The sequence below is a fragment of the Chloroflexota bacterium genome, assembly GCA_013152435.1.
In the GTDB taxonomy this organism is placed as follows: Bacteria; Chloroflexota; Anaerolineae; order DUEN01; family DUEN01; genus DUEN01.
Genome location: JAADGJ010000062.1, coordinates 1 through 57,671, shown reverse-complemented (window position 1 = coordinate 57,671; position 57,671 = coordinate 1). Strand labels below are relative to the sequence as shown.

General features: G+C 65.7%; 49 protein-coding genes and 1 tRNA gene (1 of these 50 running past the window's edge). 33 read left to right on the top strand and 17 right to left on the bottom strand.

The window, feature by feature from the left end; genetic code table 11:
- From acnA to GXP39_09010, 7 genes are all read left to right on the top strand, one after another.
- Positions 1-1,002 carry the final stretch of an aconitate hydratase AcnA gene (gene acnA / locus GXP39_09040; GenBank protein NOZ28180.1) on the top strand. 1,704 nt of this gene lie to the left of the window's left edge, so 1,002 of the gene's 2,706 nt are visible here — the last part of the coding sequence; its start codon lies beyond the left edge, outside the window; it ends in the stop codon at positions 1,000-1,002.
- 249 nt (positions 1,003-1,251) lie between these two features.
- The gene (locus GXP39_09035) at positions 1,252-3,174 is read left to right on the top strand and encodes a DUF1957 domain-containing protein (GenBank protein NOZ28179.1); all 1,923 of its coding nucleotides are present in this window, start codon (positions 1,252-1,254) and stop codon (positions 3,172-3,174) included.
- A gap of 338 nt (positions 3,175-3,512) precedes the next feature.
- Positions 3,513-4,733, top strand: coding sequence for an ArsA family ATPase (locus tag GXP39_09030; protein NOZ28178.1), 1,221 nt, complete (start codon positions 3,513-3,515; stop codon positions 4,731-4,733).
- Between the two features lie 15 nt (positions 4,734-4,748).
- Positions 4,749-5,591, top strand: coding sequence for a class I SAM-dependent methyltransferase (locus tag GXP39_09025; GenBank protein ID NOZ28177.1), 843 nt, complete (start codon positions 4,749-4,751; stop codon positions 5,589-5,591).
- Between the two features lie 7 nt (positions 5,592-5,598).
- Positions 5,599-7,998 (top strand): phospholipid carrier-dependent glycosyltransferase, encoded by a 2,400-nt coding sequence (locus GXP39_09020; protein ID NOZ28176.1) that lies wholly within the window; start codon positions 5,599-5,601, stop codon positions 7,996-7,998.
- A gap of 27 nt (positions 7,999-8,025) precedes the next feature.
- Positions 8,026-10,812 carry a hypothetical protein gene (locus GXP39_09015; protein ID NOZ28175.1) on the top strand — a complete coding sequence of 929 codons (2,787 nt, stop codon included), beginning with the start codon at positions 8,026-8,028 and terminating at the stop codon, positions 10,810-10,812.
- Positions 10,809-12,761 carry a DUF2723 domain-containing protein gene (locus GXP39_09010; protein NOZ28174.1) on the top strand — a complete coding sequence of 651 codons (1,953 nt, stop codon included), beginning with the start codon at positions 10,809-10,811 and terminating at the stop codon, positions 12,759-12,761. Before GXP39_09015 ends, GXP39_09010 begins: the two co-directional genes overlap by 4 nt.
- On the opposite strand, the gene GXP39_09005 is transcribed toward GXP39_09010, so the two are convergent.
- A complete protein-coding gene (locus GXP39_09005) occupies positions 12,680-13,189 on the bottom strand; it encodes a hypothetical protein (GenBank protein NOZ28173.1) in 510 nt (169 codons plus the stop codon). The genes GXP39_09010 and GXP39_09005 overlap by 82 nt on opposite strands.
- Positions 13,190-13,227: 38 nt before the next feature.
- Here GXP39_09005 and GXP39_09000 point away from each other — a divergent pair, with 38 nt between their 5' ends.
- The gene (locus GXP39_09000) at positions 13,228-14,757 is read left to right on the top strand and encodes a hypothetical protein (GenBank protein ID NOZ28172.1); all 1,530 of its coding nucleotides are present in this window, start codon (positions 13,228-13,230) and stop codon (positions 14,755-14,757) included.
- Positions 14,758-14,791: 34 nt separating this feature from the next.
- Here GXP39_09000 and thpR read toward each other — a convergent pair whose 3' ends face one another.
- Genes thpR through mvk form a run of 4 tightly spaced genes read right to left on the bottom strand, consistent with a single transcriptional unit; the run spans position 14,792 to position 17,751 of the window.
- Entirely contained in the window at positions 14,792-15,166 is a 375-nt protein-coding gene (gene thpR, locus GXP39_08995; GenBank protein NOZ28171.1) for an RNA 2',3'-cyclic phosphodiesterase, read from the bottom strand.
- Positions 15,145-15,420 carry a hypothetical protein gene (locus GXP39_08990; protein ID NOZ28170.1) on the bottom strand — a complete coding sequence of 92 codons (276 nt, stop codon included), beginning with the start codon at positions 15,418-15,420 and terminating at the stop codon, positions 15,145-15,147. The genes thpR and GXP39_08990 overlap by 22 nt, the downstream gene beginning before the upstream one ends.
- 1 nt (position 15,421) lies before the next feature.
- Entirely contained in the window at positions 15,422-16,798 is a 1,377-nt protein-coding gene (locus GXP39_08985; protein NOZ28169.1) for a UbiD family decarboxylase, read from the bottom strand.
- Positions 16,795-17,751: a mevalonate kinase gene (gene mvk / locus GXP39_08980; protein ID NOZ28168.1), complete on the bottom strand. Its 957-nt coding sequence runs from the start codon at positions 17,749-17,751 to the stop codon at positions 16,795-16,797. The genes GXP39_08985 and mvk overlap by 4 nt, the downstream gene beginning before the upstream one ends.
- 343 nt (positions 17,752-18,094) lie before the next feature.
- On the opposite strand from mvk, the gene GXP39_08975 reads away from it, so the two are divergent.
- The 12 genes from GXP39_08975 (at position 18,095) to GXP39_08920 (ending at position 31,053) form a co-directional block, all read left to right on the top strand.
- Entirely contained in the window at positions 18,095-19,048 is a 954-nt protein-coding gene (locus GXP39_08975) for a MoxR family ATPase (protein ID NOZ28167.1), read from the top strand.
- 99 nt (positions 19,049-19,147) lie between these two features.
- Positions 19,148-20,494, top strand: a complete 1,347-nt coding sequence (locus GXP39_08970) for a DUF58 domain-containing protein (protein NOZ28166.1) — start codon at positions 19,148-19,150, stop codon at positions 20,492-20,494.
- Between the two features lie 165 nt (positions 20,495-20,659).
- Positions 20,660-21,403: a Crp/Fnr family transcriptional regulator gene (locus GXP39_08965; GenBank protein ID NOZ28165.1), complete on the top strand. Its 744-nt coding sequence runs from the start codon at positions 20,660-20,662 to the stop codon at positions 21,401-21,403.
- 177 nt (positions 21,404-21,580) lie between these two features.
- Complete coding sequence (nosZ, locus tag GXP39_08960; GenBank protein NOZ28164.1) at positions 21,581-23,629, top strand: Sec-dependent nitrous-oxide reductase; 2,049 nt, start codon at positions 21,581-21,583, stop codon at positions 23,627-23,629.
- Between the two features lie 81 nt (positions 23,630-23,710).
- Complete coding sequence (locus GXP39_08955) at positions 23,711-24,379, top strand: cytochrome C (protein NOZ28163.1); 669 nt, start codon at positions 23,711-23,713, stop codon at positions 24,377-24,379.
- A 4-nt stretch (positions 24,380-24,383) separates the two neighbouring features.
- Complete coding sequence (gene nosD / locus GXP39_08950; protein NOZ28162.1) at positions 24,384-26,696, top strand: nitrous oxide reductase family maturation protein NosD; 2,313 nt, start codon at positions 24,384-24,386, stop codon at positions 26,694-26,696.
- A gap of 4 nt (positions 26,697-26,700) precedes the next feature.
- On the top strand, positions 26,701-27,534 hold the full coding sequence (locus GXP39_08945) for an ABC transporter permease subunit (GenBank protein NOZ28161.1): 834 nt from the start codon (positions 26,701-26,703) through the stop codon (positions 27,532-27,534).
- Positions 27,535-27,656: 122 nt separating this feature from the next.
- Positions 27,657-28,139, top strand: a complete 483-nt coding sequence (locus GXP39_08940; protein NOZ28160.1) for a hypothetical protein — start codon at positions 27,657-27,659, stop codon at positions 28,137-28,139.
- 44 nt (positions 28,140-28,183) lie between these two features.
- Positions 28,184-28,585 carry a cytochrome c gene (locus tag GXP39_08935; protein NOZ28159.1) on the top strand — a complete coding sequence of 134 codons (402 nt, stop codon included), beginning with the start codon at positions 28,184-28,186 and terminating at the stop codon, positions 28,583-28,585.
- A 319-nt stretch (positions 28,586-28,904) separates the two neighbouring features.
- Complete coding sequence (locus tag GXP39_08930; GenBank protein NOZ28158.1) at positions 28,905-29,150, top strand: DUF1858 domain-containing protein; 246 nt, start codon at positions 28,905-28,907, stop codon at positions 29,148-29,150.
- Positions 29,151-29,222: 72 nt separating this feature from the next.
- Positions 29,223-30,347: a hypothetical protein gene (locus GXP39_08925; protein ID NOZ28157.1), complete on the top strand. Its 1,125-nt coding sequence runs from the start codon at positions 29,223-29,225 to the stop codon at positions 30,345-30,347.
- 19 nt (positions 30,348-30,366) lie between these two features.
- Complete coding sequence (locus GXP39_08920) at positions 30,367-31,053, top strand: cyclodeaminase/cyclohydrolase family protein (protein NOZ28156.1); 687 nt, start codon at positions 30,367-30,369, stop codon at positions 31,051-31,053.
- A 3-nt stretch (positions 31,054-31,056) separates the two neighbouring features.
- Here GXP39_08920 and GXP39_08915 read toward each other — a convergent pair whose 3' ends face one another.
- Together GXP39_08915 and GXP39_08910 are read right to left on the bottom strand one after the other, a co-directional pair.
- Entirely contained in the window at positions 31,057-31,887 is an 831-nt protein-coding gene (locus GXP39_08915; protein NOZ28155.1) for a YwiC-like family protein, read from the bottom strand.
- Positions 31,888-32,036: 149 nt separating this feature from the next.
- A complete protein-coding gene (locus GXP39_08910) occupies positions 32,037-32,852 on the bottom strand; it encodes an iron transporter (GenBank protein NOZ28154.1) in 816 nt (271 codons plus the stop codon).
- A 172-nt stretch (positions 32,853-33,024) separates the two neighbouring features.
- Here GXP39_08910 and GXP39_08905 point away from each other — a divergent pair, with 172 nt between their 5' ends.
- A complete protein-coding gene (locus GXP39_08905) occupies positions 33,025-33,702 on the top strand; it encodes a metal-dependent transcriptional regulator (protein ID NOZ28153.1) in 678 nt (225 codons plus the stop codon).
- 363 nt (positions 33,703-34,065) lie between these two features.
- Positions 34,066-35,649, top strand: coding sequence for a Cys-Gln thioester bond-forming surface protein (locus GXP39_08900; GenBank protein ID NOZ28152.1), 1,584 nt, complete (start codon positions 34,066-34,068; stop codon positions 35,647-35,649).
- A 75-nt stretch (positions 35,650-35,724) separates the two neighbouring features.
- Here the strand turns inward: GXP39_08900 and GXP39_08895 are convergent, their stop codons facing one another.
- The 5 genes from GXP39_08895 to GXP39_08875 are packed head-to-tail and all read right to left on the bottom strand — an operon-like array spanning position 35,725 to position 39,705.
- A complete protein-coding gene (locus tag GXP39_08895) occupies positions 35,725-36,177 on the bottom strand; it encodes a divergent PAP2 family protein (GenBank protein NOZ28151.1) in 453 nt (150 codons plus the stop codon).
- Between the two features lie 5 nt (positions 36,178-36,182).
- Positions 36,183-36,425, bottom strand: a complete 243-nt coding sequence (gene xseB, locus GXP39_08890) for an exodeoxyribonuclease VII small subunit (GenBank protein ID NOZ28150.1) — start codon at positions 36,423-36,425, stop codon at positions 36,183-36,185.
- Positions 36,426-36,436: 11 nt separating this feature from the next.
- Complete coding sequence (gene xseA / locus GXP39_08885; protein ID NOZ28149.1) at positions 36,437-37,654, bottom strand: exodeoxyribonuclease VII large subunit; 1,218 nt, start codon at positions 37,652-37,654, stop codon at positions 36,437-36,439.
- Between the two features lie 29 nt (positions 37,655-37,683).
- The gene (locus tag GXP39_08880) at positions 37,684-38,664 is read right to left on the bottom strand and encodes a TerC family protein (GenBank protein NOZ28148.1); all 981 of its coding nucleotides are present in this window, start codon (positions 38,662-38,664) and stop codon (positions 37,684-37,686) included.
- 54 nt (positions 38,665-38,718) lie between these two features.
- Entirely contained in the window at positions 38,719-39,705 is a 987-nt protein-coding gene (locus GXP39_08875) for a diacylglycerol kinase family lipid kinase (GenBank protein ID NOZ28147.1), read from the bottom strand.
- A 165-nt stretch (positions 39,706-39,870) separates the two neighbouring features.
- Here GXP39_08875 and GXP39_08870 point away from each other — a divergent pair, with 165 nt between their 5' ends.
- From GXP39_08870 to GXP39_08840, 7 genes are all read left to right on the top strand, one after another.
- A complete protein-coding gene (locus GXP39_08870) occupies positions 39,871-41,061 on the top strand; it encodes a DUF1343 domain-containing protein (GenBank protein ID NOZ28146.1) in 1,191 nt (396 codons plus the stop codon).
- Between the two features lie 272 nt (positions 41,062-41,333).
- Positions 41,334-42,542 carry a serine hydrolase gene (locus tag GXP39_08865; GenBank protein ID NOZ28145.1) on the top strand — a complete coding sequence of 403 codons (1,209 nt, stop codon included), beginning with the start codon at positions 41,334-41,336 and terminating at the stop codon, positions 42,540-42,542.
- Positions 42,539-43,042 carry a GNAT family N-acetyltransferase gene (locus GXP39_08860; protein NOZ28144.1) on the top strand — a complete coding sequence of 168 codons (504 nt, stop codon included), beginning with the start codon at positions 42,539-42,541 and terminating at the stop codon, positions 43,040-43,042. The genes GXP39_08865 and GXP39_08860 overlap by 4 nt, the downstream gene beginning before the upstream one ends.
- Positions 43,039-44,205 (top strand): anhydro-N-acetylmuramic acid kinase, encoded by a 1,167-nt coding sequence (locus tag GXP39_08855; protein NOZ28143.1) that lies wholly within the window; start codon positions 43,039-43,041, stop codon positions 44,203-44,205. Before GXP39_08860 ends, GXP39_08855 begins: the two co-directional genes overlap by 4 nt.
- 30 nt (positions 44,206-44,235) lie before the next feature.
- Positions 44,236-45,168 carry an ATPase gene (locus GXP39_08850; GenBank protein ID NOZ28142.1) on the top strand — a complete coding sequence of 311 codons (933 nt, stop codon included), beginning with the start codon at positions 44,236-44,238 and terminating at the stop codon, positions 45,166-45,168.
- A 7-nt stretch (positions 45,169-45,175) separates the two neighbouring features.
- Positions 45,176-46,084 (top strand): N-acetylmuramic acid 6-phosphate etherase, encoded by a 909-nt coding sequence (murQ, locus tag GXP39_08845; GenBank protein NOZ28141.1) that lies wholly within the window; start codon positions 45,176-45,178, stop codon positions 46,082-46,084.
- Positions 46,085-46,107: 23 nt separating this feature from the next.
- Complete coding sequence (locus GXP39_08840) at positions 46,108-47,070, top strand: sugar kinase (protein ID NOZ28140.1); 963 nt, start codon at positions 46,108-46,110, stop codon at positions 47,068-47,070.
- Positions 47,071-47,132: 62 nt separating this feature from the next.
- On the opposite strand, the gene GXP39_08835 is transcribed toward GXP39_08840, so the two are convergent.
- Positions 47,133-47,208: transfer RNA gene (locus tag GXP39_08835), tRNA-Arg, on the bottom strand.
- Between the two features lie 340 nt (positions 47,209-47,548).
- Between GXP39_08835 and GXP39_08830 the strand changes: the two genes are divergently transcribed.
- The 4 genes from GXP39_08830 to GXP39_08815 are packed head-to-tail and all read left to right on the top strand — an operon-like array spanning position 47,549 to position 51,797.
- Positions 47,549-48,373, top strand: coding sequence for a ribokinase (locus tag GXP39_08830; protein ID NOZ28139.1), 825 nt, complete (start codon positions 47,549-47,551; stop codon positions 48,371-48,373).
- Positions 48,374-48,421: 48 nt separating this feature from the next.
- Entirely contained in the window at positions 48,422-49,258 is an 837-nt protein-coding gene (locus GXP39_08825; GenBank protein ID NOZ28138.1) for a ParA family protein, read from the top strand.
- The gene (locus tag GXP39_08820; protein NOZ28137.1) at positions 49,255-50,160 is read left to right on the top strand and encodes a ParB/RepB/Spo0J family partition protein; all 906 of its coding nucleotides are present in this window, start codon (positions 49,255-49,257) and stop codon (positions 50,158-50,160) included. The genes GXP39_08825 and GXP39_08820 overlap by 4 nt, the downstream gene beginning before the upstream one ends.
- Positions 50,157-51,797 (top strand): amidohydrolase, encoded by a 1,641-nt coding sequence (locus GXP39_08815; GenBank protein NOZ28136.1) that lies wholly within the window; start codon positions 50,157-50,159, stop codon positions 51,795-51,797. The genes GXP39_08820 and GXP39_08815 overlap by 4 nt, the downstream gene beginning before the upstream one ends.
- A gap of 9 nt (positions 51,798-51,806) precedes the next feature.
- On the opposite strand, the gene selB is transcribed toward GXP39_08815, so the two are convergent.
- The 4 genes from selB to secG form a co-directional block, all read right to left on the bottom strand.
- Positions 51,807-53,729 carry a selenocysteine-specific translation elongation factor gene (gene selB / locus GXP39_08810; GenBank protein ID NOZ28135.1) on the bottom strand — a complete coding sequence of 641 codons (1,923 nt, stop codon included), beginning with the start codon at positions 53,727-53,729 and terminating at the stop codon, positions 51,807-51,809.
- Between the two features lie 100 nt (positions 53,730-53,829).
- Entirely contained in the window at positions 53,830-55,047 is a 1,218-nt protein-coding gene (locus GXP39_08805) for a hypothetical protein (GenBank protein NOZ28134.1), read from the bottom strand.
- A gap of 420 nt (positions 55,048-55,467) precedes the next feature.
- The gene (locus tag GXP39_08800; protein NOZ28133.1) at positions 55,468-57,162 is read right to left on the bottom strand and encodes a peptide ABC transporter substrate-binding protein; all 1,695 of its coding nucleotides are present in this window, start codon (positions 57,160-57,162) and stop codon (positions 55,468-55,470) included.
- Positions 57,163-57,220: 58 nt separating this feature from the next.
- Positions 57,221-57,445, bottom strand: coding sequence for a preprotein translocase subunit SecG (secG, locus tag GXP39_08795; GenBank protein ID NOZ28132.1), 225 nt, complete (start codon positions 57,443-57,445; stop codon positions 57,221-57,223).
- Positions 57,446-57,671: the final 226 nt, after the last annotated feature.

Genomic DNA, 57,671 nt, shown 5'->3' with positions numbered 1-57,671 from the left:
GCCGGTCGCGTGGACATCGACCTGATCCACGAGCCTTTGGGCTACGATCCCAACGGACAGCCTGTCTACCTGAAGGACCTCTGGCCCACCCAGGAGGAGATCCAGCAGGCGATTCGGCGGTCCCTCCGGCCGGAGATGTTCCGACAGCAGTACGCCAACGTCTTCGGCGGCAACGAGATGTGGAACGAGATCGCCATCTCCGAAGGGGAGCTATACGAATGGGATCCGGAGTCCACATATATCCAGGAGCCGCCATTCTTCGTGGACATGCCCCTGGAGGTGCCATCGCTGCAGAGCATTCGGGGCGCCCGGGTGCTGGCGCTGCTGGGCGACTCCATCACCACGGATCACATCTCGCCCGCGGGCAGCATCGCGCCGGAGAGCCCGGCCGGACGATACCTGATCGAGCGGGGCGTGCAACCGAGCGACTTCAACTCCTACGGCTCTCGACGGGGCAATCACGAGGTGATGATGCGCGGCACCTTCGCCAACATCCGGCTCCGGAACCTGCTGGCGCCCGGCACGGAGGGCGGGGTGACCATCCACCTGCCCACCGGCGAGCAGATGAGCATCTACGACGCGGCCATGCGCTACCAGGAGGAGGGCACACCTCTACTGGTCCTGGCGGGCAAGGAGTATGGCACGGGCAGCTCCCGGGACTGGGCGGCCAAGGGCACCTACCTGCTGGGAATCAAGGCCGTGCTGGCGGAGAGCTTCGAGCGCATCCACCGCAGCAATCTGGTCGGCATGGGGGTGCTCCCCCTTCAGTTCCGGGAGGGAGAGAGCTGGCGATCTCTGGGCCTGACCGGGCGTGAGATCTACGACATCGAGGGGATCGACGACGGGCTGCAGCCCCGCCAGGAGCTCACGGTGCGGGCCAGAGGGGAGAGCGGGGAAAAGGTGTTCACCGTCATCGCCCGGCTGGACACCCCCGTCGAGGTCGAATACTATCGCAATGGCGGCATCCTGCACACTGTGCTACGCCAGATGCTCACACGATAGCCATCACCCAACGCCGTACGAGACAAGCGAGGGCCGCGTCGACGGTTCGTGGACGCGGCCTTTTGTTGTTTTGCGCTCCCTCGAAGCCGGCAAATGGAGTTACCGCCTCGGTGAAAATACGGCGGGGAGGTTTAGGGGCAACTTTGGATACGCCGCCCGTCGCTCGTGTTCTGTTGGCAATGCCCTTGGGGGATGGTATAATGCGGCCGCGAAACGCGAGATTCCAGAATCACCGGATAAGGGGGAGGTATGGCGGAAGAGATCGGGGCCTTCGTCCTCGTACTGCACAGCCATCTACCATACGTCCGTCGGGCAGGGCGCTGGCCGCACGGCGAGGAGATGGTGCATGAGGCCATGGCGGAGACGTACATCCCGCTTCTGAACGCGCTATACGATCTGGTGGAGGAAGGCGAGCAGCCCCGACTCACCATCGGGCTCACACCGATCCTCCTGGAGCAGATCGCCGATCCAGACGTGTGCGACCACTTCGATGTCTACCTGGACGAACGGATGGCCCTGGTGGAGGCGGACATCCAGCGGTTCAGCCGCCCCGTTCTGGAGGAGTGGCGGGAGGCACACGACGCGGCGCTGGCTCGTCGGCAGGCCGCCCTGGAGCGGAGGCGCCAGGAGCTGCTGGAGGACGCGGCCGAGCGCGGGCTGGACGAGGACGCCGAAGAGGTCCAGAAGGCATTGGCCGAGCTCGAACGGGACCCCTCGCTGCCGCCGCCCCCCATCCCGGTCGATGAAAAAGCGGCCGAGCAAGTCCAGAAGCAACGGGATCACCTGCTCTACCTGGCCAAATGGTATCGAGACTGGTATCAGGGCATCCAGGATTCATTCCGCAAACGCTACGGCCGAGATCTCGCCGGCGCGTTTCGCCGCCTGCAGGAGATGGGCGTGATCGACGTGCTCACCTCCATGGCCACCCACTGCTATACCCCCCTGCTGGAGCGGGACTCCAGCATATACGCCCAACTACACACCGGCGTGGAGACCACGCATCGCCACATGGGGCAGTTCTCGAAGGGGATCTGGCTGCCCGAATGCGGATACCGCCCGGCCTACATCAAAGAGGAGGGAGGGCGGAGTTATGTGAAGCCGGGGATCGAGGAGTTCCTGGCCGATTTTAACATCGGGTACTTCTTCACCGACACCCACGTCATCGAAGGCGGGGCAGTGGTCGGCAAGGCCGCGGGGGACGCCATCGGCCCCTATGGCGCGATCCCCAAGCGCAAGCTCGTCACGCGAGAATACGAGCGGCCGCGCGCCCGGGCCGGCACCACCTTTCGCCCCTACTACGTCCACGGCACGGACGTGGCGGTATTTGGAAGGGACGAACGCACCGGGCTCCAGGTGTGGTCAGCCTCCCACGGCTACCCGGGCGATTTCCTCTACCGCGAGTTCCATCGCAAGGACGACGTCTCCGGCATCCAATACTGGCGCATCACCGGGGCACGGGTCGATCTGGGACAGAAGGAGCTGTACGATCCATACCCGGCCTTTCAGCAGGTGAACCTCCACGCGGATCACTTCGTTAACTTGGTGCGAGACCGACTGGCGGAATACCACGATCGCACCGGCGAGTACGGCGTGATCGTGTCCGCCTACGACGCCGAGCTGTTTGGGCACTGGTGGTTTGAGGGCGTCGCCTGGCTGAAAGAGGTATTGCGCCGCCTCGCCCGTGACCCGCAGGTGGAACTGACCACGGCGCGGGCCTATCTGGAAGCCCATCCGCCGGAGGAGGTCCTGGAGATCCCGGAGAGCTCCTGGGGCAACGGCGGAGGGCACTGGACCTGGCTCAACCCGGACACGGAGTGGATGTGGCCGCTGATCCACGCGGCCGAGCGGATGATGGAAGAGATGGTGGCGCGCTATCCGGATGCCGAGGGAGAGATCGCGGAGGTGCTGAACCAGGCCGGTCGGGAGCTCCTGCTGCTGGAATCCAGCGACTGGCCGTTCCTGATCACCACGGGACAGGCGAGGGAGTACGCGATCAACCGCTTCCAGGGACACCTGGCGCGCTTCAACCACCTGATCAGCATGGCGCGGCGGGGATCCCTCACCGATGAGGACCGCCTGTTCCTGCGGCAAACCGAAGAGCTGGACAACCCCTTCTCTACGCTGGACTATCGGGTGTTCCGGGAGCGAGAACAGATCGATCGTACCCCGTAGCCCGGACATCGAGCCACGGCCGAGGCACGCTCCCCCTGGACGTGGGACGAAGCCCGCGAGAGATGAGGGCGCCGCTTCCGGCCCCGCCGGCGGGCCAACGAAGGTAGATGAGGTCTGGACAGCGTATCCAAGGAAGAGGACACCCTACCGAGATCTGAGAGCGTGTCTGAGAAATGTCGTTGCCTCTGTATGGAGGCCCGGAGGAGCGGAGTTCCTCCGAGAGGGGAGTTCCCCTCCACACCTCCCCCTGTAGAGCTGGTATCTGAAGGTCTCCCTCAGATACCATACCGGTAAATCTTCAGATACGCTTTGAGAGGATGGGATCGGGTTGAGGAAAGATGAGGGATGAGCAGGCTCGCATCATCCTGTACACGGGCAAAGGAGGAGTCGGGAAGACCAGCGTCAGCGCGGCGACCGCGGTGCTCTGCGCCGAGCTAGGGTACCGCACCATCGTGTTAAGTACAGACGCGGCGCACAGCCTGGCGGACAGCTTCGATTGCTCCATCGGGCCGGAGCCGACCCAGATCGCGTCGAACCTATGGGGGCAGGAGATCGACCTCCTGTACCAGATGGAGAAGTATTGGGGCAAGGTCCAGGAGTACCTGGCCGCCGTTTTCGCCTGGCGCGGCATGGACGAACTGCTTGCCGAGGAGACCAGCGTCCTCCCCGGCATGGAGGAGCTGGCCAGCCTCATGCAGATCACCCATCTGAACGATCTGGGCGAGTACGATGTGATCGTCGTGGATTGCGCGCCGACGGGGGCCACGTTGCAACTATTGGCCTTTCCTGAGATGGCGCGCTGGTATCTGGAGAAGATCTTCCCCATCGAGCGCAAAGCGATGCAGGTGGCGCGTCCCCTCCTCAAGGCCGTCACAGATGTCCCTCTGCCCGACGAGGCCGTGTTCGACGCGGCGGCCGAACTCCTCCGACAGCTCGATCGCATGCATGGTCTGCTGAGCAACCCGAAGCGCACCACCGCCCGACTGGTGCTCAACCCTGAGAAGATGGTGATCAAGGAAGCACAACGAGCGTTCACCTACCTGAACCTCTACGGATACGCCACGGACGCCATCATCTGCAACCGCATGATCCCCGACCGGGTCGGGGACAGCTATTTCGCCACGTGGAAGGATATCCAGGAACGCTACCATCGCACGATCGAGGAGACGTTCAGCCCGCTACCCATCTTCGACGTCCCGCTCTTCGATCAGGAGGTGGTGGGCCCCGAGATGTTACGCAAGATGGCGACGGCTATCTTCGGCGACCGGGATCCGGCGCAGGTGTTCTATCGGGGCCGAACGCAGCGGATCACCAAGCGAGGCGATCGATATTACCTGAGCCTGCCGCTGCCCCTGGCCGACCGCTCCCGGATCCATCTGACGAAGACGGCTCACGACGAACTGGTGATCCGCATCGGGAATTGGAAGCGAAACCTGATGCTGCCTCGCGTCCTGGCCGGGCTCGAGGTGGTGGGGGCTCGCTACGATGGCGACCGGCTGGTCGTCACCTTCGCCCCGGAAGACGGCGAAGCGTCGGAACCGGAAGATACCGCCCACTGACGCCGGGGAGTCACCGTGGCCAAACCCGACTGGAAACGCTACCTGACCGACTACGACGAGGGGCTGGGGCTGGTTTACGAGCGCTTCGTCCTCAACGATTTCCTGGACCACCTGCGCAAGCGATTCCACGTCCAGAGCGTCCTGGAGGCGCCCCTGTACGGCATGGCCGGCGTCAGCGGGATCAACAGCGTGGTCCTGGCCCAGGCCGGCTGCGAGGTCACCCTGGTCGACGATGAGCCGGAGCGGCTGGCCGGCGTGCAGCGCATCTGGGATGAGCTGGGGCTGGACGTGGCGCTGGTGGACGTGAGCGAATCCGGCTGGTATCCCCTTCCCTTCGACGATCGCTCCTTCGACCTATGCTGGGAGTGGGCCGGCCTCTGGTATCTGCCCAACCCAGGCGATCTGTTGCGCGAGCTGGTGCGCTGTTCCCGCAAGGTCGTATTCGTGGCCATGCCGAACCGCTGGCAGGTGGGCTACTTCATGCGCAAGTACCTCATCGACCGCGATTTCTTCCGAACGGTGGACGAGCAATGGACGCGCATGGGGTACATCCGTCGGTTGATCGAGGGGGCCGGCGCCCGCGTGGTGGAACAGGGGGTGTTGGACGTCCCGCCCTGGCCTGACACGGTGATGCCCGCCACGGAGGTGCTGCGGCGCCTCGGGATCCGCTCATCGCGACTCAACGCCCGATTTAGCGGCGACAACTGGCAATGGTCCACGATGGCCTACTATTTGGGGAAAGAGCCGGACCTGTACGAACGGGTGATGCGCCACGCGTGGCTTGAACGTGCCCCGCTGCCCTGGTGGGTGAAGGCGATCTGGGCGCACCACCGCTACCTCATCGCCGTTCCAGACTGACATGGACATGAAATCCTTTCTCCGTCGGCGTTGGCCGATCAGCCCACTGTTTCTCCTGATCGTCGTCGCCGTGGCCTTCCGGCTGTGGCGGATCGGGACTATCCCACCCGGCCTCTTCGGCGATGAGGCGGTCGACGGGCTGGACGCGCTCGACGTCCTCGCCGGGCGAGGGCAGGTCTTCTTCCCCGCCAACTACGGGCGCGAGGGCCTGCACATGTTCCTGGTCGCCTTCAGCTTCCTCCTCTTCGGCGTTAACGAGTTCGCCGTGCGTTTCCCCTCCGTCGTCGCCGGGCTGATCACCGTGCCCATGACGTATTGGTTGGGCAAGGAGCTATTGCGCCGCACCCCGTTGGAGGACACCCCCGTGCCGCTGCTGGCCGCCGGGTTCCTGGCCACCAGCTTCTGGCATGTGCACTTCAGCCGCTTCGGGGTGCGGGGCGTGTTCACGCCGCTGATGACCACCATCGGCTTCTGGGCGTTCTGGCGGGGGATCAACCGGCGAGATTGGCGCTGGATGGTGGGATCCGGCGTCGCCATGGGGATCAACCTGTACTTCTACACCGCCTCCCGGCTGGTGCCCTGCTTCCTGGCGCTCTATCTGGCCGTCGAGTGGTGGATCAACGGCCGCCGGGGACGGCCATCCATCCTGCGCCGCTTCCCGGGCGGCATCCTGGCCATGTACGCGGCCGCCACCGTGATCTTCCTCCCCCTGTTCCGCTATTTCATCCAGCACCCCGGCAGCTTCACCTCTCGCGCGGGCGAGGTGTTCGTCGGCAACCCGCACGTCAGCTCCGGCAATCCGATCGTGAAATCGGTATTGGCGCTGTTCGGCAACACGTTGCAGTTCTTCGTGGCGGGGCTGGGGGACCGGGACTGGTTCTACAACCTGCCGGGCCGTCCAGTGTTCGACGTGATCACCGGCGCCCTGGCCATCGTCGGCGTGCTCTATCTGATCCAACAGTGGCGCAGACGGCGGTTCCTCTTCCTCCTCCTGTGGTGGCCCGTCATGATGATCCCCACCTTCCTGGCCGTGGACCGCATTCCCGCGCTGCCGCGAGCATTGGGAGTGCTCCCCGGGCTCTACTTCTTCCCGGCCATCGGAGCCTGGCAGGTGGCGGAGTGGGCGCGGGCCCGGGTAAACCCCAAGGACCGACAGACGGCCTTCGCCGCGGTGCTGGCCGGCGCGCTCATCTTCCATGCCACGCTGAACTGGTGGGGGTACTTCGTGTCGTGGGGACGCTCCGCGGGCGCGTTCGAGGCGTTCGATGGAGATGTGGTCGCCGCGGCGCGTTGGCTAAAGCGCAACCAGCCGGAGCAACTGGCCTACCTCTCGGCCGATATCTACCGCCATCCCTCGTTCATGCTCCTGTACGAGGAGGTGCCGCTGACCGAGTTCTTCGATCGCAGCGATCCGAAGCTGCGATGGTTCGACGCCAGGAAGGCGCTCCTTATGCCGCCGCCCGGCGGGGCGATCTACCTGTTGGGCAACTCGGCCATGCCGGATCGGGAACGGTTACAACGCCTGCTGCCCGTGATGACGCCGCTGGCCGTGGTGAAGAGCCCCAGAGGGGAGCCGGGACTGGAGGTCTACCGCGTCGATCAAGGGGGGCCACCTGCCCGCACCCAGGGATTGCCCGGCCAGGGGCTGCCCCGACTGGTCGGATACGACATCGCCGGCGAGGCGCGGCCCGGCGGCGCGTTGGAGGTGACCCTCTACTGGATGGTGGATGATCCCGGGGATGTGCCCCCCACGGAGGCCCCCTCGGTGCAGCTGGTGGTGGAGGATGCGGAGGGGATACCACGCGGCGTGTGGACGGGGACGCTGCCCTATCGCTACGGGGAGTGGCACGCGGGAGACGTGGTGGCGACCTGGCAACGGGTCACCATCGGCCAGGACGCGCCGTTCGGGCTTTACGCCGTGCGCGTCGGCATGGATTACCCGGGGGTAGCGGAGGTTCGGCTATCGCCGGGCGGCCCCGATCCCGATTTCGAGCTGCCGCGCGTCGTCCCGGCGGAGTTCAGCGAGGGACTGCAACTGCTGGACATCCAGACCCGGCCGGCCATCGGCGACCCAGCCCGGGTGATCATCGACACGGTGTGGCGCTTCAAGCGACTACCGGAGAAGTCGTACACGATGTTCGTGCACCTGATCAACCAGGAGAACGAGCTCGTCACCCAGGCGGACACCATTCCGGTCGCCGGGCTGTTCCCGACGGATGCCTGGCCGCCCGGGGTGCCGGTGCGCGATCAGGTGGAGGTCGCCTTGCCGCCCGGGGCGCCCGCCGGGCGTTACACCATCGCGCTGGGCTGGTACGACTGGCGCACCGGGGAGCGGCTGTCGATCCTGGACGAGGCCGGCCAGCCGCTGACGGATCGCATTGAGCTCTCGGTGACCCTGGCGCCCTAACCCCATGGCGCACGCGAGTGGGAGGATATGATACGCAAGCGATGGCAGTGGCTGATCCCGGCCGCCTTCCTGATCCTGGCTCTTCTCTTGAGCTACCCGTTGCTCCTGCGCTTCGCCACCCACACGCCCGGCAGCGCGACCTGGGCCTTTGACGAGTCCACGTTCCTCTGGAACATCTGGTATTTCAAACACGCCCTCCTGGACCTGCACACCTCCCCCCTGCACACCGACCTCATCTGGTATCCGCTGGGCATTGACCTGATCCTGTACACGTACAACTTCTTCAACGCGCTGATGGCCCTGCCGATGCTGCTGGCGTGGGGAGTGGTGCCCGCCTCCAACGCCACGCTGATCCTGGCGACGACCCTCAGCGGCTATGGAACCTACCTGCTCGTGCGCCAGTTGCTGGCCGATGAGCACCGCCTGCCGTCCGGGACCCTCGGCCACCTGGTCCCGCTGATCGCCGGCCTGATCTACGCCTTCGGATCCAACCGGGCCATCTACGCCGCGCTGGGGCATTACGACATGGTGACCACCCAGTGGATCCCCTTCTACGCCCTGTACCTCATACGCACGCTGCGTCGCCCGGGATGGCGGGATGCATCCCTGGCCGGGTTCTTCCTGGCGTTGGCCGCGCTGGCCGAGATGATCTTCGCCGTCTTCCTGGCGATCCTGACCGTGGTGCTTCTGGGGTTCCGTCTGGCGCAATCCGTGCGCGCCCACAAACAGCCTAAGGACGCGGGACGCGAGATCGCCTCGCTGGCAGCCCGCATGGCCATCGTGGCCGTGGTGGCCGCCCTCATCTGGAGCCCGGCGCTGGTGCCCATCGTGCGTGAATTCGTGAGCGGCGACTACGCGCTGGAGGGATGGGGAGAGGGCCTGAAGCTCAGCACAGATCTGCTGGGGTTCATCACGCCCACCGCCCTCCATCCCCTCTGGGGCGAGGAGTGGCCCCGCGCGCTGCGGGCGGTGGAGGAGGGCACAGCGCGCTTCTCCGACATCAACACCGTGTTCGTCGGATGGGTGACCCTGGCGCTGGCCGTCATCGGGGCTGTGGCCGCCTGGAAGCGGGGCCGTCCCTGGCGCTGGGTGGCGGTCCTCTTCGGGGCGTTCTGCCTGGGACCGCTGCTTCAGATCAACGGCCGATACGAGTTTAGCCTGGACCGCTTGCTGGGGGACCGCGGCGTCACGTTCCCCATGCCCTTCGCGCTCTTACACTATATCCCTTTCGTCAAGGCCAACCGGGCTCCCAACCGCAACAGCGTGATCCTGATGCTGGGGATCGCGGTGCTGGCCGCCTATGCCATCGCGTGGGCCATCCGCAGGCTCTCACCCGGCCATCGACGCGAGGGGATCGCCGGCGCGCTGGCCGGGCTGTTGGCCGCGGCGATCTTGTTCGAGCACGCGGCCGTGCCCCTCCCGCTGACCGACGCCCGCGTGCCTCCGATCTACGAGCAGATCGCCAACGAGCCGGGGGACTTCGCCCTCCTACAACTGCCGCTGGGGTGGCGCAACTCCTTCGGCGTCCTCGGATCGGAGCGAACGCAGGTGCAGTTCTACCAGACGGTGCACGGGAAGCCCATGCTGGGCGGAAACATCAGCCGTGCCCCTGAGTTCAAGATGGCGTATTTCCGCCGCCTGCCGCTGTTCCAGGCCATCACGGAAACGGAGTTCGGGCGGCCAGTCCCGCCGGAGGTGGACGCGGCCGCGCGCGCCCAGGCGGCCGATCTCATGTATCTTTACGACGTGCGCTACCTCATCGTCCTGCCGCCCATCCCCGGCCGGTTCCCCTACGCGGACACCTACGCGGCCGTCCGAGACTACACGCTGGAGCTGCTGCCGGTCGACCGCCAGCCGTTCTACGATCGCGATGGCGTGCAGGCCTACCGGGTTTATCAGCCGGAAGGGCGCCCGGACTTCGAGCTGGACCTCGGGGTCGAGGGATCGGCCCCCTATCGCGGCGAGGGCTGGCACGACGACGAGCAGATCTTCGGGGTCACGGCCAACTGGGCGGGGGCACGACGGGCGCGCCTGTTCCTGCCGATACGCCTGACATCGCCGGCGCCCCCCTACCGGCTCTCCCTGCGCGTCCATCCCTTCGCCTACCCCGATGCCCCTCCTCAACACATGCGGGTGCTGCTCAACGGCCGGCCGGTGGGGGATCGGATCACACTGGCCGCCGACTGGGAGACCTACGAGGTCCAGGTCCCAGCGGGGATCGTGCGGAGTGGACTCAACCGGATCGCCCTGGAGTTCGCCTGGGCGGCCCGCCCTCGCGATGTGCTCCCGGCCGACGCGCGCATCGGGCAGACGGGCGTGGAAACGCCGGTGGACATCGAGATCAACGCATCGGCCGATTTCGCCTACATCACGCTGGAGGACGACGCGGGCGAGCGGGTGGACGCCTCGGCCGGACGACGCGGGTACAACGTGGCCGTGGTGGATCCCCGCGACGGTCGCCTGTTGGAGAAGCGAGGGTTCGACACCGCCGCCAACATCTACGAGGCCGAGCGGCTGGCGCAGTTCCTGCAGGACGTGCCAGACGGCATGCTGGTAGTCGTGGCCACGCGAGGTCCGGCCATCGATCACCTGACGGACCAGGCATGGGCCGCGCTGCAGACCATCGGCGCGGGGCAGGATCCCAGGATGGTGCCGGGCGCCTCCCACGCGCTGATCGGTGTGAAGGGGGCGCCGCCCGGGAGCGCCGCGGAGGTCGTCCGATCCGGCGGGGCCTATCTCCGCATCGGGCGCAACCCGGACCGCCGGGCGCTGGCGGCCGCCGTGGACTGGGTGAGGTTGGAGCCGACGCCATGAGCCGGAGGGTGGATCGCTGGCTGGCGGCGGGATGCGGCCTGTCCGCCGGCATCCTCTACCTGCGCACGCTGGCCCCGGGGCTCCTCTTCGGCGATCCGGCCGAGTTCCAGGTCGCGGCGTGGATCGCGGGGCTGGCACACCCCACGGGATACCCTCTATACCTCCTGCTGGGCTGGCTGTGGAGCCACCTGCTTGTCCTGGGCACGCCCCCCTGGCGCATGAACCTCCTATCGGCCGCCTGGGGCGGGACGGCCGTGGGCATCGGCTACCTCGTCGCCCTGGGGATGATCAGCCGCGTGTCGCCCCGGCTACCCCTTTCGGCGCGACGATTGGCCGCCGCGAGCGCGACGCTGGCATTCGCGGCCAATCCCACCTTCTGGTCCCAGGCCGTCATCGCCGAGGTGTACACGCTGCACGCGCTCTTGCTGGCCTGCGCGCTGTGGCTGATCGTGCGGGAGGATGAAGGCCAACGAGCCCCGGTGCTCCTGGCCTGGGTCGTCGGGCTCGGCCTGGCCCACCACCGCACGACGATCCTCTGGCTGCCTGGATTGCTGGCGTGGGCCTGGCTGAAGCGTCCCGCCGTGGATCGTGGCACGGTGGGGAGGATGCTGGCCGGTCTGATCCTGCCCCAACTGCTCTACCTGTACATCCCGTTGCGGGCGCCGGCCACGCCGTACCTGTGGGTCCCGCTCGGCCCCGGCGAGACGCTCCCCCTGTACGATCGCTCGTTGGACGGCTTCCTGGCGTTCGTGACGGGACGCGTCTTCGCCGGGGAGCTGCTGACGCCCGCGGCGGCCTGGGGACAGATCCCCGCCGCCCTCTCCCTCATATCCCAAAACCTGAGCGAGATAGGTCTGGCCCTGGCCATCATCGGGCTGGCCTGGATGATCGAGCGGAGAAGCTGGGACCTCCTGGCGCCCACCGGCCTCATGCTCCTGGCGCAGGTGGGCTTCAACCTGTTCTACGGCATCGGCGACGTGTACGTCCTGTACGTGCCGGTCTATCTCATCGCAGCCCTATGGGCCGGCGTGGGGCTCTCCGCGCTGGCGACGCTGGCGATTCGATGGAGACGGGCGCTGGCGCTCGCGATCGCGGCCGCGGGACTCCTGTTGCCGATCTTCCTCATGGTGACCTTTTTCCCGCGCGTGGACCGGAGCGCCGATCGAGAGGCCCGAACGTTCTGGGAGAACATCCTGAGCGAGCCGCTGCCCCAGCAGGCGATCCTGGTCAGCAACGATCGCGATGAGATGGTGCCGCTGATCTACCTCCAGCAGGTGGAACATCGACGGCCGGATCTCACCGGGCTCTTCCCCCTGATGGTGATGCGACCGGGATGGCTCAACGTGGGCCAGGTGACGGCGTCCGCCCTGGACACGGGGCGTCCGGTCTTCCTGGTCAAGCCGATGCCGGGGCTGGACGTGCGCTTCGATTTACGGCCCGTGGGAGCCGTCGTGCAGGTCGAGGGGAGCGTGACCAGGCCGCCCGGTGAGCCATTGGGCGTCGTGGGGGACGCCCTTATCCTGCTGGCCGTGGCAACCGACACGCCCGATCCGCAGCCGGGGCAGCCGCTAGAGCTGACGCTCTACTGGGAGCCGAAGAGGTCCCTGGAACGGGACTACACGTCCTTTGTGCACTTGCTGGCGGGAAATGGGGAGAAGATCGGACAGCACGACGCCCCCCCCGGCGGGATGTACTACCCCACGTCGCTGTGGCAGCCCGGCGAGGTGCTGCGCGACCGCCACTCAATCCCCCTGCCGGATACCCTCCCGCCCGGCCCGTACAGCCTTCGCATCGGGCTTTACGCCGGGCCGGATCTGGTCCCGTTGGGAGATCCGCTGGTCCTGCCGTGGAGCGCGGTGACGATCGATCACCGGCTCGTCCGGTCGTCCGGGTCCAGTATGGCATCCAGCCGGGCGCGCATCTGTTCCCAGTGCGTGCCCGCCCAGTAGACCCGATCGCATTGCGGACAATAGTGGAACTGATGCTGCGTCTCCCACACGTAGAGGGGGACCCGACCGCGGGCGTCCTCCCGGCTCAGGGAAACGAGCTCGTGATTGCAGACCAGGCAGCGCGTGCCGATGCGCTCCCGACCGATCCCCAGCTGCCCGACCACCTGCCGGAGCTGGGCCGTCAACTCCATGCTGGCGACCAGCAACACGGCCACGCCGCGTCGCCGCGCGAGGGCGGTATCCCGCGTCAGGATGGTGCGTCCCTCGGCGCGAGCGCGCCGCACCAGCTCCATATCGGTCGCGTCGTTGGGAGCCAGCACGGCATCGCAGCCCAGCAGGCGGAGCCAGCGCGCCAGCCTGCCCAGCATGGCATCGACCAACAGGCGCGGCGCCTCGTCTTTTGTGTGTTCCCCGGGATTCTGATACAATTCACTCACCTTGCAAGGGGGCGTTTACATTGCATACCATGAGCAAGCGCCAACTCGCACGAGCGACAGCCGGCGTCCTCGCGCTGATCCTGCTCTCTTACGGCGTCGCCGCCGCCGGCGATGCCTCCCAATCCACCACGAACGGGAGCTTCCCCTGGACGTTGATCGCCGGAAGCCTCTCCTGGCTCGTCCCCATCGGCTTCGTCCTGATCGCGGCCGGTGGGATGGAACCCTCCTTATCCCGCCAGGCCGCGCTCACCGGGCTGTCCGCCGTGGGCCTGGCCACTTTAGGATACTGGGCCATCGGCTTCGGGATCCAGTTCGGCGGCGTTGGATTGGTCCACGATCTGCCGGGGCTGGAGGGCCTGGTGTGGGAGTGGTCCGCATTGGGGCCGGATTGGGGCCCCGGCTGGGGCATGGTGGGCCTGAGCGGATGGGGACTGCTGCACGAGGCGGCGACCCCGGCCGCATACGCGCTGTTCTTCGCACAACTCCCCTGGGTCACGACGGCGGTGCTCATCCCGCTGCTCAGCCTGCGAGGCCGATCTCCCACCTTCGCCTCGGCGATCGGCGGGCTGCTGATCGGCGCATTGCTTTACCCGCTGGTCGGTAATTGGATCTGGGGCGGCGGGTGGCTGGCCAATCTGGGCAACAATCTGGGCCTGGGGCACGGCCTGGTCGACTTCGGCGGCGCCGCCGGCGTGCACTTGCTCGGCGCTACCGTGGCCGTGGCCGGCATCCTGATCTTCTGCACGCGTCGCCCGCCACACTCGGATCAAGAGCCCATCGAGCTCCCCCCCGTGCATCTCCCGCTGCTATCCGCCCTGGGGGCGATCCTGCTCATCGTGGGAGGGTTGGGATGGAGCTACGGGAATCCCCTGCTGGATCCGTCATCCGTCCAGCCCATTCGCGGCGCCCTCAACGGCCTGCTGGCCGCCACCGGCGGCGTCCTGGCCCCCATGGCCTACACCTGGTTCGTGGCCGGCCGACATGACCCACTGATGTCCGCCCGAGGCGTGGCCGCCGGGGCGATCGCCGCGCTGGCAGCGGGCCCCTTCATGCCGCCCTGGGCCGCCCTGCTCATCGGGACGATCGCTGGCCTGCTGGTACCGCTGGCAACGTACATCATCGATCACGTCCTGCGCCTGGACGATCCCACCGCCGTCATCAGCACCCACGGGATCGGGGCCGTCCTAAGCCTGCTGGCGGTGGGCCTGTTCGCCGATGGAACGGCAGGCGTTGGCTGGAACAGGATCGGCATTGAGCAGTACCAGGGCGTCGTCGGGCAGGGGGTCACCGGCCTGCTCGCCGCGGCCCGGATGCAACCGGACTGGCCCGGCCAGATGGAGGCCCAGATCGTGGGCCTGGCCGCGGTCGCCCTCATCGCCTTCCTGGCGGCCTCGGTCTGGTACGGCCTCATCGCGATGCTGGCCCGCATCTGGGAGGGCACGACCGCATCAGTCCCGGAACCCTTACCGGCGGACGAGCCGCTGTTCGAGCCCTCAGAGGCTCAACAGGCCGAGGCAGCCGATCCCCGTTTCTACGAGCAAGATTCCTCCATCGCGTGAGGGCGATCCGGAGCGCCGCCTCATTCCGTAGCTGTCATCCCCCGCCCAGAGCGGCCGCGAACAACCGGGTATATACGGCGCCGGTCGGGCGCAGATCGCTGCGCATGAAGCTGACATGGGTCACGTGAACGGTCGCGATCTGTTCCACCTCCAGAGACTCCACGGCCGCGCCGATGGCCGCCCGCTCCCGTGAGGAGACCCGGCGATTCACCCGCCCCAGGGTGAGGTGCGGGCGGAAGGGCCGTTTCTCCGTCGGCCAGCCCAGCGGCGCGACGTGCGCCTCGACGGCCTCCTGCAGCCGGGTCAACGCCCCTCCATGATCCCGCACCGCCACCCAGATCACATTGGGGCGCCGAAAGTTGGGAAAACAACCGCGCCCCTCGATCGTCAGATCCAGAGGCGCGCGCACGCCTCCCGCAGGGCCTCCTCGATCTCCGAGAGTCGCGATCTCGGCGTATCGCCCAAGAACTTCAACGTCAGATGGATGCTGGCCGGATTCACCCACCGAACGCTTCCCTTCGGAACCCGAGACTTCAGCTCCTCCTGAATCGCACCCAAAGCGATCGCCACGGTCTCGTCCAGCTCGATGGCGATGAAGGTCCGCAGGATGTCCGGCGAGGAATTCCCCGGAGACGATGATCGAGATGCGTGTCGTGTGCTCATGCTATCCTCGCTCGCGAGATGGCTTCGCCCCTCCCTGCTCCTCCAGGTAAGGGGTGAGATCGACGTGCGGGATCGGGACGCGTTGGAACGCGGCCGGGTCGCTGGGCCCCTGGGGTGAGTCCCACGGGATCGTGCAATCCAGCCCCATCTTGGCCGAGCGAGATTTCTCCCCGGGCACGTGGGTGGCCGACGGATCCAGCGAGCTGGACGGCTGATCCCGCCAGATCAGCAGATCCCGATCCGCCTGGAACCGGGTCGCCATGGCCCACTCCACGTCGTTGGGATCGAAGAGGTCCACATCCTCATCCACGACCCACACGTGCTTGAGCGAGCCATGCCCCCGAAAGGCGGCCTCGGCCGCGCGCCGTCCATCCTCGGGGTGGCGCTTTCGGATCTGCACCACAGCGTGCAGCCAGGAGGCCCCGCCGGGCGTGACGTACACGTTGAGACACTGGCACACCTGGTTGACGGCGGCGAAGATGGTCGGCTCCCGCGGCATCCCCATCAGCAACCGATGCTCCAGCCGCCCTGGGAGCAGCGCCTGGTAAATGGGGTCCCGGCGATGCGTGATACAATCGATCTCGATCACCGGCTGCTGACGGACGATATCCCAGGTGCCGGTCAGATCCATGAAAGGCCCCTCGGCAGCCGTCTGTCGGGTGATCCGGCCCTCCAGGACGATCTCCGCGGCGGCGGGCACGTGCAGGGGAACCGTGCGACAGGCCACCAGCGGGGTGGGCGCCAGCGCCTGGGCGATGTGCATCTCGTCCACCTCAGGCGGCGGGGACATGGCCGCGGCCAGCAGGATATGAGGCGGGAGCCCGATGCAGATCGCCACCGGCAGATCCCCCTCGGCTTTGCGCAGCGCCGTATCGGTCCCGCGCTGCTCGATGATCCGCGCCACGAGACGACGCCGATCCAGCCTCAGCAGCCGGTGATAGGACGCGTTCGGGCCGGTATCCGGGTCGTTCACGATCGCCACGGCGGCCGTCGCGTAGGGGCCGGCATCTCCCTCCCAATGGGTGAGGAACGGGATACGCTCCAGATCGACGTCCTCCTCGACCACCTCCTGACAGGGCGCGTCCTGTAACACAGGCGGCCTTCGCGGGGAGGAGAGGGCGTCGGCCAGGCGGAAGGAGACCTCCTCCGGCCTACAGCCCAACGCCATGGCGAAATACCGTCGATCAGAGCAGATCCCGGCGGCCACGCGATACGCATAGCCGGGCACATCGGTGAAGAGCACCGGGCGGCCGTCCAGGGCGAGGATCACCCGGGCCATCTCCAGGTGAGGGCTCACCGAGCGTCGAATGGTGATCAGATGGCCCGCGGCCTCCGCGTCGGCCAGGAACGAGCGCAGGGTCGGGAAAGGTTCGCTCATGTCGCCTCCGAGCCCACCTCGGTCGTGATGGTGCGCACGGCGCCGGCGGCGCGCAGGGCATCGGCCACCGAGATCGCCCGTTCGGGTGGGACCAGCGCGATCATGTTGCCGCCACGTCCCGCCCCCGCCAGCTTGGCACCGGCCGCGCCGTGCTCCCGGGCTGCCGAGACCAGCCGGTCCAGCTCGGGAGAGCTCACTCCCATCTCACACAGCAGCGCGTGATTCTCGTCCATCAGCGTCCCCAGAACCTCCACGCGGCCAGCCTCGATCGCCTCGCGGGCCCGTTCCACCAGCGCCGCCACCCCATCAAACAGGGACTCCAGGCGAGCGCGATCCGCCTCCCAGGCCCGGCGCACATGCGCAACCGCTTCCCGGGTGGAGCTGGGCACGCCCGTATCCCCGATGACCAGCCAGAAGGGTTGGGCGATCCGAAGCAACTGAGGGGATCGCCCGCGCACGAAGTACACCGGGCGCCCATAGCAGACCACGGTGTTGTCCACCCCGGATGGGGAGCCATGGTGCAGCCTCTCGATCTGGTACACGAGATCGGAGAGGACGGGCAGTGCCAGATCACGCCCTGCCGCGTCGGCCAGGGCCCGGGCGATCGCGGCGGATACGGCGGTCCCGCTCCCCATGCCGGCCGCGATCGGGATCGTGGAACGCACCGTCACGACCCAATCCGGGGGAGGCGTCACCCCCAACGCGTCCAGCGTCACCCGCACGATGGCGGCCAGAGGCTCATCCGCCGGGGCGGCCGCCAGCGAGATGGTGCGTCCCAGGTCCGGGGCATGGATGGAGAGCCCCGACCCGGGCTCCCCCGAGGCGACGGTTGCCTCCGCCCGAACGCGGGTCACCGGCACGGCGATGGCCGGGCGGCCATACACCACCGCATGTTCGCCGAACAGGATCACCTTGCCGGGAGCGTGGCCGCTCCCCAGGATGGCAGATCCCATGACCTCTCGCCCCTATGGAAGGTTACCACACAGCGCAGTATAGCACCTCCGTGACCTCCCGACAACATGACAACGCCCAGGGTAGTGTATCCAAAATAGTGAAAGTCCCGCGAGACGACCCACGACGCTCATCGCAAGCCCTCAGGGGAAGGGCGAAGGGACCTTCCTCGCCCGGGCTCGCATACCCGCCTCGAGTCGGTGGGCCGACCCCGGCAAGAGGAAGAATGTATGCGAGCCCGCTTACTCCTTTCATGAATTGCTGGTATAATCTTTCTCGAACTGAGAGGGCCGGGAGATGTCCTGGGCCCACAGCGTGCGTGTCTTAAGGAGAGAAAGTCGACATATGAACCAAGTGCAGAGTGTCGTAACGAGAGTCGTGGACAACGTCGAGAAGGTCATCATCGGCAAAACGGACGAGATCCAACTGATCCTTTTCGCCCTGCTGTGTGAAGGGCATATCCTGATCGAGGATGTGCCGGGCGTCGGCAAGACCATGCTGGCCCGGGCCATCGCTCGATCCATCGGGTGCAGCTTCCGACGCATCCAGTTCACGCCGGACATGCTCCCCAGCGACGTCACGGGCGTGTCCGTGTTCAACCAGAAGACGGGGGAGTTCGAGTTTCGACCGGGGCCGATCATGGCCCAGATCGTGTTGACGGACGAGATCAACCGGGCCACCCCGAAGACCCAATCCGCCCTGCTGGAGGCCATGGAAGAGCGCCAGATCACGGTCGATGGAGTGACCTATCCGATGGCGCGCCCCTTCCTGGTTCTGGCCACCCAGAACCCGATCGAATACGAGGGCACGTTCCCTCTGCCGGAAGCTCAGGTGGACCGCTTCATGATGCGCATCAGCCTGGGGTATCCGACGCCCAAGGACGAGATGGCCATGCTGGATATGCAACGGGAGGTCCACCCCATCGAGACGATCGGACAGGTCATCGAGGTGAACGAGCTATTGGCCGCGCAGGAGGCGGTGAAGAAGATCTACGTAGACGATCTGATCAAGGAATACATCATCTCGCTGGTCACCGCAACGCGGCAGCACCCGGATGTCTACCTGGGGGCATCGCCGAGAGCCTCCCTGGCGCTATATAAGACGAGCCGGGCGAGGGCAGCCGTGCTGGGCCGCGATTATGTCATCCCGGATGACATCAAGGCGTTGGCCGAGCCCACCCTGGCACACCGGCTCATCATCAGCCCATCAGCCCGCATCAAGAACGTCGACCCACGCGCCGTGGTGGAGGAGACGCTCGGCTCCGTGCCCGTGCCCGGCACCCGCGTGCGGGCGCGCTAACCACCGGCCCTACACTCCATCACGCCGGTGGAGGGCAGCTCTGGGGATCTTCGCCGACGACATCTTCCCCTTATCCTCCCCTTGATCTGAGGTGAAACCTTGCGACGCTCATGGGGCGTCATCCTCCTCGGCCTGGCCGCCTGGATCTTCGCACTGAACACCGGCCGGGAAATCGCATATACGGTCGCCTATCTGATCACCGCTGTGGTGATCTTCTCCTTCGTGTGGGCCTGGTCGGGAGTCAACTGGGTCCAGATCAGGCGATATACGCGCTCGCTTCGCTCACAGGTCGGACGATTCGTGGAGGAGCAGTTCGAGGTCCAAAACCGCTCCCGATTCCCCAAGCTGTGGCTGGAGATTCGCGACCTGTCCGATCTGCCCGGGCATCACACGAGCCGGGTGATCAGCGCCCTGGGCGGCCATCGAAGGCAGCGCTGGCTGGTGCGCACACTATGCCGGCAGCGCGGCCGCTATACGCTGGGCCCCATGGTCCTGGCCTCCGGCGACCCCCTGGGGCTGTTCCGGATGGAGCGCGTGCTGCCCGCCACGTCCTCCCTGGTCATCTATCCGGCAACGGTGGAGCTGCCCGGCTTCATGCTCCCCGTGGGCGAGATGCCCGGGGGCGATGCCATGCGACGCCGCATCCACCACGTGACCACGAACGTCTCCGGCGTGCGCGATTATCAGCCGGGGGATTCCTTCAGCCGCATCCACTGGCCCTCCACCGCCCGCACAGGCCGGCTGATCGTGAAGGAGTTCGAGCTCGATCCCACGGCCGACGTCTGGATCTTCCTCGATATGGACCAATCGGTCCACGTCGAGGCGCCCTGGACGCCGCCCACCGACAACGGCTTCCGACAGCCGTTCCTGCTGCGCCGGGAGCCCACCCGCCTGGAGCTGATCCCCAGCACAGAGGAGTACGGGGTCACGGCGGCCGCATCGCTGGCTCGCCACTTCCTGCGCCGCAACCGGGCCGTGGGATTCATCACGCACGCCCAAACCCGGGAGGTGATCCAGGCGGATCGCGGCGAGCGGCAGCTGGATCGAATCCTGGAGACCCTGGCGGTGGTCGAGGCGCAGGGCCGCATGCCGTTCGCCCAGGTGATCGCCATGGAAGGACAGCACCTGAACCGGAGCGTGACCCTCATCGCGATCACGCCCTCCATATCCCCGGACTGGGTCATCGCACTGCGGGAGTTGGGGCGTCGCGGCGTGCGCAGCGTGGCCGTGCTATTGGCGGCGAACACGTTCGGGCCCGCGCCGTCATGGCACGAGACGCTGAGGCTCCTGTACGCGAGCAACATCCCCGCCTACGTCGTGCGCCGGGACGACGCGATCGAGGCGGCGCTGACGACGCCGGCACGCCTGGAGTCAACCCCATCGCACCCCTACAGGCCCCCCTCAGGGGATGGTCACTGGCGTCCTCGCCCGTCGGGCACATGGTAGCCCAGATCTCGACCAGAGGTGCTCTCTTCCACACCGCACGCGGATACGCCATCGCCGAGAGGAGGTAAGACAGATCCATGAAAGGCCAGCAAAAGGAAAGGGAACGCACGTCCCCTCGCCCCCCTCAACCCTTTTCTTTTCTCCGGTATCGTGTACAATCCAAGCATGAGCGCTTCTGAACCTCTCAGCCAACAGGTCGAGCACCTGCAACGGATCTACCTGTTCCGGGGCCTGGATCCGAGCACCCTGATGCACGTGATCCAGACCGCCTACTTCAAACGGGTGGCCCGGGGGAGCTTCTTCTTCCTCCAGGACGACGCCGCCTCATTCCTCTACGTGCTCGTCCGGGGGCAGGTGAAGCTGACCCAGGTCACTCCAGAGGGACACCAGACCGTCCTGGGATTCATCGAGCCGGGGCGCATGTTCGGGTGCATCGCGGTGCTGAGCGCCATGTCGTACCCCGTATCGGCCGAGGCGATGGAGGATTGTGAGGCGCTGGCCTGGGACGGGGAGCGCATGGCCCGGCTGATGGAGATCTACCCCCGACTGGCCCTGAACGCGATCGATCTGATGGCACAACACGTTCGAGATCTGCAAGACCGCCTTCGAGAGCTGGTGACGGAGCGGGTGGAGCGACGCATCGCCCGCGCTCTGCTCCGCCTGGTGCGCCAGCTCGGGCGCAAGGTGGAAGGCGGGATCCTGATCGATCTGGCTCTGACCCGCCAGGACCTGGCGGAGATGACGGGCACGACCCTGTACACGGTCAGTCGCGTCCTGAGCCGATGGGAGGAGCAGGGACTCATCGCCAGCGGACGAGCCCGCGTGGTCGTACTGAGGCCTCATGGCCTGGTGACTATCGCTGAAGATCTGCCTCCGGACATCCCCGCAGAAGCCCCCACCGCACGATAAGCTCACACGCTTGCCGCTATTTGCGTTGGCGCAAAGAAACCTCCCTCGGTTTGTCGTATGCTGGGTCGGGAGGAGTGGCCACTGAACGTGGCCTCTTCACGCGGCACCATGGGCACTTTCCCCCGGTGCTACCTTCAAGTTCCCGGCCACAGAGCCAAAGAAAGGAGGTTCTTGCCCATGCAAAGCCAGAGTTTGCAACGGTATCTCCCCCTTCTCGTCGCGGCCCTCATCGTCATCATCGTCCTGATCGTCGTCGCGATCATCGTGCGGGGGCCAGGGGAGCCGGCTGCCACACCGGAGGCTACCACGGCAGTGGCCGAACCAGCCACGGAGCTATCCGGCGATGCCATGGCGATCGCCCAGGAACGCGGACTCACGCCGGATGACGTCGTCGCCGCCCTGAAGACGTACCTCCCCACGGGGAAGCAGGACGACTACGTGATGTTCTCCTCCGGCGGTCACTCCGGCCAGGTGCTGGTCATCGGGCTGCCGTCCATGCGCCTGCTCAAGGTGATCGGCGTGTTCACGCCCGAGCCATGGCAGGGCTGGGGGTACGGCGCGGAGGAGACGGACCGAGTGCTGGCCGAGGGGGCGGTGAATGGGAAGAAGATCACCTGGGGAGATACCCATCATCCGGCCCTGAGCGAGACGGGCGGAGACTATGATGGCCAATTCCTGTTCATCAACGACAAGGCCAACGCCCGGGTGGCGGTCATCGATCTGCGAGATTTTGAGACCAAGCAGATCGTCAAGAACCCCATCGCCATCAACGATCACGGCGGGACCATGGCCACCCCCAACACCGAGTGGGTGATCGAGGGCGGCCAGTATGCCACGCCGCTGGGCTGGACGTACGCCTCCCTGAACGACTACGCGGAGGCCTACCGCGGCATGATCACCTTCTGGAAGTTCGATCGGGAGAAGGGCCGCATCCTGCCGGAGGAATCCTTCGCCATGGAGCTGCCCCCCTACTGGCAGGACATCTGTGACGCCGGCAAGAAGGTGAGCGAAGGGTGGGTGTTCTGCAACTCCTTCAACACGGAGATGAGCACCGGCGGCGTCGAGGAGGGGAATCCTCCGTTCGAGGCGGGCGCGTCTCAGCAGGACATGGATTACCTCCACATCATCAACCTCAAGAAGGCCGCCGAGGTGGCGGCGGCGGGCCAGGTGACCCAGGTCAACGGGTTCAACGTGATCCCGCTGGAGACGTCGATCGCGGAAGGGCTGCTGTACTTCGCCCCGGAGCCCAAGAGCCCTCACGGCGTCGATGTGGCACCCGGCGGGGACTACATCGTGGTCTCGGGTAAGCTCGATCCCCACGTGACCGTGTACAGCTTCGACAAGATCCAGAAGGCCATCGAGAGCGGCGCGGGCGAGAAGGACCAGTACGGCGTGACCATCCTGAACCTGGACGATGTGATGGAGGCCCAGGTGGAGCTGGGTCTGGGGCCTCTCCACACCCAGTTCGACAACCAGGGGTACGCCTACACCAGCCTCTTCCTGGACAGCGCGGTGGCCCGCTGGACGCTGGGTGGCCCCTACCAGGAGTTGCACAGCGATCCCGAGTGGTCCCTGGTCACCAAGATCCCCGTCCACTACAACGTGGGGCACATCGCCGCCGCCGAGGGGGACACGGTCAGCCCGGACGGCAAGTACCTGGTCTCCCTGAACAAGTGGTCGGTGGACCGGTTCCTGACGGTGGGGCCGCTGCTGCCGCAGAACTTCCAGCTCATCGACATCTCTCAGCCGGGGGACCAGCTCCAGCTCCTGTATGATATGCCCATCGGTATCGGCGAGCCGCACTACGCGCAGATCATCAAAGCCGACAAGCTCCAGCCCTGGGAGGTATATCCGGAGATCGGATGGAACCCGAACACCCAGAGCAAGGATCCCAACGCGGTGGAGGCCGGACAGGAGCGGGTGGTGCGCAACGGCAACACCGTGGAGATCTGGATGACGGCCGTGCGCAGCCACTACAACCCCGAGCGCATCGAGGTGAAGAAGGGCGACCGCGTGATCTGGCACATCACCAACATCGAGCGGGCCAAGGATGCCACTCACGGCTTCGCGCTGCCCGGGTACAACATCAACCTGAGCCTGGAGCCGGGAGAGACGGCCACCTTTGAGTTCGTGGCAGACCAGGACGGCGTCTACACCTTCTACTGCACCGAGTTCTGCTCTGCCCTGCACCTGGAGATGACGGGCTACTTCCTGGTGCAACCGTAAAATACAGAACGGACCATCGGTGGTGGGCGGGGAGGACCTCCCCGCCCACCACCCTCGGCCCATATCGGAAGGAAACTACCGATGACAGGGTTATGGGACAAGCTGATCGGGCCACGCCTGCCTGCGGAGCAGACGGCGGAACAACAGTTACGCTATCTCCTGCCCACGGTCTTCCTAGGACTGGCAGCCTTCTGCCTGCTGGTATCCATCTTCGTGCCCTACTGGCGACTGAAGCTCCTGGCTCCCCAATACCCGGACGGGCTGGAGGTCCAGGTCTACGTGAACCGTATGACCGGAGATGTGAAAGAGATCGACGGGCTGAACCACTATATCGGCATGCGCCCCCTGGAGGAGGCGGCACAACTGGAGCGCTCCCTGAGCATCTTCGCCATCGCGGTGATCTCGTTGCTGGTCATCGCAGCGATCTACGTGCACAACCAGTGGGCAGCGCTGCTCTCCCTGCCGGCCCTGCTGTTCCCGGCCATCTTCCTGGGCGATCTGTACTTCTGGCTGCGCCATTTCGGTCAGAACCTGGACCCCAGCGCGCCGCTGAGCAACGCCATCGAGCCATTCGTTCCCCCCGTGCTCGGTGAGGGGAAAATCGGACAGTTCCAGACCATTGCCTCCGTAGATCGAGGGTTCTACCTGGCGGCATTGGCCTCGTTCCTGATCCTGCTGGGCCTCTACTTCCATCGACGAGCCTATAAGCCGCTGGTGGAAGCCACCGAGCGGTCACCGACTGAAGGATAGATCTATGCGACGTCGCAATTGGATGTTCCTGGGGATAGCTCTCCTCCTGTGGGCCAGCGGCGCCACACCGCTCCTGGCCCAGGAGGGCCCCGCGACCCTGGTCGTCTCCCCGCAAGGGCCATACCGCACCATCGCGGAGGCGCTGGCGGAGGCCCGGGATGGGGACACCATCGAGGTGCGCGAGGGTATTTACAGCGGTCCCCTGGTGGTAGACCGAAGCGTCAAGATCATCGGCTATGGCTGGCCCGTGATCGACGGCGGCGGCCAGGGCACCGTGGTCCGCCTGACCGCCCGGGGCGCCATGCTGAAGGGGTTCGTGGTTCAAAACAGCGGCGACGCGCTGGACCAGGAGAACTCCGGCATCGCCGTCGAAGCCCCGGAGGTCGTGGTCGAGGGCAACCGGCTAGAGGGAACCCTGTTCGGCATCTACCTGCGCAAGGCGGTCGGCAGCGTGATCCGGGGGAACACGATCTATAGCAAGGACCTGCCCCTGCCCCGCCGGGGGGATCCCATCCGGGTCTGGTACAGCAATGACGTGCGGGTGGAGGACAACGTGGTGGAGCAGGGCCGGGACGTGGTGCTCTGGTATTCGGAGCGCCTCACCGTGCGCGGGAACGTGATCCAGGGAGGACGCTACGGCCTGCACTTCATGTACTGCGATGATGCCCTCATCGAGGGGAACCGGCTGTCCAATAACTCCGTGGGCGCCTTCCTGATGTACAGCCGCCGCCTGCATTTACGACGGAACACCTTCGCCTACAATCGCGGCCCCAGCGGCTTCGGCATCGGCCTCAAGGACATGGACGACGCGGTGATCGAGGAGAACCTCTTCCTGGACAACCGCGTGGGAGCGTTCGTGGACAACTCGCCGCGCGAGATCGACAGCACCGTGTTGTTCCGCGGGAACATCTTCGCTTTCAACGATGTCGGCATCCTGTTCCAGCCATCGGTACGACGCAACCGCCTCACTGAAAACGGGTTCATCGAGAATCGGGAACAGGTCGGCGTGTCGGGCGGTGGACAACTGCAAGGGAACATCTGGACCGTCAACGGCCTGGGGAACTATTGGAGCGACTACACGGGCTACGACGCGGACCAGGATGGGATCGGCGATCTTCCCTACCGGGCCACGCGGCTGTTCGAGAACCTTATGGACCGCTACCCGATGTTGCGGCTGTTCGATTACAGCCCGGCGACCCAGGCGCTGGACTTCGCCGCCCGAGCGTTCCCGCTGATCAAGCCGCAGCCGAAGCTGGTGGACGATCGTCCGCTGATGGCGCCGCGCATACCCGAGGGCCTCCCCGCCATCCCCCAACAGGCCGCCCGGCAACTGGGGGTGCCGTCCATTGGCCTGCTGGCCCTGGCCGCCATGCTGATTTTCCTCACCCAGGTTCCCATCAGGCGGCAGGGAGGAGGCAAGAGATTGTCCAATAATGAGGGAGAACTCATGATCCACGTTCGCGATCTGACCAAGCGCTTCGGCTCACTGGTCGCCGTGGACCGACTCTCGTTCGATGTTGAGGCCGGACAAGCTGTGGCGTTATGGGGAGCGAACGGTGCGGGGAAGACCACCGCGCTCCGATGCCTGCTGGGGCTCCTTCCCTTCCAGGGAACGGTACACGTGGCAGGCCACGACGTCCGGAGAGAGGGCAAGGCCGCGCGCCGACAGATGGGCTTCGTGCCCCAGGAGCTGAGCTTCTATGACGATATGACGGTGTGGGAGACCATGCGCTTCTACGCGTACCTCAAGGGGGCCTCGCCCGAATCCATCGAGCGCTCCCTGCAGGAGATGGGGCTCACATCGGTGGTTCACCAGGCGGTGCAGACCCTATCCGGCGGGATGAAGCAACGGCTCGCGCTGGCCGCGGCGCTGCTGGCCGATCCGCCGCTGCTGGTGCTCGACGAGCCGACGACGAACCTGGACGCCCGGGCGAGGGAGGACATCCTGGCCCTGCTGGCCGAGGTCAAGAAGAAGGGGAAGACGCTCATCTTCTCCTCCCATCGCCTGGACGAGGTGGTCAACCTGGCCGACCGCGTGCTCCTCATGGAGAACGGGCGGATCGTGGCCGACTGCTCGCCGGACGAGCTGGACGCGCACCTGGGGAGACACACCGAATTGCGACTCCACGTGCCGGCCGAACAGGTCGAGGCCGCCATCGCGCTCCTGAAGGGACAGGGGTTCGCCGCCAGCCGAAACGGGGCGGGGGTGCGAGTGCCCGTCGCGCTCCGTGAGAAGGGAAAGCCCATCTCCCTGCTGGCGCAGGCGGGCATCCCGGTAGAAGATTTCGACGTGCACAGCCTGCAAGAGAGGATATGAGCCCATGATCGATTTGACCAATATCCTGGTGCTGGCCCAAAAGGAGTTGCTGGATGCGCGCCGCAACCGGTGGTTCCTGCTCTACACCGTGGCCTTCGCCGGGTTGGCGCTGGCCCTGGCGTGGCTAGGGCTGTCGGGAGCGGGGTCGTATGGGTTGGCCGGCTTCGGGCGCACGGGAGCCAGCCTCATCAACCTGGTGCTGCTGATCGTCCCCCTCATGGGGCTGACCCTGGGCGCGCTGAGCCTGGCGGGCGAGCGGGAGCGCGGCTCCCTGCTCTATCTCCTATCCCAGCCGATTACCCAATTTGAGGTCCTGGCGGGCAAATACCTGGGCCTGGGACTGGCCCTCCTGGCGGCCCTAGCCCTGGGGTTCGGGTTGAGCGGCCTGCTGATCGCGTGGCAAGGGAGCACGGCCCACACGTGGGATTACCTGAGCCTGACCGTGCTGGCCTTCTTCCTCGCCCTGATCAGCCTGAGCCTGGGGTTCCTCATATCCGCCTTCCTGCGGAAGGGCTCGATGGCCATCGGCATCGCCCTCTTCCTATGGCTCGTGCTGGTCTTCTTCGGCGATTTGGGGGTGATGGGGACGGCGATCATGCTCCGGATGAAGATCGGAGAGCTGTTCGCCCTGGCCCTGCTCAACCCCCTTCAGGTCTTCAAGATCGCCGCCATCCTGACGATTCGCGGCAACTGGGAAGTTCTCGGGCCGGCGGGGCTATACGCTCTGCGCACCTACGGCGAATGGGCGATGGCCCTCCTGATCGCCATCCTGACGGCGTGGATCGTACTGCCCCTGATCCTGGCCTATTTCATCTTTCGACAGCGAGGGGCACTATGATGTCACGGATTTTCTTGGGTCTCCTATCGATCCTCCTGGTCTCCATGGGGTGTCAGGCAAGCCCACCACTTGACAAGCCACCTGACATTCGGTATGGTGAAGATGCCTGCGATCAATGCCGCATGATCATCAGCGAGCCGCGCTTTGCGGCGGCCTACGTGACACCCCAGGGCGAGGTACGTCGCTTCGACGACATCGGCGATATGGTGCTCTTCCTGCTGGACCAGCAGGAGGAGGGCACGCTCTGGGTGCACGATTATGAGACCGAGGATTGGCTGAAAGCCGATCAAGCGTTCTTCGTGATCAGCCAGGCCCTGTACACGCCCATGGGATATGGCGTGGTAGCCCTCGGCGATGAGGAACGGGCCAAGAAGCTGGCCGCTGAGAACCAGGGTGAGGTCGTGTCCTTTAAGGAGCTACACGAGCGATTCGCCTCAGGCGAGATGACGATGTCCGGCTCCATGCACGACAAGGACATGCAGATGGACATGCAAATGGACACGGAGTCGGAGTCGGACACGAAGCAAGACATGCAAATGGATATGCAGAAGGACACGCAGCAGGATAAGGACATGCAAACCGAGCACTCGGGAGGCGGGCACTGATCCCGTCCCGATCCCAGAGAACAGGCGAAGGGAGAGGCACATTGATGCGCAAACTATCGTGGATCCTGATCATCTTGTTGGCTTTCACGCTGATCGTGACCGGGTGTGGCAAGAAGAAGGAGCCCACGCCCACACCCGTGCCCACGCCATCGGGGCCCTCGGCTGAGGACCTGGCGCAGGGGAAGAAGCTGTTCGAGCAAAGCTGCTCCGCCTGCCACGGCCCGGATGCGAAGGGATTGCCGGGGCTGGGCAAGGACCTGACGACCAGCGAGTTCGTCAAGGGGATGACCGACGAGGAGCTGCTGGGGTTCATCAAGAAGGGACGGCCGGCCAGCGATCCGGAGAACACCACGGGCGTGGACATGCCGCCGAAGGGCGGGAACCCGGCGCTGACCGACGAACAGATCCAGGTGATCATCGGATATATACGCTCGCTGCAGGAGTGACGAGGGAGCACACGGACATGAGCAGGAATCTGCGGGGAGCGCTCCGCAGATTCCTTTTTTCCACATCAGCCCCCACCCTTGCGCATACCCCGGGGGTATATCCCCCGATCGAGCGCACCGTGGGGCGAACAAACGGGAACCCGTGCGACGACGTCGCGAGTGAAACGGCCCGATGACGCAAGCGCCCTCGGGGTTACGGATACGCGCATCAGCAGCCAAGCCGATCCCGACATCCCGCCAGGGATCGCCCAGGGTCTCGCTTGCAATGACGTGAGGATCTCGTATCCCATGCGTGCCCCCACAAGCCGAGGAATCGCTTATGAAGCACCCGGATCTTAAAGCCAGCTTGACAGTGGCTGAGACGCTTTCACACTGGCCCCAAGCGGCGCAGGTTTTCTTCCGCCACCGAATGGCCTGCATCGGCTGCGCCATGTCCCCCTTCGACACCCTGGCCGATGTAGCGGCGGCCTACAACCTTGATCTGAATCGCTTCCTCGGCGAGCTGCGCCAGGTCATCTCCGCGCCCGGCCCTCACCTCTTCACCTGCCGGGAGGACTACCGGTGACGCCATCGCCGGAACCGGGTTAGGCCAGCCGGTGGCGTCACGAGCAAGACGGACCGCAACGAGAGGAGCGTGATGGCACCAGCAGGAAAAGGTCGCTTGCCACTGCTGTTCATGGGTATGGTCGCCCTGCTGGCGGCGATGTGGGCAGGGCTTATCCGGCTGGGGTGGAGCCTGCCCACCTGGCAACCGGGTCTACCCATCTCCCATGGCCCGCTGATGATCTCGGGATTCCTGGGCACCGTCATCGGCCTGGAGCGAGCGGTAGCCCTGGCCACCACGGGGAAACCGGGGCCCTGGCGGTGGTGGCCCTATCTGGCGCCGCTCTCGACGGGGCTCGGGGGCCTGCTCCTGATCATCGGCCTGCCCGGCGCCATCGGCCCCCTGCTGATGACGTTGGGCGCCTTCGGCGTCGTGCTGATCTTCGTCGCGGTGATCCGGCGACGCCCCGAGCTCTCCATCGCGGTCATGGAAACGGGGGCGATCGCCTGGCTCGTCGGGAATCTCCTGTGGCTGGCGGGCCGCCCGATACCGGTCGCCGTGCTCTGGTGGGTGGGATTCCTGGTGTTGACCATCGCCGGGGAGCGCCTGGAGCTCAGCCGTCTGCGCCGTCTGTCCAGGTGGGGATACGCCAGCTTCCTGGCCTCCATCGCCATCCTCCTCATCGGGCTCGTCGTCTCCAGCATTCGCTTCGCCCCCGGGGCGCATCTATCGGGCCTGGGCATGCTGGCCATCGCCATATGGCTGTTGCGCTATGACATCGCCCGACGCACCATCAGGCGGCCGGGACAATCCCGGTTCATCGCCATCAGCCTGCTCTCCGGATACGTCTGGCTGGGGATCGGAGGGCTGATCGGGCTGCTCATCGGCGGAATGACGGCCGGACCCCAGTACGACGCCATGCTCCACGCCGTGCTCCTGGGCTTCGTCATGGCCATGATCTTCGGGCACGCGCCCATCATCTTCCCAGCACTGTTGGGAATCCCGGTGACCTTCCAACGGAGCTTCTACGCCCACCTCATCCTGTTACACCTCTCCCTGCTGATCCGGCTGGTGGGCGACCTGGCGTTTTGGTGGCCAGGGCGACGATGGGGCGGCCTCCTGAACGTGATCGCCGTGCTCCTGTTCCTGGGCAACACGATCCGGTCCACCACGCGCCAGGCGGCTCCCCACGAGCCCACCCACGACGCCAGGGCATAAGCGGGCGGAAGGACGGAGGATGAGCCAGGGGACACCTGCCCCCCATCCGGGGGCCGAGATCGCGGAGGGGAGCGTCCGAGAGTTCCTGGATCGGCTGGCCGCCGCATCAGCCGCGCCGGGGGGAGGTGCGGCCACCGCGCTGGCCGGAGCGATGGGGGCCGCGCTGGTGAGTATGGCGTGCAGGCTCACCAGCGGACGAGCGCGATTCGCCGCCGTCGAGGAGGAGGTCAGGGACATCCTGGATCAGGCCGAGCGCCTGCGGGACCGCCTAATGGAGCTGGCGGACAGTGATCGACGCGCCTTCGATCAGGTGATGGCGGCATATCGCCTGCCCAAGGAAACCCAGGCGCAACGGGAGGAGCGGCACGAGGCCGTACAGGCGGCGCTGAAAGAGGCCACGCGGGTCCCGCTGGAGATCGCGGAGGCGTGCGCTCATGTCATCCGCCTGGCCGGCCAGGCGATCTCCCTGGTGAATCCGAACGCTCGCAGCGACATGAGCGTGGGGGCGCTTCTGGCGGATGCGGGCCTGCAAGGCGCTCGCCTCAACATCCATATCAACCTGTCCGGCGTCGAGGATCGTGCCTTTGTGCGGGAGAAGCGCCAGGCGCTGGATCAGCTCCTGGCGGACGTGGCGCCGGAGCGACAGAAAGCCCTCTCCTACCTTCGTGAGCGCACGGGCGGCCCTCTTAGCCCCCCTCCCCAATGAGCGCTACAGGCCGAAGGCGTACCCCACAACCACCAGCGTCGCGTTGATCAGGCCGAACGCGATCTCGCCGAAGCCGATCGCCTGCGGGCGCGCGGGGCGACGATAAGGAGAAAGGCCCTTGAGCGCCCGGGCCAGCTGGATGCCCATCGCCACCGCGGCCAACCACGGGGCGCGACCGGCATAGGAGAGCGCGGCCAGCACGATCAGCGCCGCGAGATGCATGCCCCAGGACGACAAGACGTCCGCGGGCTCTTGGCGCTCCAGACGCAGCCGGGCGCGCACGTACGAGATCGAGGTGATCGCCCTCGCGATCTGGATCCACCACAGCACCAGGGCATCCCCAAGCGACCACCCACCGGCCATCGCGATCGCCGAGGCCACCGTCCCCAGGGCGATCGCTCCGGAGACCTCCGAGATCCATTGTCGTCCCCGGTTCTGGATGTCGGAGTAGATCTGCACAAGGGCAAAAGGAGCCCCCAGGATCAGAGGGACCCAAAAGGCCGAGCGAGCGCTTCGCAAGGCCAACGCGAAGGCCGCCAGAGCCACCAGGCTATAGAGAAGGGCGAATCGCTCCGCCCACAGGGTGCGAGGGTAATATCGTCCCCGGCGCCGATCGCCCCACGCCAGCTTCAAGGGATGGCGGGCCAGAAAGCCCCCCAACGTCGCCAGTCCCAGCCATCCCCCAGCGGCTGAGAGAGCCACCCCAAGCCCCAACAGGAGGGGCTCGATCAGGAACCCCCAGCCGCCATGCTCGGTGGGAAGCGCGATCGATCGCAACCGGGGCCGAGAACGCGCCCATCCTCGCCTGCTCGCGATGCTTCCTTCCTCGTTCACCAATGCTGTCCGTCCTCCGCCGGATAGTAAAAATGCAAAATCTACAAAGACGATTGTGATCGCCTTTATAGTACATATCGGCCCGCAGGTCAAATCGGACGCAGGCCGATGTGCAGTTGCTCAGCTCCGGCTCACCCTACGGGCGACCATCACGCGGCCGCCCGCCGCGGGAGCGCAGGACGCGATACCCCTACAGCACCGACGACGAGCAAATAGATAAGATAAGCGACGACCTCCAGGAGGGAGGGATTGCTGTCGTAGCCGAATAACGTCTTCAGGACGCCTCCCACCGCCCCGTCCTCCGTGAGGATGGGGCTCAGATCCCAGACATGCTCAACGAAGACCGGCAAAAGCCCGGCTTCCTGCAGCCCGTAAACGCCGTGGGCCACCAGGCCCGCCGCCACGAGAAGCAGGAGCCACCCCGTCACGCGGAAGAACATGCTGATGTTCAAACGCAAACCGGCCTTGAAGATCAACACACCCAACAGGATCGCCAACACGAGCCCGGCCACCCCTCCCCCCAGCGTCGCCAGCGCGTGCCCCTGAAACGCGGCGGCGGTCAGGAAAAGGGCTGTCTCCAGCCCCTCGCGCAGCACGGCGAAGAACGAGATGCCAAAAAGCGCCCGGCCTCCCGTCGAGACGGCCCGGCGGGCGTTCATCTCCAGGGCATGGGCCAGCTCACGTCCGTAACGCCTCATCCAGAAGATCATCCAGGTGAGGAAGCCGGCGGCCAGAAGCATCGTCGCCCCCTCAAAGGCCTCCTCCCACCTCCCCTCGAACGCGACGCCGGTGCTATACAGGATCCCCCCGGCCACCAGGCTGAGCAGGCTCGCCACCAGGGCGCCGATCCACACGAAACGCTTGAGATGATCCTGGCCCAGCCGGGTCAACACGCCCAACACGATCCCCAGGATCAATGCCGCTTCCATACCCTCTCGCAGCGTGATCAGCAACGCGGATCCCATTCATCTCCTCCCGTCTACGTCATTGCTATTGCGACTCGTTTGCACTCGTGTTATACTCTACCGGGTCATCGCTGTCAGCGTCAAGGCCTCTATATGAAATCTCGCTTTCGATCGCGTAGAAACCAGGTTTCAACGCGGTTCAAACATAGAGGAGGAGATGGTCAGTCCTGCCATGCGGCGATATGCCGCCGAGGTGTACCGACTCCAACAAGATCTACCCTTTGTCCCCCTATCCGCATTGGCGGAGCAGGCGGAGACATCCCTACAAGCGGCCTCGCGCATGATCCGGCGGCTGAAGGACGCCGGATTGATCGCTCACGAGCCCTATCAGGGGGTCCGGCTCACCCCGGAGGGCGAGCGCATTGCCCTGCCGGTGATCCGACGCCACCGCCTGACGGAGGTATTCCTGGTGCAGATCATGCGCTTCGGGTGGGAGGAGGTCCATCACCTGGCCGACGCGCTGGAACCGGGGATCAACCAGGTGCTGGAGGACCGCATCGACGAGCTGACGGGGCACCCCACCCGATGCCCGCACGGCGAGCCAATCCCCAGCCGTGATGGGAAAATGCCGCCCCTGAACGATGTACGCCTGATCGCCGTGGAGCCCGGCACGCGAGGGCGCCTCAGCCGGGTGCGCACCCACGATCCGGATAAGCTCCGCTATCTGGCCGAGCTGGGCTTACTTCCCGGTGTGGAGATCCGACTGCTGGCACGGGCCCCGTTCAACGGCCCGCTGAGGATCGGCCTGGGAGGGGAAGAGTGCGTGATCGGGAGCGAGCTGGCGGCCGTGCTGTGGATCGAACGGCAGGAGCCCGGCGAGCACACGTCCTCAGCCCAGGCCAGCCGGTAGCCGTCCGAAGCGCTCCCCTCCAACCTCCCGCCTCCTGCTCCACGCACGCGCGAGCGTGATCAGCGGGCAAGGCGCCCCTATCCTCCCCGCCCACGCCCCAACCGACAACCTCTTATGTCTACACCCATGACCGCCAAGCGAGTCCTCTCGCCGCGTTCGCGCGGAAGCAGGCCAAAAGCACCCCGACTGCTCCCATTATTGCCTGTAAGCTTACCGTAAGCCAAGGCAATTGACATCCACCCTGAAAATGAGGGATAATGCAGACGAGAAGTGAGATGGAGGAGACGCCCAGAAATCATTTACGACTCGTATGAGTAAGAAAACTATTTGGGATTGAGTCGTATAGGGCAAGGAGATTGGGAAATGTATCGGACTTCCGTTTGGACGCGATTGGCAGTGGTTTTTGCCGCTGTTCTACTATCCCTGCTCATCACCTACCCGGTGGCTGCATCGGCAGGGGACGGGACGGAAAAGGGAGATGTGCAGATAGGGACCCCGCCGCTGATCGGCGAGGGATCCATTAGCGGTGGCTCCATCGCCATCGTCACGGGCACTGGCGACGGCGTCAGTGTCACCCACCCACAGATCAACGGTGGGAACAGCGTCTTCGCAGGCACGCTGGTGGGCACGGTCGATGGAAATGCAGCGTCGTTCTACTGCATCGACGTGAACCACCGCCTGGCCACGAACCAGAACTACACCGATGACGGGCCTACCCCGTCCAAGATCACATACATCCTGAACCATTACTACCCCCACGTGGCCTATGGGACCCGAGGGGACGAGCTGAGCACGAAGGGGAAGGAGGCGGCGGCGGTCCAGGTGGCCATCTGGCACTTCTCCGACGGGATCGACGTGACGAAGACGCAGCCGAAGGAGATCCGAAATCGGGCTCTGGCCATCGTGGCCGACGCGAACGCCAACGCCGGGACGACCACCCCTGTGGACACGCTGGAGATCCAGATCACCGGTCAGGACGACACGACGGTGCAGTTCATCGTGATCGCCCGCGACCATAACGGGAACGGCGTGGCGGGGGTACAGATCAACCTCTCCGTCACCGGCGGGACGCTGAGCGCAAGCACCGCCACGACGGGTAGCAATGGAGCGACCGGCACGATCACGGTTACCCGGAATAGCAACGGATTCCAGGCGACCATCACGGCGACGGCGAACGTCATCATCCCGCAGGGTACCCGGTACATCCATGTGTCGGCGCCCAATGACAAGCAGAAGCTGGTCCTGGCGACGCCGACCCAGGGGGCGCGTGTGGCGACCTCCCAGGTCAGCTGGGAGCGGGACTTCGGGGATGCCCCCACGGGATATCTGCCCGAGCTGGGCATGACCTACCACTATCCGACGCTGTTCAGCGACGATGGGGCCCGACACTTCATCGTGCCCGGAGTCTACATGGGGAACTCCGTGGACTCCGAATCGGACGGACAGCCTCATGGGGATGCCGTGGGGGATGACCTGAACGGGGCGAATGACGAGGACGGCGTGACCCTGCCGGCGGCGCTGACCCCGGGGCAGCAGAACTGCATCGACGTCTCCGTCTCCGTGGATGGATACCTGAACGCCTGGTTCGACTTCAACGGTGATGGGGATTGGGATGACAGCGGCGAGCGGGTCTTCTTCGATCAGGCCGTCACGGCCGGCACCAACAACCTGTGCTTCCCCGTCCCCAGCGGGGCGGCGAGCAAGCGGATCTACGCTCGCTTCCGGTTCACCCAGGACAACCCCAACGGGGCCCTGACCTACACAGGGCTGTGGAACAACGGCGAGGTCGAGGACTACTGGGTGAGCGGCGGCATACCGACGGCCGTGACGCTGGCTTCGCTTTCGGCCAGCGCCCAATCCCCGGGAGCGCCGGGGGCGATGGCGCTGGTGACGATAGGGCTCGTCCTGGCTGGCGGAGTGGCGGGAATGCGCCGACGACGCCAGTAGGCCGAGAAGGAGGAGAGGATCGCAAGGGGATGAGGGGCCGGTGATCGCCGGCCTCTCATCGCGTCCGAAGGCCGCTTACATCCATCGCAGCCATCCCCACGTGAATATGAACCCCAGCAGGGCGCCCACGATCACCTCGATCGGGGTGTGCCCCAGCAGCTCACGCAATCGCTCCTCCGCGACGGGGCGCCCCTGATACAGGTCCTCCAGGATGTGGTTCAACACGCGAGCCTGACGCCCCGCCGCGCGGCGCACCCCCGCGGCATCGTACATGACGATAGCGGCCATGATGCACGTCAACGCGAAGATGGTGGAGTCCGTCCCATCGCGCACTCCCACGACCGTCGCCAGAGCGGTCACCATGGCCGAGTGGGAGCTGGGCATGCCTCCTGCCTGAACGAAGATGCGAAAGTCGATACGACGCTTGCGAACCCAGAAGACCAGGAACTTGATGAGCTGAACCAGTGCACCGGAGGCCAGGGGCAACCAGAGGGCGGAATTCTGCCACACGCCCGACTTCGCCACCAATACATTCACGAGTCCTGCCACCCCTCGAAAGGCTCAGCGGTCAGCTCGCCGTCGGGCGCGGGCATGAGTTGACGCACGCGCAGCTCCGCCTGATCCAGCCGCTCCGCGCACAGCGCGGCCAGCTCCATTCCCCGCTCGTACAACGCCAGCGATTCCTCCAGAGTGAGGCCGCCCTCCTCCAGACGCCGCACCGCCTCCTCCAGTTGCGAGAACGCCTCCTCAAAGGTCAACTTTTCCTTCTCTTCCATACTTCGCCCTCTCACCCTCCATCCGAGTCCACGTGGGCGCCGAACTCGCCATCCGCCACGCGCACGCGCAACCCCAGGCCAGGGACCGCCTCCCGAACGGAGCGCACGATCCGTCCCGAATCCACCTGGCGCACGATGGCGTATCCCCGTTGGAGCACGCCCACGGGGCTGAGCCCCTCCAATCGGGCGCGCATCCCCTCGACCCGCGCCCGGCGCAGCTCCAACCCATGCAGGAACTGCGTCTGCAGCGCGCGAGCGAGCTCATCCACCCGCTGCCGTCGATCGGCGATCACGGCCAACGGAGAGGCCCGCCGCAGGGAGCGCTCCAACCGCTCGATCCGCTCTCGGCTCTCGAGCAACCGGCCATTCACCAGGACGACAAGCCGATCGCGCAGCGCCCGGACCTGCCGCGCCAGCTCCTGAGCATCCGGCACGGCCATGGCGGCCGCGCCGGTGGGCGTCGGCGCCCGTCGATCGGCCGCGAAATCCGCCAGCGTGAAGTCCGTCTCGTGTCCTACACCGCTGATCACCGGGATGGGAGAGGCCACGATGGCCCGCACCACCCGCTCATCGTTGAACGCCCACAGCTCCTCCAGGCTTCCGCCGCCGCGCGCCAGGATGATCACGTCGACGGGCTCTCGCTCCCGCGACCAGCGGTGGACCCTGGCCAAAGCCTCCACGATCTGCGCGGGTGCCTCCTCCCCCTGCACCAGCGTGCTGGACAGGATCACCTCCGCCAGCGGATAACGGGCAGCCAGCGTGCGCAGGATATCGCGCAGGGCGGCCGCGTCCGCCGAGGTGACCACTCCAATCCGCTGGGGCCACGGGGGGATCGGGCGCTTTCGCTCCTCCGCGAAGAGCCCTTCGGCCGCCAGACGGGCCTTCAAAGCCTCGAGCTCCAGGTACAGCCGGCCCAGCCCCGCCGATTGCAACAGGTCCACGTAAAGCTGGTAGACGCCCCTCTGCTCGTAAACGGACACATACCCATGGACCAGCACGGCATCGCCATTGCGCGGGTCTCGGGGAAGCTGGGCGGCCTGCTGCCGCCACATGACGCAGCTCAGCGAGGCGGAGGCATCCTTCAGGGTGAAGTAGCAATGCCCGGAGGCCGCACGGGAGAAATTGCTGATCTCCCCTTCCACCCAGATGTCCTGCAGCCGATCATCCTGGAGGAACAGGCCCTTGATATAGCCCGTAAGTTGGGAGACGGTATAGACGGGTAATGACATCCGCTCTCTACCTCATACGGCCCAGATCATCACTCCCCCTGGCCGGAGGAGACCTGTACGACCGTATGTCGACCGTGCATCGATGGAGTGGGCGTCTCCTCCTTCTCTTGCGGCCAGATGAGGGAGGCAACGACGGAGGCCGTCAAGACTGCGGCGATCACCCCCAGGGCGACGCCGATGGGCACCTTGTAGAACTCGGCGATCAGCATCTTGACGCCGATGAAGACGAGGATGAGCGAGAGCCCATAGTGGAGATAGTGGAACAGCCGCATGATCCCGGCCAGAGCGAAGTAGAGGGCCCGCAACCCCAGGATCGCGAACACGTTGGACGTGTACACGATGAAAGGATCTAACGTAACGGCCAGGATGGCCGGAATGGAATCCACAGCAAACATCACATCCGCGGTATCCACCACAAGGAGAACCACGAACAACGGCGTGGCGAGATATTTTCCCGCCCGCTTGACGAAGAACTTGCTCCCCTCATACTCCGGCGTGACCGGCAGGATCCACTGGAACGCCCGGATCACCGGGTTCTTCTCCGGATGGATCTCCTTATCCTTCTCGATGGCCATGCGGATACCGGTATACACGAGGAAGGCCCCGAGCACGTAGATCGTCCAGTGGAATTTCTCGACGAGGGTGACCCCGGCGGCGATGAAGATCCCACGCATCACCAGGGCCCCCAGGATCCCGTAAAAGAGGACTCGATGCTGATAGCGAGGGGGCACGCCGAAATAGGAGAAGATGAGCAGAAACACGAAGATGTTATCCACGCTCAAGGACTTCTCGATCAGGTACCCGGCGAGGAACTCCAGAGCCTTCTCCGGGCCTTGCCAGAAATAGATTCCCACGTTAAACGCCAGGGACAAGGCGACCCAGAAGGCGCTCCACAACAACGCCTCCCGAACCTCAATCTCCTTGGATTTTCGATGAAAGATGCCCAGATCCAAAGCCAGCATCAAGATGACGAAGAGATTAAAGATGATCCATATCCAGATGTTTGCCATAACCCCCCTCATCCCTGTGTTCGCGTGTACGAGCGTGTACGGCCGTCATGTCCGCTACGCGTGCACGGGCTCCTGCTCTTGCGCCGCAGTCCGGGACAAGATATGAGCCGGTGCCGTGGGCGGAATGATCAATCGCAAAGCACGGGGGACGACCCGGATATGCACCGGCGTCGTGCCGAACGGTTCGGCATCCACATGGACGGGCAACGGCCGAGCCGTATCGACCTCGATCGTGTGCGCCCGATAGATGCTGACCCGCGGGTCTCGCACGTGGCGACGCAGGAAGATGATCAGCCCATGGTAGATCGTGTCGAACCAGCGATCCCCGTGAAAACAACTGAAATCGAGCAGGCCATCGTCCAGGTGCGCGTCCGGCGAGATGTGCAGGAACCCGGCGTACAGCTCCATATTGCTGGCGACGGCCAGCACCATTCGGCGAGGTGGCACCCTTTTCCCATCGACGATGAGCTCTGCTCTCGTGCCCGCGTAATGGCGCAACACGTGCAACGCCGACAGGGCGAACGCGCCGAACCCCAGCCGTCGCTTCAGTTGGGGGAACAGCTCCACCTCCTGGGTGATCGCGGCGTCGATGCCGATGCCCGCCCAGCAGAGGAAATAGCGGCCCTGCTCCCCCGTGGCCTCGTTGGTCAACAGCCCCAGGTCCACCAGATGCGGCTGCCCCGCCAGGATAAGCTCCATGGCCTCACGCAGGACGGAGGGGTGCAACGGGCGGGGCACCGGCATCCCCAACTGCCGGGCCAACACGTTCCCGGTCCCGGCCGGGAGCACGCCCAGCGCGGTATGCGAGCCCGCCAGCCCCTGGATAGCGGAACTGATCGTGCCATCTCCGCCGGCCACCAGCGCCAGCTCACAGCCCGCCTCTACCCCCTCGCGCGCCAGTTGGGCCGCGTCACCGGAATGCTGCGTCTCCCGGACCTGCACGATCCAGCCGCGCCGGTGCAACATGCCCACCACCAGATCGATTTCATCAGCCGACCGGCCTGAGCCAGCGCTGGGGTTGTGAATCAATATCGCTTGCATATCACCCACCTTGTGGAACCGGCGAAAAGAGGTCGTATCCGGCACGGCCAATAGCTCCGCGGATTCTACCATACGACCCACCTGCTGACAATAAATGACGATTGGCCTTTATCCCGGTTGGTGGTATCATGCACGCACCCTAGTCTGACCCAAAGGAGGCCCCTCATGCCGCCACAAGTATTGCCCGGCGTGGACGTTCTCCTGAGCCAACAGGTCGACCTGCTGCGTGGGAAGCGCGTCGCCCTGCTGACGAACCCCAGCGGCGTCACAGCAAGCCTGGAGAGCACGCTCGAGGCCCTTCACGCGCACCCAGACATTCGGCTGACGGCCCTGTTCAGCCCCGAACACGGGCTTTACGCCGCGGCCGCCGACGCCGCCTTCATCCCCTCCGGCACCGATCCCCTCACCGGATTGCCCATCCACAGCCTGTATGGGGAGACGCGACGCCCCACGCCTGAGATGCTGGAGGGGCTGGACGCCATCGTCGTTGACCTGCAGGACGTGGGCGTGCGATTCTACACGTATCTGTGGACGCTGACGTACGTCATGGAGGCCGCCGCAGAGGCGGGACTGCCCGTGGTGATCCTGGACCGTCCCAATCCATTGGGAGGCCAGCGCGTGGACGGCCCCATACTGGAGCCGGGATTTTCATCGTTCGTCGGCCGCTGGCCGATCCCCGTGCAGCACGGCATGACGCTGGGAGAGCTGGCCCGATACTTCAACAGCACCCGAGACATGGGGGTCGACCTGACCGTCGTGCCGGCCAGCGGCTGGCGTCGCGGCCTCCGCTGGCATCAGATCGGGCTGGCCTGGGTGCCCCCGTCGCCCGGGATCCCTTCCCTGGACGCGGTGTGGGCATATCCCGGCACCTGTTTCCTGGAGGGCACCAACCTGTCCGAGGGGCGCGGCACAGCCCTTCCCTTCCAGATCATGGGAGCACCGTGGATCGGCGAGGCCGGGACGCCCAGCGCATGGGACCTAGCCAGCGCGCTGAACGGGCTGGGGCTGGAGGGGGTGCGATTCCGCCCCATCCGCTTTACCCCATGCTCCGGCAAGTGGGCCGACGAAGCGTGCGGCGGCGTTCAGGTCCACATCCTCGACCTCGATCGCTGCGCTCCTATCCGGGTAGGGCTGCACATGATCGCCACCGTGCGAGCGATGTATCCACAACACTTCGAATGGCGAGGCACGAGCTGGGAGGGACGTCCACCACACTTCGACCTGCTGGCGGGCAACGCCTGGGTGCGAGAGGCGTTGGAAGAAGGCGAGCAAGTGGAAACGATCGTCGCCCGCTGGCAATCCGATGTGGACGCCTTCATGGAGGCCCGTCGCCCGTTCCTGATCTATCCGGACTGAGAGCGCGTCTGGGAACCCCCGTTGCTCCTGCCATGGGGAGGCCCGGAGGGGCTTCGCTCCTCCGAAAAAAGCCTTTCTCCCACCTCCAACCTGCCCGGCCTCAGCCCAAACCTCTGCGGAAAGGGCCGAGTGAGGCAGGTGTAAGCTGGGAAAGCAGGGTTTCTGTGGTGGGAGATCCCTTCCACACCTCCCCCTGCGGAGCACGCAGTTGAGGGATGTTCTCAGGCACTTTGCCAGTGAAAGTTCAGACACACTCTGAGGCGAGACAGGGCATGAGCTGGGCACAGGTAACGCGCATCCTCGAGGAAGGCACCGGACGGGTCGCCCCGGCGATCGCGCTGCACGTTCGTCACCGGGGCCAAACGGCGTTCGAGGGGGCCTATGGCGTTCTAGATCCCGATCAGGCGGACCTGCCGACGCCGCCCGACGCGCTGTTCGACCTGGCATCGGTGACCAAGCTGTTCACGGCGACCGCCTTCTTGCGCCTGGTGGAGGCTGGCAGCGCCCGGCTGGATCAGCCGGTATGCGAGATCATCCCCGAGTTCGGTGGGACGCGCCCCATCGGCGGCGCGGAGGACCCGCTCTCCAAGCAACCCACGCCGCCCGATCCGGCGTACGCCGGGACAGAGGTGGACGCGCGCCAGGTTACGTTTCGCCACCTGCTGACGCACACCTCCGGCCTCGCCGCCTGGAGGAGCATCTACCGGGCAGCCGGGCCGGTCCCTCCCCCGCCCGGGCATCCCATGGGGCGTCCCACCGTCGAGGAGCGCATCCGCCGGGGGATCCAGGCGATCTGCGCTTATCCCTTCGCCTATCCCCCGGGCGAATCCCTGATCTACAGCGATCTGGGGCTGATCCTGTTGGGAGAGGCCATCGCTCGCCTGACCGGCCGGCGGCTGGATCACGCCATGCGGATGCTGGTCCTGGATCCACTGGGCATGGCGGATGCCGGCTTCCGGCCGCTGGACATGCCCCATCGCGCTGAGGTCTCGCGCTGCGTCCCCACCGAGTTCTGCGCCTGGCGACGACGGCGCCTGAGAGGCGAGGTACATGACGAGAACGCGGCCGGCCTGGGTGGCGTGGCCGGCCACGCCGGGCTGTTCGCCACAGCGGAACAGGTGGCGCGGCTGGGACAGCTCTACCTGGACGAGGGGCGCTGGCAAGGGATGCAACTCCTGGCGTCGGAGACGGTGCAGGAGATGACCCGGGAGCAGGTGCGTTTCGGGGAGAACGTCCGGGGCCTGGGCTGGATGCGACGATCGCCGGCCGGCTCATCCAGCGGACAACGCTTCGGCCCGAACAGCTTTGGGCACACCGGCTATACCGGTACGTCGCTATGGGTCGATCCGGACCGGCAGTTGGTGGTGAGCCTGATGACCAATCGGGTATACTACGGGCGCGATCCTCAGGCGATCACGAGCTTTCGCCCGGCCATGCACGACGCCATCGTCCAGACGATCGAGGGGAGGTCCGCCAGATGATCTCTGCAAAGGATAGGCGAGAGGTGATCCCTATCGAAGTGCTCCCCATGACATTACAAGACACGCCCGAGCTGGCCCGGTTCATCGCCCAGGATCCGCTATGGCAGCGATACGGCGTCTCCGAGGAGCAAGCGCTCCTCTCCCTGGAGCAAGCACTGCATCGGGGAGAAGGTCTGCACGTGGCGTTGGTGGGAGACCAAATAGCCGGGTTCGTCTGGTTCCTGACGCAGGGAACCTTCGCCCATAGCGGATACATCCGACTCCTCGGCGTGCTCCCCGAGTTTCGGGGCCGGGAAATCGGCACACGCCTGATGCTCACCGCCGAGGCGGTCATTCGGCGGCAGTCGTCCTCGGTGTTCCTGCTGACCTCCGACTTCAACGAGGCCGCGCAGGCGTTCTACCGCAAGCTGGGATACCGACAGGTGGGCGCCATCCCGGACTACGTGGTCCCCGGGATCACCGAGCTGATCTTCTACAAGAGGCTGGTGGACGAGCGATGATCGTCGTGGGGTTGATGTCCGGCACGTCGGCCGACGGGATCGACGCGGCCGTGGTGAACATTGAGGGAGCGCCGCCACGATTGCAGGTGCGTCTGTTGGCCTTCCGCACGACGCCATGGCCGCCCGATATGCGCCAACGCATCCTGGAGGCATGCCAGCCCGGCCGGGCCGGCGCCGATGAGCTGTGCCGACTGCACTTCGATCTGGGAGAGGGGTTCGCCCGGGCGGCGCTGGAGGCCATCGCGGACGCCGGGCTCCCGCCGGATCAGGTGGACCTGATCGGCTCCCACGGCCAGACGATATGGCACGATGTCGACGAGCAGGGACACGTGCGAGGAACGCTCCAATTGGGCGAAGGGGCAGTGATTGCCGAGCGGACCGGGGTGACCACGATCCATAACTTTCGCGCTCGCGACGTGGCGGCGGGAGGCCAGGGGGCGCCGCTGGTCGCCTACGTGGACTGGCTGCTGTTACGCCATCCCTCTCGAGTCCGGGCCGTGCAGAACATCGGCGGGATCGCCAACGTCACCTTCCTGCCGCCGGATGACGACCCCGGCGGGGTGATCGCGTTCGACACCGGCCCCGGCAACATGCTGATCGATGCAGCGGCCGCACGGGCGACGCGCGGCCGACAGACTTTCGATCGCGATGGGGATCTGGCCCGCCGCGGCCGGGTAGATCAGGCGCTGCTGGAGGAGTGGCTGGCGCATCCCTACTTCCGACAGCCGCCGCCGAAGTCCACCGGACGGGAGCTGTTCGGGGCGGACTTCTTCGAGTCCGCGTGGGCCGCGGCGCGTGCGCGCGGCCTGGCGCCGGCCGACATCGTGGCGACGCTCACAGCGTTCACGGCACGGAGCATCGCCGATGCCTACCACCGCTTCCTCCCCCGGCCTGTGGAAGAGGTCATCGTGGGAGGAGGAGGCGCTCGCAATCCCGTGCTGATGGAGATGCTACGAGAGGAGCTGGCCCCCGCGCGCGTGATGACCCATGAGGATATAGGGATCGACTCCGACGCCAAGGAGGCCATCGCCTTCGCCGTGTTGGCATACGAGACCTGGCACGGGCGCCCCGGCAACCTGCCCGCCGTCACAGGAGCCCAGCGGCCGGTCGTGTTGGGGCAGATCACGCCAGCGGGCCGAAGAGGGAACGCCCGACGGGGATAAGCACAACGACACATCACCTGGAGTTCACCGATGGGACGACGGGTCGTCATAGGCGTGGACGGCGGCGGGACGAAAACGGAAGCCGTGGTCATGGACGAAGCGCACCAAGTGCTCGGCCGTGGTCGTGGCCCCTCCTCCAACTATCACGCCGTGGGGCAGGAGGCGGCCGCGACCGCCCTGCGCGAGGCGATCACGGGAGCGCTGGATCAGGCGGACGCCACATACCGGGACGTGGTCTGTCTGGCCCTGTGCATGGCCGGTGTGGGCCGGCCCGAGGATCGGGCTTTGATCGAAAGGATGATGCGAGCCATCTACCCGTTCCCCCGCCTGGTCATTCACAACGACGCCGCCGGAGCGCTGGCGGCGGGGACGGGTCGACTATTGGGCGTCGTGGTCATCGCGGGCACCGGCACCATCGCATATGGCGTGGATCGCGATGGGCGTTCCGCCCGGGCGGCCGGATGGGGCGCGCTCCTGGCCGACTACGGCGGCGGCTTCTGGATCGGGATGGAGGCGCTGCACGCCGTCGTGTGTGCGGCGGACGGACGCGGCCCGGCCACGGCCCTGACGGAGCATGTGCTCTCTCGCCTGGGCCTGAAGACACCCGAGGATCTGATCCCGTGGACGTACGATCAGCCTTTTACCTGGCATCGCTTCGCCGCGCTGGCCCCGGTCGTCGCGGAGGTAGCCCGCCTGGGCGACGACGTGGCCCGGGATATCCTGCGGCGGGCGGGGCAACATCTGGCCGACTCGGCGCTGGCGGTCATCCGGCGATTGCGGCTGCAGGATCAGCGATTCGACCTGGTCCTGTCCGGATCGGTGTGGCGGGCTGGCGATCTGATCCAGTCGCCCATGCGTGCAGCAGTGCTCGCCGTAGCCCCATTCGCCCACTTCATCATCCCGACGCGAACCCCGGCGGAGGGGGCCGCGCTGTTAGCCTGGGAGGAATCGAACCGTGCATGAGAGGGAGATGTCGCAATGGCTGACGGAGGCGCGCAATCCCGCCTCCATGGATCTGGATCAACGGGATAGCCTGGGGATCGTCACCCTGATGAACCAGGAGGATGCCAAAGTGGCGGAGGCCATCCGGGCCGAGCTGCCCAACATCGCCCGGGCGGTGGACCTCATCGTGGAACGCCTGGCCCGCGGGGGACGGTTGCTCTATTTCGGTGCGGGAACCAGCGGCCGCCTGGGCATCCTGGACGCGTCGGAGTGCCCGCCCACCTTCAGCGCACCCCCGGAGCAGGTGCGGGGCTTCATCGCCGGCGGCCCCGCCGCGATCACCCAATCGATCGAGGGGGCCGAAGATGACCTGGAGGCGGGCATGGCCACGGCGAGGGAGGAGGCGCAGGTGGGGCCGGCGGACGTCGTGGTAGGGATCGCGGCCAGCGGGCGCACCCCCTGGGTCATCGGGGCGCTACGGGCGGCCCGGCAGGCCGGGGCCGCCACCATCGGGGTAGTGTGCAACCCGGCCACCCCGATCCATCAGGAGGTGGACGTGTGTATCGCCCCGGTGACAGGACCCGAGGTCCTCACCGGCTCGACGCGACTCAAGGCGGGCACCGCGCAGAAGATGGTGCTGAACATGCTGAGCACGGCCAGCATGGTGCAATTGGGCAAGGTGTACAGCAACCTCATGGTGGACGTGCAACCCACGAACCGGAAGCTGCGGGCCCGGGCGGTGCGCATCCTGCAAGAGGCAGCAGGGATGGATGAGGAAGAGGCCCGAGCGTTGCTGGAGGCCAGCGGCTGGGAGGTGAAAACCGCCCTGGTGATGGCATTGACCGGCGTGGACGTCGAGGAAGCCCGCCAGCGTCTGAACGCCGCCCAAGGGCACGTCCGACGCGCCGTGGAAGCCGGATCATCCCCAACGACATGAGGATTTACGGGAGGAACAGCCCTATGCCCGAGGTCATCACCCTGGGAGAGACCATGATCCTGTTCAGCCCGGAGACAGACGGGCCGCTCCGGTACGTCGATCGATTCCAGCGCCGGGCGGCGGGCGCCGAGAGCAATGTGGCCATCGGGATCGCCCGGCTGGGGCACACAGCGGGATGGATCAGCCGCCTGGGCGATGATGAGTTCGGCCACTACATCCGGACCTCGCTGCGCGGCGAGGGCGTGGACGTCTCTCGCGTGCGCATGGACCCCGATCACCCGACGGGGGTCATGTTCCGAGAGCGGGGGCTGATGGGGCGCGTGGAGGTGATCTACTATCGCCGCGGGTCCGCGGCCAGCCATCTCAGCCCAGAGGATCTGGACCAGGCCTATTTCCGTGGGGCGCGCCTTCTGCATCTGACGGGCATCACGCCCGCGCTCAGCGCGAGCTGTCGAGCGACGGTCTACCGATCGATCGAGCTGGGGCGCGAGGCCGGGCTGACCATCTCCTTCGACCCCAATCTGCGTCTGAAGCTGTGGCCACTGGACGAGGCGAGACGAGTGCTCCGGGATCTCGCCGGCCAAGCCGATATCGTGCTGGTAGGGCTGGAAGAAGGGGAGACGATCTTCCAGTGCGAGGGGGAGAGGGCACTGGCCGAGGCCATACTGGCCGGGGGAGCGAAGGTCGTGGTGGTGAAGCTGGGAGCCCAGGGGGCATATCTACGAACGGGGCAGGAGGAAGCCCGCGTGCCCGCGTACCCGGTGCCGCACGTCGTCGACCCGGTGGGGGCCGGCGACGGATTCGACGCGGGGATATTGGCCGGGTGGCTCAAAGGATGGGAATGGCCGGACTGCCTGCGCCTGGGAGCGCTGGTCGGAGCACTGGCGGTCACCGTCCCAGGCGATGTGGAGGGCTATCCGGATATGGCCCAAGTGCAGTGCTACTGGGGGCAGCGTCCACCCGCCCCGGGCCAGGTAGCCCGCTAACTCCCCATCAGGGCGACAGAGGACTCCCACAAACGAAAACAGCGGAGCACAAAGCTCCGCATTGGTACCCCCAGCAGGACTCGAACCTGCGCACCCGGCTCCGGAGGCCGGCGCTCTATCCACCTGAGCTATGGGGGCTTGGCGAACCATAGTTTACCACAAAACCATGGCTCGCGCAAAACGATCGAAAATGGATAGGCGCCCCTTGGTCCACTCCCGCCTGACCTGATTGACCGCCCCTGGGGGGTATGCTACAATATGTCCGTTATTGCTTACTGCGTTTGAACCCGCAGATCACTCTGCGGTGCCACGCTGATCGTCGCGATCCTTTGCCCGGCCGAGCAGACTCTGCAGGGCACTGAGCCCTGCTCCAATACCAGGTGAGGCCCAGCCGCGTCCGAGTTTGGATGGGGATGAAGGATACGAGTTGTCCGTTGTCAACCGAGCAGAAAGGATAGAGAGAAGGAGGTGAGGAGACGTGGATTTTCTGGTGATCGGTCACATCACGAAAGACCTGCAGCCGAACGGCTTTACATTGGGCGGGACGGCGACCTATGCGGCATTGACCGCCCGACGCCTGGGGCGTCGAGCGGCGATCCTGACCCGAGCCGACCCGTCCATCATACGGAACGGTTACTACAAGGGCATCGACGTACACATTCTGCCCTCCCTGTATACGACGACATTTCGTAACGTGTACCGCAACGGACACCGACAGCAGTTCGTAAGCGAGATCGCCGAGCCGATTACGATCACAAGCGTGCCGCCGCAATGGCGTCATCCCAGGATCGTCCTTCTGGGACCGGTGGCCCAGGAGGTGGATCCTGAGATGGCGGCAGCGTTTCCCCATTCCCTGGTGGGGGTGGTCCCCCAGGGATGGCTGCGACGCTGGGACGAGTCCGGCCGCGTGCTACCGCAGCCCTGGGAACACGCGGAAACGGTGCTGAAGGCCGCTCGCGTGTTGGTATTGAGCGACGAGGACCTGGGAGGAGATTACGCGCCGCTGAAGCAGTACACCGCCTACACCGAGATCGTGGTACTGACCCAGGCGTCGCGGGGCTGCATCGTCTATTGGCGCGGGGAAGCACACCACGTGCCTCCTCGGCCGGCGAAGGAGGTGGATCCCACCGGGGCAGGGGATGTGTTCACTGCCGCCTTCCTCATCCGTCTGGATGAGACGGGCGACCCCCTGGCGGCCGCGCACTTCGCGAATGTGGTCGCCTCCTTCTCCGTGGAGGCGCCAGGGGTGCAGGGCATCCCCACGCGGGAGACTGTGGAGGCATGGCTGGCCGAGCATGTTTAGCACGCTCGGCCTTTCTAAATGGGCAGGTCACCTACCCTGAATACGACTATGACCACCGTTTACGCGTTCGCCAATCAGAAAGGGGGGGTGGGCAAGACCACCACCGCCGTCAATGTAGGCGCTTACCTGGCGGCGGCGGGTTATCGCGTCCTGTTGGCGGACATCGATCCCCAGGCCAACGCCACCAGCAGCATCGGGATCTCCGTGGCCGATCTATCGCGATCGATCTACGACGCGCTGATCGGCAACGCGACGATGGAGGAGGTGATCATTCCCACCCGGCGACCTCGGCTGAGCGTCGCGCCCTCCTCGCCAGCGCTGGCCGGGGCCGAGGTGGAGTTGGTGGGGATCGAGGGGCGAGAGCGGCTGCTGGCGCGTGCACTGGCACAGGTGTGGGCACACTATGACTTCGTCTTCATCGATAGCCCGCCCAGCCTGGGCCTGCTGACGGTCAACGGCCTGGCGGCCGCTCGCGACGGGGTGATCATCCCGGTGCAATGCGAGTACCTGGCCCTGGAGGGGCTGACGCGACTGCTGCAGACCATCCAACTGGTGCGGACGCGGCTGAACCCTGGTCTGCGCATCGCGGGCATGGTGCTGACCATGTACGATGCCCGCACCAACCTCTCGCAGCAGGTGGCGGAGGAAGTGCGTCGCCACTTCCCCAACCAGGTATTCGAGACGGTCATCCCCCGCAACGTGCGCCTGAGCGAGGCGCCCAGCTATGGCGAGCCGATCCTGACCTACGCACCCAGCTCCACCGGAGCGCTGGCCTACGCGGCCCTGGCGCAGGAGATCGCGATGCGCGCTCGCCGTTCCAATGCCCAGAAGCCGGGAGCCCCATCACTGTCCGTCGAGAGGACGTCAGGGGGAGGTGCAAAGTGAGCATGTCAAAGCGTGGTCTGGGGCGTGGCCTGAGCGCGCTGATCAGCGCGAGCGTCACCACGCCATCGGAAGTGGAAGAGACGGGCATTGTCCAGATCCCGGTTGAGGCGATCGGGCCGAATCCCCACCAGCCCCGGCATGCCCTCGATCCCGACGCGCTGGCGGAGTTGGCCGCCTCCATTCGCGAACACGGGGTGATACAGCCGCTGATCGTCACCCGCGCCCCCCTGGGGGCTGACGTCTCTTACACCCTCATCGCGGGAGAGCGTCGCTGGCGGGCAGCCCGGTTGGCCGGCCTCAAAGAGGTGCCCGCCATCGTGCGGGAGGCTACCCCCCAGGCCATGCTCGAATGGGCGCTGGTGGAGAATATCCAGCGGGCGGATCTGAACCCGCTGGAGGAGGCTGCCGCCTATCGCGCTCTGATGGACGAGTTCGGGCTCACCCAGGAGCAGGTGGCCGCCAAAGTCGGCAAGAGCCGGGTGGCCGTGGCCAACTCCGTCCGGCTGCTGAACCTCTCCCAGCCGGTGAAAGAGGCGCTGAGCGCCGGCAAGATCACCGAGGGGCACGCCCGGGCGCTGCTCAGCCTCCCGGACGAGGCATCACAGGTGGCCGCAATGGAAGAGGTGATCCGCCGCGGCTACACCGTCCGCCAGACGGAGGAGCTGGTGCGACGTATGATGGCGGCCGCCGAGGCCGCGGACAACGGTCAGGCCAAAGAGGAGGACGACCCCCTGGCCATGGAAACCCGGGCGCTGGAGGCCCAGTTCCGAGACGCCCTGGGCACGAAGGTGAACCTCTCCCGCTCGCGCAGAGGGGGGCGGCTGGTCATCTACTTCTACTCCGAAGAGGAGTTGCAGCATCTCTATGAACGTCTGGTCGGTGGTGGGGGAATGACTGCATGAGCACGTGCGAAGCCGATCTGATCCTGTCCAACGGCCGCGTTCATACGATGAGCGCGGCCTTGCCATTTGCAACGGCAGCAGCCATTCGCGGCGACCGGATCCTGGCCGTCGGGGCGGACGAGGAGACCCGAGCCCTGAGGGGGCCGAACACGCGGGTCCTCGATCTGCAGGGACGGACGGTTGTGCCCGGCTTCATCGACGCGCATATCCACTTCGTCCAGTGGGCGCTGCGGCGGCAGTGGATCGATCTGTCGGACGCGGCCTCGCCGGAGGAGGCCCTCGAGCGCGTGGCCAAGCGGGCCGCCGTCACCCCGCCAGAGGCCTGGATCCTGGGCGGTGGGTTCGATCGCAACGCATGGCCAGGGGCGGCCTGGCCGACCCGCCAGATGCTGGATGCCATCGCGCCGCGCCACCCCGTGCTGCTTCACTCCAAGGACTACCACTCCATCTGGGTGAATTCGCTGACGCTCCGCCTGGCGAACGTGACCCGGGAGACCCCCGACCCTCACGGAGGGCGCATCGAGCGAGACCCGGCCACCGGCGAGCCCACAGGCATCCTCTCCGAACGAGCCGTGGAGTTGGTGCAACGCGTGGTCCCACCGCCGACGGTCGAGCAGGCTGTAGCCGCCCTGCGAGAGGCGCAGCCGCTGGCCTGGCGGGCCGGCCTGACCAGCATCCATGAGATCTCCGACACCGACGATCTGCTGGCATTCCGGGCGTTCCAGGCGCTGCGCCGCGTCGGCGGGTTGGGCATACGCGTGCTCCACCATATACCGGCCACCCGGCTGGGGACCTTCATCGAGGCGGGGATCCAGTCCGGCTTCGGCGACAAGTGGCTGCGCATCGGCGGCGTGAAATTCTTCATGGACGGGGCGCTGGGATCCCGCACCGCCGACATGCTGCACCCCTATGACGGGGAGCCGGAGAATCGCGGCGTGCCCGTCACGGGAGAGGATGAGATGCGAGAATACGCCCTACAGGCCAGCCGCGCCGGGCTGTCCGTCAGCGTGCACGCCATCGGCGATCGAGCGAATCGGCGCATCCTCAACGCCCTGGAGGCCGTGCGAGCGGAGGAGGCGAGGGCGGGCCGCCCCCAACTGCGTCATCGGATCGAGCACGTTCAGCTGCTACACCCCGACGATCTCCCCCGGCTGGCACGACTGGACATCATCGCTTCCATGCAGCCCATTCACGCCACGTCGGACATGGAGATGGCGGAGCAGTTCTGGGGACCGGAGCGATGCCGACTCGCCTATGCCTGGCGCAGCCTGCTGGACGCAGGGACGCGCCTCGCTTTCGGGTCGGACGCGCCGGTGGAACCTTTCGACGTGCTGGCAGGGCTGTATGCGGCTGTGACGCGTCGGAGGCCGGACGGGGCTCCCGGTCCCGACGGCTGGCAACCCCAGGAACGCATCACGGCGAGGGAGGCACTGCACGCATACACCCTGGGCGCCGCTTACGCGGCCGGAGAGGAAGGAATCAAGGGATCACTTGAGCCAGGCAAGCTGGCCGACATGGTGGTGCTATCCCGGGATGTGCTCTCCTGCCCGGCGGAGGAGATCCTGGACACACGAGTGGAGGCGACCCTGATCGGGGGACGAATCGTCTACAAGGCCACGGATATCCCCTGGGAATAAGAGCCCCCATTAGCGCCGCAGCACCCGCACATCGCCGACGCGCCGGGTGACACGCTGGGCATCCAGATGCTCCATCAAGGCCAGGGCGTATTTCCGGCTGGTGTGGAACAGATCGCGCACCTGGGCGATGGTGATGCTCCCCTCACGCTCGATGAACGCCTTCACATCCGCGACCATTTGCTCGTAAGCGGCAGCGCTGAAGACCACATCCTCGCTGACCCGCACCAGTCGGCCCTGATCGATCAGCGCCTGGAAGACATCCGCCCCAACGCTGGCGATCGCGTCGGCTACGGACGGCGGCGCATAAGGCTGCCGCTCGAAGGCGGCCAACAGGGTCTGGATCGACCGCTCCTGCTCAGGGGTAAAAGCGACCCGGAAGCCGGCCTTCCGCACCAGGGCGTTATCGGCCTCGACCACCCCCTCCTGCTCGGCGCGAGCGATGATCTCATTGTACGCCCGGGTGCTGTACCTCCGCCCTCGCTCCTCCAAGCGACCCTTCAGCTCCTGCCGAGCCATGCCGGGCCGCAGCGGATAACGCCGGTGGTAGTCCTCCAGGATGGACGTCAACCTCTCCCGCAGACGGCGCCATCCCTCCGCCGCGATGAGCAACGGATCATCCTGCTCCAGGCGAACGGGCTCCCCCGTCAACGTCTCCACGCTCCCCTCTTCGACCAGCTCATGCAAAGCTTTCCTGACCGTATCCGCCGGAAGCTGGCTCTGGGCGACGATCTCCGACAGGCGGGCCGGTCCCACGACCTCCAGCGCGTGCAGGACCTGCTGCGCCGGGGATCCGTGAGCCAGCATCTCCAACCGCCGGATGACCTCCTCGCGGAATCGGCGCCAGCGACGCGGCGCGGTATCCACGATCACGCCACCTCCCAGGGTGTAACTCGGGGAGGGCAACCGCAGGATAAAGCGATCGCCGGGAAGCACCGCCACCGGGCGCTGCAGGTGCAACTGCACCCATCCCTCGCCCCCCGGCCGAATGATCTCCGCGTCCAGCAGCCGCGTGCGCGCCAGGACCTCGGCCGAGCCGGAGAAGAAAGCGACGTTGAAATTGTGCCGCACCGGGAAGGGCGCATCGGGCAGCACCCGGAGCCGCACATCGATGAGCGTGCTGGGCGTGATCGCGCCCGGCAGCGTCACCACCATCCCCCGCTCCAGATCGTCCGTGTGCACGCCGGTCAGATTGATGGCCACCCGGCTGCCCGGCAACGCCCGCTCCGTCTTACGGTGATAACTCTGCAGCCCCCGGATGCGGGCCTTCAGCGGCTCCCCCCCGCGGCCGGGCACGATGGCGACCTCCTGCCCCACCTGCAAAGAGCCATCGATCAGCGTGCCGGTGACGATCGTCCCAAACCCCGGCAGGCTGAAGACCCGATCGATGGGCAGCCGAGGCCTCCCCCGGTCGCCCCGGGCAGGCACCGAGGCAAGCACCTGGATCAAAGTATCCTTGAGCGCCTCCAGGCCCTCTCCGGTGTGAGCGGAAACGGGCACGATGGGGGCCTCAGCGAGGCAGGTCCCTTGCACCGCCTCACGGATATCCTCCCGCACCAGATCCATCCACTCCGGGTCGTCGATCAGATCGATCTTGGTGAGGGCGATCACGCCGCCGGGGATTGCCAACAGATCGAGGATGGCCAGATGCTCACGGGTCTGCGGCATCACCCCTTCGTCCGCAGCGACCACCAGCAATGCCGCGTCGATCCCGCCCACCCCGGCCAGCATGTTCTTGATGAAGTCGATATGCCCCGGTACATCCACGATGCCGATCGTGTCGCCGTCCGGCAGGGTGAGCCAGGCAAACCCCAGATCGATCGTCATCTCCCGTTCTTTCTCTTCCTTCAGGCGATCGGGGTCAATCCCCGTAAGCGCCAGGACGAGGGTCGACTTCCCGTGATCGACATGCCCGGCGGTCCCGATGACGTGCATAGATCTGCCTCGCTCGCTTTGATTGGGGAAGGGCGGCCGTATGCTACCGACCGCCCTTGCGTGAAAGCCTTATGATCGTTTCTGCCGGATCTTACGAACGCTACGCCGACCCGGTATGGTCTCCTTCCGCCGCCTCGATCTCATCACGCTTATCCAGGGCAGCCTCCAGGGCATCCAGCCACCTCTGCGCCTCCTGAAGGCGATGGGATCCATATTCCTCCTGGAGATGCCAGAGCTGCTGGATATGCGCGGCGTGCTCCTTCAACTGCGCCTCGATCGAGGGGAAGCGGCCCAAAATCGTCTGGTTCAGCTGTTCCTGCCGTTGCCAGCGCTGCTGCCAGTTGATGAGCTCCTTCTGCCAGCGCTTCTCATACTCCTCCTGGAAGGTCTCCCAGGCCCTGCGCTGGCGCTCCTCCGCCAACCGCTGTAGCTCGGCCACCTGCTTCTGCTCACGCTGGATCGTCTGCTGGAATTGCTCGATCAGTTGGACGGCCTGCTTGCTCTCCTCAGCGGCCTCCGCCAGGTCCTGCAGGCGTCTGCGCTGGGCCTCGATCATGTCCCGATATTCCGTCATCTCATCACGGAAATCGCGCAGTTGCCGCTCCTGCTCCACCTGAGCGAGCTTGACCTGCTCGATAAACGACTCCTGAGAGCGTTTCAGCTCCGCGGGAAGCGGCGACAGAGCCTGCACCGCCTGGGTGGCCTTCTGGATGCTCGCCTCCAGAAGAGGAAGCCGGTTGGCCACCGTGTCCACGCGCTTGAAGAGCTCGATCGTCTCCTGTTGCAGTTGAGCGATGCGCTTGGCGTCCTGATTGCGCTGCTCAGAGATATACGGAAGATCACGGGTGCGCTCGTCGAGGTCTTTGCTCATCGTGGCCACCTGCTGGCGCAAGTCCATGAGCTGCTCGCTGAGCCGTTGATCCTCCGCCTTCCGCACGTCCAGCTCCTCCTCGACGCGGTTAAACCGCGCCAGGTCTCGCCGGATCTCGCTGATGGATCGCGCCATCGCCTCGCGATCCGATACTCGCGCCCGCTCCAGCTCCCGCTGATTTCGCAGGATCTCCTCCTCCAGGCGCTCGATCATCAGGCCGACTTCGTTCTTGAATTGCTCGATGGATTGCTCCAACTGCTCGAAACGGGTGAGCTGGGCCTGGACGCTGGCCAGCCGACCCTCCAGGTCCTGTATCCGATGCGATTGCTCCTGGATGGTCGCCGTCTGCGCCTCCAACAGCTGCTGCAGCCGGGTGATCTCATCCCGGTCCTTGCGGTGCGCCTCATCCAGCCAGCTTACCATCTGGCTCAACTGTGTCGTATCCAACGCCCCCCTCCTCTGAACAGCCACCCTCTTGGGGAAAGATCCCTCCCGTTCATCTCAAGCCGTCAGCATTGGCATCATACGAACGACGCCATCTGAGCTCCTCAGCCCAGGTGGCGACCCCCAGCCATATCCTCATATCGAATAGCATCCTGTATCGCAACGAGGGGAAATCTCGCCACACGGAGTGCCGCAGGAGCTATTATAACATCGTTCCCGGGGCAGGCCAATGCGCACCCGATAGCGCATCAAGGCCTTTGCAAAGTCCAACGTTCATATCGGCATACTGACACTTGCAGGGACCGAGACCGGCTCGCTCCTCAAGATCGGCCTTCCGGGCGGCGAAAGGCGCTGCCTTCCGCTATCCGCACCAGGACGAAGCCGTAGATGAAACGATCCCCGCGAAAGAGGATAGAGCTGAGGCTAAGGGGCTTGAGAGGGTGGTGTCGCCGCGGAGGCGCCCGCCCGAGCCTCGGGCAGGGTCACACGCCGGGTGGCGATGTACCAGCGGGCGATCGTTCGGAAGCGATCGCTGGGCGTATTCAGGGGGCCGATCTCGACGCCGTGGACCTTGCTGCTGACCCCGTAGGTGTACACGGGATAGTAAAGCAGGAGCCCGGGAAGCTCCTTCGCGAAGATCTCCTGGAACTCAGCGTAGAGGGCCTTGCGCTCCTCGATGTCCGTGATGGACCGCGCCTGCTCCATGATCTCATCCGCGCGAGGATTGGACCACCCGCCGTAATTCTGGCCGTCCTCCGTGGCCTGGGTGGAGTGCCACAGCGGATACGGATCTGGGTCCCCGGCGAGTTCCCAGCTCACGATGGCGGCGTCGAACTCACGAGGGTAGACGAAATCGCTGACGAGCCCGGTGAAGCTCACCGCCTGAGGCACAGCCTCCACCCCAATCACCCGCCACGCCTGGCTGATGGCCTGCGCCAGACGCTGGCGCGCGGGGTCATCGTCGCTGAGCAGGATCAGGCGCAACGGCCGGCCGTCCTTCTCGCGCACGCCATCGCCATCTCCATCCACGTAACCGGCCTCTTCCAGCAGACGACGAGCCCGCTCCACGTCCTGGGTGTACCGCTTCACCTCGGGGTTATACGCCCAGTTATAGGGCATCACCGGGCTGTGCGCCACGAGCCCCTGCCCTGCAAGCACCTCGTCGATCAATTTCTGACGATCCAGCGCATACATCAAAGCCTGCCGAACCGCCTTGTCCTGCAAGAAGGGGACGTTCGGATTCTGCAGATTGAGCAGGATGATCACATAGCCGGACAGAGGAGCGGAAAAGATCTGCAGATCCTCACGAGCCTCCGCCTGAGCCAGGTCTTGCGGCAGGATCCGGCTGATCCCGTCGATCTCATCACGGACGAAGGCCTCGAACAGGCTTGGGTAATCCGGATAGAAGTGGAATTCCAGCGCGGTCAAATAGGGCAGAGGGCCGCGATAGCGCGGGCTCGGCTCCAGACGGATGCGATCCGCGTTGACCTCCGTCACCTGAAAGGGACCGCTGCCCACAGGCTGGGTGTTCAGCTGCGACTGGAGCAGCTGACCCGCCGGAACGGCGCTCCACAGGTGTTGGGGCAGGAGCCCCGTCGTCGTATAGTCCAGGAAGGGCGTGAACGGCTGGGAGAGAATGAAGCGGACGGTGAGATCATCCACCTTCTCCGCCTCGACCGTTCGCCAGAGATCTCCCAGAAAGGGGGCCCCGGGGAAATCCGGATCCTGCATCATGCGGACGGTGAAGAGCACATCGTCCGCGGTAATGGGGGCGCCATCATGCCACTGCAGGCCCGGTCGGAGCCGAAAGGTATACGAGAGGCCATCCGGGGAGATTTGGGGCGGGCCATCGGCCAGATCGGGGACCACCTGGCCGTGCTGATCGAAGCGAGTAAGCCCGCTGAATACTAACGCACAGAGGTCTTGATCGACCTCATTGTAATGGCAGAGTAAGGGATTGATGTATTGAGCGCTCCCGGCCACGCCCTCGCGGAAAGTCCCACCGCGATCCGGAACGATGACGTTGGTGAAGCTGTACGCGGAGTAGGCCAGCAACGCCGACAGCAACACGATGCCCAAAAGGGCGATGGCAACCTGCCAACGGACGTAACGTCCCACAGGACTTGATCCGCTCCGATCGGATGATGAGATGGCCAAGACGGTGAGAGTCTTCCGCTTAACCCTGGACGATCACGGTAGCCAAGGACGCGAGGAAGAAGAGGATGCTCAAAACGATCGTCGCGTTGAAGAGGGTCTTCTCCACACCACGACGGGTACGAAAGACGCTGCCACCACTACCGCCGAAGACACCGCCCAGGTCGCTGCCTCGCGCCTGAAGGATCACCATGACGATCAAAGCGATGGCGAGGATGATTTGTACGATATACAGATACGTGACCACGGATCTCGTCTCCCTCTTTCAGTCGGTTGGCCGATTATACCATGCGGCGATCCAGCCATGCAAATGACCGCGCCCCTCACACAGGGCTTTTTCAAAGTCGGTGATAGAAATCGGGGTGGTAGGAACACCCCGCGTGTCGTCCGACGCAAGACATTCCCCTGATCATCGACCGAGGGAAAACGGCCCTCATCCCCCAAACCCCCTTCTCCCGAGCCCGGGAGAAGGG

What these genes read in the sequence shown, in the direction of transcription:
- mvk (NOZ28168.1), bottom strand. Translation starts at nt 17,751, where the DNA reads ATGGGATCTGCCATCCTGGGGAGCGGCCACGCTCCCGGCAAGGTGATC.
- nosZ (NOZ28164.1), top strand. Translation starts at nt 21,581, where the DNA reads ATGCAAAGCCAGAGTTTGCAACGGTATCTCCCCCTTCTCGTCGCGGCC.
- GXP39_09015 (NOZ28175.1), top strand. Translation starts at nt 8,026, where the DNA reads ATGATACGCAAGCGATGGCAGTGGCTGATCCCGGCCGCCTTCCTGATC.
- GXP39_09020 (NOZ28176.1), top strand. Translation starts at nt 5,599, where the DNA reads ATGAAATCCTTTCTCCGTCGGCGTTGGCCGATCAGCCCACTGTTTCTC.
- GXP39_08965 (NOZ28165.1), top strand. Translation starts at nt 20,660, where the DNA reads ATGAGCGCTTCTGAACCTCTCAGCCAACAGGTCGAGCACCTGCAACGG.
- GXP39_08945 (NOZ28161.1), top strand. Translation starts at nt 26,701, where the DNA reads ATGATCGATTTGACCAATATCCTGGTGCTGGCCCAAAAGGAGTTGCTG.
- GXP39_08850 (NOZ28142.1), top strand. Translation starts at nt 44,236, where the DNA reads ATGGGACGACGGGTCGTCATAGGCGTGGACGGCGGCGGGACGAAAACG.
- GXP39_08900 (NOZ28152.1), top strand. Translation starts at nt 34,066, where the DNA reads ATGTATCGGACTTCCGTTTGGACGCGATTGGCAGTGGTTTTTGCCGCT.
- GXP39_08840 (NOZ28140.1), top strand. Translation starts at nt 46,108, where the DNA reads ATGCCCGAGGTCATCACCCTGGGAGAGACCATGATCCTGTTCAGCCCG.
- GXP39_08865 (NOZ28145.1), top strand. Translation starts at nt 41,334, where the DNA reads ATGAGCTGGGCACAGGTAACGCGCATCCTCGAGGAAGGCACCGGACGG.
- GXP39_08930 (NOZ28158.1), top strand. Translation starts at nt 28,905, where the DNA reads ATGAAGCACCCGGATCTTAAAGCCAGCTTGACAGTGGCTGAGACGCTT.
- xseB (NOZ28150.1), bottom strand. Translation starts at nt 36,425, where the DNA reads ATGGAAGAGAAGGAAAAGTTGACCTTTGAGGAGGCGTTCTCGCAACTG.
- GXP39_08815 (NOZ28136.1), top strand. Translation starts at nt 50,157, where the DNA reads ATGAGCACGTGCGAAGCCGATCTGATCCTGTCCAACGGCCGCGTTCAT.
- GXP39_08870 (NOZ28146.1), top strand. Translation starts at nt 39,871, where the DNA reads ATGCCGCCACAAGTATTGCCCGGCGTGGACGTTCTCCTGAGCCAACAG.
- GXP39_09000 (NOZ28172.1), top strand. Translation starts at nt 13,228, where the DNA reads ATGAGCAAGCGCCAACTCGCACGAGCGACAGCCGGCGTCCTCGCGCTG.
- GXP39_08925 (NOZ28157.1), top strand. Translation starts at nt 29,223, where the DNA reads ATGGCACCAGCAGGAAAAGGTCGCTTGCCACTGCTGTTCATGGGTATG.
- GXP39_08990 (NOZ28170.1), bottom strand. Translation starts at nt 15,420, where the DNA reads ATGAGCACACGACACGCATCTCGATCATCGTCTCCGGGGAATTCCTCG.
- selB (NOZ28135.1), bottom strand. Translation starts at nt 53,729, where the DNA reads ATGCACGTCATCGGGACCGCCGGGCATGTCGATCACGGGAAGTCGACC.
- GXP39_08955 (NOZ28163.1), top strand. Translation starts at nt 23,711, where the DNA reads ATGACAGGGTTATGGGACAAGCTGATCGGGCCACGCCTGCCTGCGGAG.
- GXP39_08975 (NOZ28167.1), top strand. Translation starts at nt 18,095, where the DNA reads ATGAACCAAGTGCAGAGTGTCGTAACGAGAGTCGTGGACAACGTCGAG.
- GXP39_08825 (NOZ28138.1), top strand. Translation starts at nt 48,422, where the DNA reads ATGACCACCGTTTACGCGTTCGCCAATCAGAAAGGGGGGGTGGGCAAG.
- GXP39_08880 (NOZ28148.1), bottom strand. Translation starts at nt 38,664, where the DNA reads ATGGCAAACATCTGGATATGGATCATCTTTAATCTCTTCGTCATCTTG.
- murQ (NOZ28141.1), top strand. Translation starts at nt 45,176, where the DNA reads ATGTCGCAATGGCTGACGGAGGCGCGCAATCCCGCCTCCATGGATCTG.
- GXP39_08940 (NOZ28160.1), top strand. Translation starts at nt 27,657, where the DNA reads ATGATCATCAGCGAGCCGCGCTTTGCGGCGGCCTACGTGACACCCCAG.
- GXP39_08920 (NOZ28156.1), top strand. Translation starts at nt 30,367, where the DNA reads ATGAGCCAGGGGACACCTGCCCCCCATCCGGGGGCCGAGATCGCGGAG.
- GXP39_09030 (NOZ28178.1), top strand. Translation starts at nt 3,513, where the DNA reads ATGAGGGATGAGCAGGCTCGCATCATCCTGTACACGGGCAAAGGAGGA.
- GXP39_08875 (NOZ28147.1), bottom strand. Translation starts at nt 39,705, where the DNA reads ATGCAAGCGATATTGATTCACAACCCCAGCGCTGGCTCAGGCCGGTCG.
- GXP39_08905 (NOZ28153.1), top strand. Translation starts at nt 33,025, where the DNA reads ATGCGGCGATATGCCGCCGAGGTGTACCGACTCCAACAAGATCTACCC.
- GXP39_08910 (NOZ28154.1), bottom strand. Translation starts at nt 32,852, where the DNA reads ATGGGATCCGCGTTGCTGATCACGCTGCGAGAGGGTATGGAAGCGGCA.
- nosD (NOZ28162.1), top strand. Translation starts at nt 24,384, where the DNA reads ATGCGACGTCGCAATTGGATGTTCCTGGGGATAGCTCTCCTCCTGTGG.
- GXP39_09035 (NOZ28179.1), top strand. Translation starts at nt 1,252, where the DNA reads ATGGCGGAAGAGATCGGGGCCTTCGTCCTCGTACTGCACAGCCATCTA.
- GXP39_08855 (NOZ28143.1), top strand. Translation starts at nt 43,039, where the DNA reads ATGATCGTCGTGGGGTTGATGTCCGGCACGTCGGCCGACGGGATCGAC.
- GXP39_09010 (NOZ28174.1), top strand. Translation starts at nt 10,809, where the DNA reads ATGAGCCGGAGGGTGGATCGCTGGCTGGCGGCGGGATGCGGCCTGTCC.
- GXP39_08985 (NOZ28169.1), bottom strand. Translation starts at nt 16,798, where the DNA reads ATGAGCGAACCTTTCCCGACCCTGCGCTCGTTCCTGGCCGACGCGGAG.
- xseA (NOZ28149.1), bottom strand. Translation starts at nt 37,654, where the DNA reads ATGTCATTACCCGTCTATACCGTCTCCCAACTTACGGGCTATATCAAG.
- GXP39_08935 (NOZ28159.1), top strand. Translation starts at nt 28,184, where the DNA reads ATGCGCAAACTATCGTGGATCCTGATCATCTTGTTGGCTTTCACGCTG.
- GXP39_08860 (NOZ28144.1), top strand. Translation starts at nt 42,539, where the DNA reads ATGATCTCTGCAAAGGATAGGCGAGAGGTGATCCCTATCGAAGTGCTC.